We start from the raw sequence: 55,544 nt of genomic DNA on the forward strand, positions 1-55,544 counted from the left end.
GGCCGTCCCGGAACGGGCGGCGGGTCCCGCGGCCGTGGCAGGCGGGCGTGCCCGCGTCGCCGCCGCGCTGGGCTTCGACTTCCTGCCGTCCACCTGGGCGGGGTTCGCCGGTGGCCTTGCGCTGGTCGGGGGCGCGGCCGTGGCGGTGGCGGCCGCCGCGCGGTCCGGGCGGTGGACGGGACGGCACGTGGTGGCGGTGGCCGGGGGCGCCGTCCTCGCGCGCGCGGTCGTGGCGTTCTTCGTCACGCCCCTCGGGGACGTGTCGGCGGAACGGCAGCTCGCGCACAACCTCGTGTTCCTGCTGGGCGCGCTCGCTCTCATCGGCTGGGCATCGCGCCGCGCGGATCGCGCGGACCGCGCAGGCCGCGCGGAATGAAGACGAAAGGGGCGCACGGATCGGCTGATCCGTGCGCCCCTCGGGGAGGTCGCTACTTGATCTTCTCGGCGAACAGCGGGACGACCTTGTCGATCGCGTAGCCGATGGAGAGCGGGGTGTTCGTGGCGAACGCGTTGCTGATGTTCTTGTCGTCGAAGACGATCGAGCGGCCGTCCCGCACGGCGGGGACCGCCTTGTAGAGCGGGTCGCCCGAGATCTGGGCGGGTTCGAGGCCGATGGCCGTCATCACGACGAGGTCGGCGTCGAGGATGCCGAGGTTCTCGCGGGCGATCTCGATCGAGAAGTTCTTGCCCGCCGCCGCGTCGATCTTCGGGTTGTTCTCGAAGCCGAGGCTCTCGACGAACGCGACGCGGTCGGTGCCCTTGACGTAGCCGCCGTAGCCGCCGCTGGTGCGGGAGCCGAGCGAGATCGTCTTGCCCTTGAACTCGGGGTGTTCCTCGCGGGCGGCGGCGAACTTCGCGTCGATGCCGGCGATCAGCTTCGCGCCCTTGTCCGGCACGCCCAGCGCCTCGGCGATCATCTGCGTCTGCTTCGTCCAGGTCGTCTTGTAGCTGTCGCCGCCCTCGGGCACCGCGACGGTCGGCGCGATCTTGCTCAGCAGGTCGTAGCGCCCCGCGTCGCCGCTGGACTTGACGTCGAGGATCAGGTCGGGCCGCAGGGACGCGATCTTCTCGTACTCGGGCTCCAGCGTGCCGATCTTCTCCGGGCTCTCGTCGTACTTCTGCGTGACCCACGGGCCGACGCCGTCGCCGCCGAACTCCAGCCAGTCGCTCTGGCCGACGGGCTGGACGCCGAGGGCGAGCGCGGTCTCGGCGTCGCCCCAGCCGAGCGCGACGACCCGCTCGGGCCGTTCCTCGACGGTGACGTCGCCGAACTTGGTGGTGATCTTGACGGGGTAGGCGCCGGAGGCGGCGGCGTCGCCCGCCGCGTCGGTGCCGGTGCCGTCCGACGAGCCGCAGGCGGTGAGGGCCAGCAGCAGGGACGCCGTCGCGGCCAGGAGGGCGAGCGGATTCAAGCGCGCGGTCATGTCTGCCTAACTTCGTTCTGTACGTGGTGGCGCCCCATCGGGACGATCATCGGGGTCGCGGAAGCGGGGTCCGGCACGACCGTGCAGCGGATGCCGAAGACGTCGCCGACGAGGTCCGCGGTGACGACGTCGGCGGGCTTGCCGGTGGCCGAGATCCGGCCGTCCTTCATGACGATCAGGTGGTCGGCGTAGCGGCACGCGAGGTTGAGGTCGTGCAGGACGGCGACGATGGTGCGGCCGTCGTCCCGGTTCAGGTCGGTGAGCAGGTCGAGGACGTCGAGCTGGTGGCTGACGTCGAGGTAGGTGGTGGGCTCGTCCAGGAGCAGGATGTCGGTGCGCTGCGCGAGGGCCATCGCGATCCACACGCGCTGCCGCTGCCCGCCGGAGATCTCGTCGACCCGGCGGGCCGCGAGGTCGGCGACGTCGGTGGCGAGCATCGCGCGGGCGACGGCCTCGTCGTCCTCGCCCGTCCAGCGGCGGAACCAGCCCTGGTGCGGGTAGCGGCCGCGGGCGACGAGGTCGGCGACGGTGATGCCGTCGGGTGCGGCGGGGGTCTGCGGGAGGATCGACAGCAGGGCCGCGACGCGCTTGGTCGAGGTCGCGCGGATGTCGCGGTCGTCGAGCAGGACCGTCCCGGCGGACGGGGCGAGGAGCCGGGCGAGCGCGCGCAGCAGCGTCGACTTCCCGCAGGCGTTCGGCCCGACGATGACGGTGACCTCGCCGGGCGGGACGTCCACGCTGAGCCCCTGGACGACGTCGCGGTCCCCGTAGCCGATCCGGACGTCCTGCGCGCGGAGTGTGTGCTTCATTCAGCCTGCCTGTCGGTTCACGCGGGTCAGCAGCCAGAGGAGGAACGGGGCGCCGATCAGGGCCGTGACGACGCCGACCGGGAACTGGACGGCGGCGGCGTGCTGGGCGGCGAAGTCCGCGGCGAGCACGATCAGCGCGCCGGTCAGCGCGGACGGGACGAGCGCCGCGCCGCGTCCGGGCAGCAGTCGGCGCGCGATCGGCGCGGCCAGCAGGGCGACGAAGTCGACCGGCCCGGCGGCGGCCGTCGCGATCGCGACGAGGCCGACCGCGCAGCCGAACAGCGCGAGCCGCTCGCGTTCGACGCGGCTGCCGAGGCCCTTCGCGGTGTCGTCGCCGAGCTGCAGCGCGGGCAGGGCGCGGGCGGCGGCGAGCGTCGCGGGCAGCAGGACGGCGGCGCCGGCGAGCAGCGGCCACACGTGCGACCAGGTGCGGCCGTTGAGGCTGCCGGTCAGCCACTGCAGCGCCTCCTGCGCCTCGGTGACCTCGGCGCGGGTCATCGCGTAGGACACCACGCTCATCAGCCCGGCGGCGGCGCCGATCCCGATGAGGACGAGCCGGTGGCCGCTGACGCCGCGCCGCCACGCGAGCGCGTAGATGCCCCCGGCGGCGAGCAGCGCCCCCGCCATGGCGGCGGTGGAGAGGGCGTATCCGGTGAGGCCGAACCACAGGGTCGCGACGACGGCGCCCGCGCTGGACCCGGCGCTGATGCCGATGACGTCCGGGCTGGCGAGCGGGTTGCGCAGCAGTGTCTGGAACACGCCGCCCGCCATGCCGAGGGCGAGGCCGACGAGCAGCGCGGTGAGCACGCGGGGGAGGCGCAGCTCCACGATGATGAAGTGCGTTCCGCCGTCCCCGCCGCCGGTGAGGGCCGCGGCGATGTCGGGCAGGGGGATCGTCATGTCGCCGTAGGCGAGCGCGGTGCACAGCGCCGCGAGGACGAGCGCGGCGAGCGCCGTGCACACGACGGTTTCGCGCGCGCGCCCGGTCCGTCTTACCCGGGTGTTGGCCGCGATGACGTCGGCCAGGGACGGGGTCTGCGTCGTCACAGTTCGGCCGTCTCCCGTCGGCGGACCAGCCAGATGAAGGGGATCGAGCCGAGCGCGGCCGTCACGATGCCGACCTGCACTTCGCCCGGCCACACGATGACCCGCCCGACGATGTCGGAGACCAGCAGCAGGACGGGCGCGAGCAGCGCGCTGTACGGGAGCAGCCAGCGGTGGTCGGGTCCGACGATCAGCCGCGCGATGTGCGGGACGACGAGCCCCACGAAGATCAGCGGGCCCGCGACGACCGTCGCGGAGCCGCAGAGCAGGACGACCACGGCGGCGGCGCCCGCGCGGGCGAGGCCCACCGGCTGGCGCGGCGCGGGCGACGTCGTCGCCGAGCGACAGCGCGTTCAGGCGCGGGCCGAGGCAGAGCGCGAGGACGACGCCGACGACGATGAACGGGAGCGCCTGCCGCAGCACCTCGCGTCCCGTCCGGACAGGGCGCCGACCTCCCAGAACCGGAACTGCTCGTAGGTCTCGCGCTGCGTCAGCAGGATCGCGCGGGTGAACGAGCCGAGCAGCGCGGCGGTCGCGGCGCCCGCGAGCGCGAGCTTGACCGGCGTCGCGCCGCCCCGGCCGCGCGCCGCGACCGAGTAGACGAGGACGGCGGCGCCGAGCGCGCCGAGGAACCCGAACCAGATGTACTGGTCGGGGGAGGTCAGGCCGAACACGCCGATCGCGACGACGACCGCGACGGCGGCGCCCGCGTTGACGCCGAGCAGGCCGGGATCGGCGAGCGGGTTGCGGGTGACGCCCTGCATGATGGCGCCCGCGAGGCCGAGCGCCGCGCCCGCCAGGAGCCCCGCGACCGTCCGCGGGATGCGCACCTCCTGCGCGATGAGCTGCGCTTTCACCGACGGGTCGTAGTCGAGGATCGCGTTCCAGGCGGCGCGTGCCGGGACGTCGCCGGGGCCGATCAGCAGGCTCGCCCAGGCGGCGGCCAGCACGGCGGCGGCGGTGAGGACGAGCCCGGCGGCGAGCCGCGACGGCCCGCGCGAGATGTCGCGGGTGGGGGGCGGTGCGCTGCTCGGACGGGCCGGGGCGGTAGCGTCCGCGACGGACGATGCGCGCGCGGCGTCCATCGCGTCCCCTCCTCGAATCCGTCCCTACCTGGACAATTAGGTTAGCCAAACCTAACATTCCTTCCGGATGCCGTGTCCAGCCCGGATGGCACGTTCCAGAACGGACGGGACGGACAGGACGGGCGGGGCGGCCGACCGCGACGCGCCCGGTTCAAGGAGGAAACGAGTGCCCAACGCCAGCCCGGCCCCCGCCGACGCCACCGCCGACGGATATGTGGAGGTGCGGTCGCCGGACGTCCTGCGGGAGATCCTCGGCGAGCCGCACCCCATGGTGATCGACAAGGTGCACGACCGGCTCGCCCCCGACGACCTCGGCATCCTCGCCCGCGCCCGGCTCGCGCTCCTCGCGACGTCCGACGCGGACGGCGAGCTGGACGTCTCCCCGCGCGGCGGCGACGCCGGGTTCGTCCGCGTGCTGGACGACCGCACGATCGTCCTGCCCGAACGCGCGGGCAACCGGCGCGGCGACACGCTGCTCAACCTGCTCGCGCACCCGAACGTCGGGGTCCTGTTCTTCAACCCGGGCGACAAGTACACGCTGCGCGTCAACGGCCGCGCCCGGATCCTCCAGGACGCCCCGTTCTTCGCCGAGATGACCGAGAAGGGGGTCGCGCCCAAGCTCGCGATCCTCGTCGAGATCGACGAGGTCTACCTGCACTGCCCGGCGTCGATGCGCCGCGCCGGCCTGCTGGCCCCCGCCTCCTGACGGTCGCCGCCTCCTGACGGTCGCCGCCTCCTGACGGTCGCCGGGTCCTACGCCGTCCGCCGACCGAGGGCCGCGGCGACCGCCGACAGCCCCACCTCGCTCGACGCCTTCACCAGCACGAGATCGTCCGGCCGCAGCAGCCCGCGCACGCGGTCGGCGGCGGCCGTCCGGTCCGGGACCGAGTGGACGAACCCGTCCGCGCGGCGCGCGGCGGCGGCCAGCGCCTCCGGGCCCTCGCCGTCGCCCACCACGACCAGGATCGACACGCCGAGCCCGGCGGCGAGCGCCCCGACGTCCGCGTGCCGTCCCGCCGTCCCGGCCGCCTGGCCGGTCATCTCGCCGAGGACGGCGATCGTCCGGCGCCGTCCCGCGGCCATCGCGGTCATCGTGCGCAGCGCCGCCCGCATCGACACCGGATTGGCGTTGTAGGCGTCATCGATGATCGTCACGCCGTCCGGGCCCTCGGACGGCCGGAACCGGCCCGGCGAGCGGGGCACCGCCGCTTCCAGCGCCGCGGCGATCCGGTCCGGTGCGACGCCCGCCGCGGTGGCGGCGCTCGCCGCCGCCACCGCGTTCGCGACCTGGTGCTCGCCGGGCAGCGGCAGCCGCACCCGCGCGTCCCCGGACGGTGCGTGCAGCGTGCAGGACGCGTGCCCCCCGGCGTCGACCGTCACGCCGGACGCGCGGACCGCCGCGTCCCCGCCCGTCCCGTGGAACACCACCTCGGCGGGCGCGGCGGCGGCCATCGCGGCAGCGCGCCGTCGTCGGCGTTGAGCAGCGCGACGCCGCCGTCCGCCGCCGGCGGCAGCGCCCGCACCAGCTCCGACTTCGCCTTCGCGACGCCCTCCAGCCCGCCCAGCGTGAGGACGTGCGCCGGACCGACGTTGAGCACCAGCCCGAAGTGCGGCCGCGCCACCCGCGCGAGATGCGTGATGTCGCCCGGGTTCCCGGCGCCCATCTCCAGCACCAGGTACCGCGTCTCCCGGTCGGCCCGCAGCACCGTCAGCGGCAGCCCGATCTCGTTGTTGTACGAACGGGCCGTCGCGACCGTCGGGCCCTCCCGTTCGAGGATCTGCGCGAGCAGGTCCTTCGTCGTCGTCTTGCCCACCGACCCGGTCAGGCCGATGACCAGCGGATCGACCTCGCCCCGCACGTAGGCGGCCAGCTCGGTCAGCGCGCCGACCACGTCGTCGACCACGACGCAGGGGCCGTCGACGGGACGGCTGCCCAGCACCGCGACCGCCCCGCCCGCGTACGCCGTCGCGGCGAAGTCGTGCCCGTCGCTGCGCTCCCCCGCGATCGCGACGAACAGCGCCCCGGCGGCGACCTCGCGGGAGTCGGTCACGACCGGCCCGGTGACGGCCGGTCCGCCGCCGTGCGCGGTGCCGCCGCCGTGCGGGGTGCCGCCGGTGACGTGGGCGATCTCGTCGAGGGTGAGCGGGATCATCGGGCGGCCTCCCCGCCCGCGAGGTCGATCAGCCGGGTGAGGACGTCCCCGTACGGCACGCCGCTCGCCGCCCAGCCCCGCGCGTACACCGAACGCGCGGTGAACCCCGGCATCGTGTTGATCTCCCCCACGTACACGCGCCCCGTCGCCTCCTCGTAGAGGAAATCGACGCGGGCGAGCCCGTGGCCGCCGATCGCCCGGAACGCCCGCACCGACAGTTCCCGCACCCGCGCCGTGACGTCCGCGGGCAGGTCGGCGGGCGTCGTCACGGTGTCGGCCGCGCTGAGGTACTTCTGCGCGTAGTCCGAGAAACCGCCGCTCACCTTCACCTCGGACGGCACCGACGACGCGGGGTCCTCGGCGTCGCCGAGCACCCCGCACAGCAGCTCCCGCGCCTCGATCCCCCGCTCCACCACGACGACGCCGTCGAACGCGAACGCCTCCTCGACCGCGCGGACCAGCTCGTCCGGGCCCGTCACCCGCGACACCCCGATGGACGAACCCATCCGGGCCGGTTTCACGAACCTCGGCCAGCCGAGCCCGTCCCCCGCCAGCGCGGCCCGCCCGGCGTCCGTCGCCGCCCGCCACCGCCGCTCGGTGAACCACACGGACGGCGGCGACGGGATCCCCTCCGCCGCGAACGCCCGCCGCATCGCGACCTTGTCCATGCCGACCGCCGACGCGAGCACCCCGCACCCCGCGTACGGGACACCGAGCGCCTGCAGATGCCCCTGCAGCACGCCGTCCTCCCCGTACGGCCCGTGCATGACCGGCAGGACGACGTCGAGCCGTTCGACGACGTCCGCCGAGGGCGCCCGCTCGCGCACCGCGACGAGCGCGCCGCCGCGCCGGAGCCCGACCTCGATCCCGGCGTCCGCGTCGACGGTCAGCCGGTCGTCGATCGCCGGGCCGCCGGACGTCCCGTCCCCGTCCCCGTCCACGGCCGCCCCGACCGTCGCCGCCGGGAGCAGCAGCCACCGTCCGTCCCGGTCGACGCCGACGACGACCGGGCGGAACCGCTCCCGGTCGAGCCCCCGGACGACGGCGAGGCGCCGACGCCCCCGACACGTCGTGCTCGGCCGAAGGCCCCCCGAACACGACCCCCACGGCAAGCCGCCGATCACCCATGTTCTCCCCGAACCCCGTCGTCCCGCTCGTCGTCTCGAACCCCGTCCGCGCGCCCGTGCCCGGCCGCGCCGCACCCTTCCCGTCGTCGCCGTTCCGTTCGCCGCCCCTGCCCGCCCTGAGCCGCGCCGCGTCGGCGTGCGCGTAGAGGGCGGCTTCGGCGCCCGTGGTCAGCGCCCAGTAGCGGTCGCCGTACGACCAGTGCCACCACTCGGTCGGGTAGTTCACCATTCCGACGACGTGAGCACCTTCGCGAGCAGGTCCCGGTTGCGTCGGGCATCCGGGGATATGTCGGGCGACGCGGTATAGCAGGCGCCCCGGCTCCGTTCGGGATCGGCGTTGACGTCCGTCCCCATCGGCAGTTCGGCCCCCGCGGAGTCGCGCAGGGTGACGTCGACGGCGGCCCCGGCGACGTGGGGTGCGACGTCCGGGGGCGCGACGAAGCGGCTCGCCAGCTCGTGCACCCGGGCCGGACCCACTCGGGGTGGGCCCCGGCGAGTTCGGCCGCGTGCTCGTCGAAGTAGCGGCGCTGCAGGCCGGGCGGCCGGTAGCCCTCGACGACGCACAGGCGCAGGCCGTCCGGGAGCAGTCCGGCGGCCCGCCGGAGCCGGGTCGCGACACCGGCCCGGACGTGCGCGTACGCGCCGTGCGGGTCGGCGAGCCGGGCGTCGAGCGCGAGTTCGGGACGCGTCCTCAGGTCGACGAACGGTTCCCCGGTGTCCGCGACCGGGACGCGCGCGACGCGTTCGTCCGACATCAGCGTGATCTCCGTCAAGCCCCCTCAGCCTCTCTGACGCCGACTGTTCCTGCGAGAGCGTAGGGACGGCGGCGGGCGCGGGGATACCGGGCATTCCGGGGCGCGGTACCGGGCAATCGGGGCGGATCGACCGTGCAATCCGTGGTGCGGACCGGTTTGATCGCGGCACACGGCGCGGGCGGGCCCGCCGGGCCTCCACCCTTGGCCCATGTGCTCGATGATCGGACATACTGCGCAGACGGACGTCACCCATGGGGCGCACGCACATATCGACCTGGCCGCGATCTCCGCGAACGCGTCCGTGCTGGCGTCCCTCGCCGGACGCGCGCCGGTGATGGCGGTCGTGAAGTCGAACGCGTACGGGCACGGGCTGGTCCCGGTGGCTCGCGCGGCGCTCGACGGGGGCGCGGCCCGGCTCGGCGTGGCCCACCTCGACGACGCGTTCACGCTGCGCCGCGCGGGGATCGACGCGCCGATCCTCGCGTGGGCGCCCGGGCACGGGCCCGACTACGACGCCGCCGTCCTGGCGGGGGTCGAACTCGGCGTCGACTCCCCGTGGCGGCTCGCGCGGGCGGCGCGGGCGGCCGAACGGGCCGGCCGTCCGGCGCGCGTCCACCTGGAGGTCGACACGGGGCTGTCGCGCGGCGGCGCCGTCGACGGCGACTGGCCGTTCCTGGTGGAGGCGGCGCGGCGGCGCGCGGGCGGCCGGGCACATCGTCGTGACCGGCACGTTCTCCCATTTCGCGTGCTCGGACATTCCCGGGCATCCGGCCACGGACGTCCAGCTCGACGTGTTCGGCGACGCGGTGCGGTACGCGGCGGACGCCGGGGTCGACCCGGGGGTGCGGCACCTCGCCAACTCGGCGGCGCTGCTCACCCGGCCCGACAGCCACTTCGACATGGTGCGCGCCGGGCTGGCGCTGTACGGGCTCAGCCCGCTGGACGGCGGCGGCGACTTCGGGTTGCGGCCCGCGCTGGCGCTGCACTCGTCCGTCGCGGCCGTCAAGCGGATACCGGCCGGTACCGGCGTGATGTACGGCCTGACCTACCGGGTTCCGGACGACAGCACCCTCGCCGTCGTGCCCGTCGGGTACGCGGACGGCCTGCCCCGGGCGGCGGGCGGCGCCGGGGTCGAGCTGGCCGTCGCGGGCCGCCCCCACCCGGTCGCCGGGGTGATCGGCATGGACCAGACCGTGCTGGACGTCGGCCAGGACATGCCGTGTCCCGGGGACGACGTCGTCCTGTTCGGCCCCGGTGACCACGGCGAACTCACCGTCGTCGAACTGGCCCGGCGCATCGGTGTGCTGCCCGCCGAGATTCTCTCCCGGATCCCCGCTAGCGTCCCGCGTGTATACGAATCCTGACCGCGTCCCCCCATAGGAGTCCCGCATGCACGTCGTCGTCCCGCAGGCCCTCGTCGAGCGCCGGAGCCCGGTGCGGCTCATCGTCACCGGCGGCGGCAGCGGCGGCCACGCGTTCCCCGCGCTCACGGTCGTCCGGTCCGCGCGGTCCGCGCTCGCCGCGTACGGGCTGCAGCTCGACCCGCTGTGGGTCGGCAGCGAGGGCGGCATCGAGGCGAAGATCGCGGCCGACGAGGGCGTGCCGTTCGTGTCGATCCCCACCGGCAAGCTGCGGCGCGCCCGCAACCCCCTCAAGATGCTGTCGTCCGCCAACCTCCGCGACGCCGGACGGGTGCCCGCCGGGGTCGGCAAGGCGATCGGCGTCGTCGGCGACGCGCGCCCGGACGCCGTCCTGTGCACCGGCGGGTACGTGTCGGTGCCCGTCGGGCTCGCCGCCCGGGTGCGGCGCCGCCCGCTGATCGTGCACGAGCAGACGGTCCAGGTGGGGCTCGCCAACCGGATCACCATGCGGGGCGCCGCGCGCATCGCGCTCAGCGCGGACGCGGCGGTGGAGCTGCTGCCCGGGAAGCTGCGGGCGCGCGCGACCGTCACCGGCAACCCGCTGCGGCCCGGACTGGCGGACGGCGACCCGCGCGCGGCGATCGCGCGGCTCGGCTGGACCGGGTGGACGCCCGCGCTGCCGACCGTCTACGTCACCGGCGGCTCGCTCGGCTCCCGGCAGGTCAACGACCTCGTGGCCGCGATCCTCCCCGGGCTCCTGCAGCGCGCGAACGTCCTGCACCAGGCGGGCGGGCAGCTCGTCGAGGAGGCCCGCGCGAACGTCCCGGCGCTCCCGCCCGAGCTGCGCTCCCGGTACCTCGTGCGGGACTTCATCGGCGACGAGATCGCGGACGTGCTCGCCCTCGCCGACGTGGTCGTGTCGCGCAGCGGCGGCGGCACGGTCGCCGAACTGACCGCGCTCGGCAAGCCGGCGGTGCTCGTCCCGCTCGTCCCGACCGGCGGGGACGAGCAGCGCCGCAACGCGGCGCACCTCGCGTCGCAGGGCGCCGCGCGGGTGCTCACCGGCGACGACGCGACACCGGCCCGGCTCGCGGAGGAACTCGGCGGCCTGCTCGCCGACCCGGCCCGCCGCGCCGACATGTCCGCGCGCGCCCGCACCCTGGGCCGTCCGCACGCCGCGGCCGCCCTGACCAGCGAGGTCCTGGCCCTCTGCGCCCCCTCCTGACGTTGACCTGCGGCGTGTTGCCCTTATAGCGCCCGAGTTAGGGCAACACGCCGCAGATCAACGAAACCGGCGGCTAGTCGGTCAGGGCGGTCGGGAGCTGGCGGCGGCCGGTGATGCCCAGTTTGCGGTAGGCGCTGGTCAGGTACTGCTCGACGGTGCGCTGGGTGAGCACCATCTCCTCGGCGATCCGGCGGTTGGTGGCGCCGCGCGGCGGCGCGTTCGGCGGCGGCGCGCTCCTGCGCGGTGAGGGCCGCGACGCCGATGAGCCGGCTCGGGTCCGGCCGGCCGCCGGCGCGGCGCAGGCAGCGTGCCGCCCGTAGGCCGACCGGCCTCGCGTGGATCGTCTGGGCCAGCGCGAACGCCTCCTGGAGGTGCTCGTGGGCTTCGGCGTCGCGGCCGAGGCGCAGCCGGATCGACCCGAGGTCGACCAGGGCCGTCGCGCGGTGGAGGTTCGCCTCCAGCGGGTCGAGCACGGCGACCGCCTCGCGTGCGGCCTCCTCGTCCCCGTTGACCAGGCCGGACGCGGCGAGGGCGGTGCTCAGCGCGCGCGGCGCACCCCAGCGGCGGGCGAGGTCCAGCTCGGCGGCGGCGAGCGGCGCCCGCCGCCGCGTCGCCGAGGGCGGCGTGGGACCGCGCGGCCTGCGACCGCCACGGGAACACCGCCGGGTTGTCGAGGCCGACCGCGCGGGCGCCCCGTCCGGCCTCCAGGTACCGCTCCAGCGCCTTGCCGTGCCTGCCGTGCGCCGCGTGCAGGGACCCCTCGGCGAAGGCGAACGCGGTGGCCGTCCAGGTCGGGACGGACGGTGCCGCCGGGCGGTGCTCGCGGAGCAGCCGGGCCGCGTCGTCCAGTTCCCCCATCTCGGTCAGTACGCGGACGAGCCGGGCGAACCCGACCGTGCGGGCGACGAACGGGTCTTCGAGGGCGGCGCCGAGCTCCGTCCGGGCCGACTTCAGGTCGCCGCGCCCGAACAGGACGCGCCCGTGCAGGTACGTCGCGATCGCGGAGTCGTCCGCGGCGGGGCCGCCGCCGCCCGAGAGGAACGTGTCGTCGGCGAGGTCGTAGGCGTCGGCGTTGATGAGCGCGCCGACCGCGAGCAGCCGCAGCCCGAACTCCCACGCCCGCTGCCGGCCGACCGCGTCCAGCGCGGACCGCGCGCGGCGGACGCACCCGTCGCGGTCGCCCGCGCGCCGGATCCGCGTCCAGGCGTCGACCACGCCCGCGAGGGCGCTCAGCCGGGCGTCGCCAGTCGCCAACTTTCGCAGCCGCGGCAGCCGCCGGTGGTAGAACTCGTCGGAGCCCGCGGAGGACGCGTAGGCGAAGAAGACGCCGAACTCGGCCTCGGCGACCAGGTCGCCGCGCTCGGGCGGCACCCGCGCCCCGGCCTCGTCGATGATCCGCAGCGCGGCGTCGATGGGACGCGCGGCGGCGGCGTCGACGACGGCCAGATCGACCCCGATCCGCACCCGCAGCGCCGGGTCGGCGGCCAGGTCGAGCGCCTCCCGCAGCGTCGTCCCGCGGCGCCGCCGAGGCCCGCGCCGATCTCCGCCGCGCCGATGTCGGCGAGCAGCTCGGCGCGGTCGGCGACCGGCATCGGCTCGGCCAGCGCCCGGCGCAGGTACCCCAGCGCCTCCCGCGCGTCGCCGCGCTGCCGGGCGGACGCGGCGGCGGCGCGCAGCGCGTCCCGCGCGCCCACGCTCGCCGCACACGTCGTGCAGCAGGTGCGCCGCCGCCCGCTCCGCCTCGGCGCGGTGCGCGCGGAACGCGCCGGGCCGCGCGCAGCCGCTGCGAGGTGCGCAGCCCGCCCGACATCCCGGCCTGCACCACCGACCGGACGAGCGGGTGGACGTACCGCAGCGGTGCGGTGTCGGACAGGATGTGCAGCCTGATCAACCGGTCGACGGCGCGTGCCGCGCCGTCGAGTTCGAGCCCGGCCAGTTCGGCGACGAGGACCAGCTCGGCGTCCTCGTCGAGCACCGCGACGGCCTGCGCGACGGCCTGCGCGTCCGGGCCGCCGCGCAGGATCCACGGCAGGACGCGCTGGGACACCGCGCCGCGGCCCGGACGCGCTGCAGCGCCGGCAGCGACGCCCGCACCGGCGGCGTGGACCGCGCGGCCAGCGCGGGCAGGAGCGCGGCCAGCAGCGCCGCGAGCCGCCGGTCACCCGGTGGCACCCCGCGACGAACGCGTCGTCCGGCCGGGCGCCGAGCGCGTCGGCGATCCAGGCGCGCAGCTGCGCGGGCGCCAGCGCGCCGAGCGTGCGCCGCTCGAACAGCGCGATCAGCTCGTCGACCAGGAACCGCCGCTCGCCCATCTCCCCGAGGGAGCACGCCACGACGATCCCGATCGGCAGGTCGGCGCTGCGGTGCGCGAGGTAGGCGAGCCAGCGCAGCGACGGCGGGTCGCACCACTGCAGATCGTCCAGCGTGATCACGACGGGGGTGCGCGCGGCGACCGCGAGCAGGTGCGCGGTCACGTCCTCGAACACGGCGAAGCGCCGCCGCCCCGTCCGCCGTCGCCGCGGGCAGCGCGGGCGGCTCCCGGCCGTCCGGCGGGGCGGGCAGCCCGGCGAGGATCTGCCGCAGGACGCCGAAGTCGTTCGCGGTTTCGAGGAAGGCGGCGCGGGCCGGCAGCACGGTCCAGCCGCGCCGCCGCACGTCCGTCCGGACCCCGCCGAGCAGCGCGGTCTTGCCCACGCCCGCCGCGCCTTCGAGCGACAGCAGCCGGGGTCCGCGCCGGGGCACGGCGTCCAGCACGGCCGCGAGCGCGGCCAGGTCGGGCTCCCGGCCGTACAGGCGCCGGGCGGCGGCCGGGAGCCGGGCCCTGGCCCGGCGCCGGGCGGGGCGCCGGGCCCCGGACGTGAACGGGCGCCCAGCCCGCGAGGTTTGTCCGGTTCGCGTGCCTTCGTGGCACGCGCATGGTCGCGCATCGTCCCCCCGCACTGACGCTTGTCCACGCTCACCCGTTGTCCTTCCATGCATAACGAAGTCGCATCAAAGGTTCCGATGTCGCATCGTAGGGGAATGGCGACGAAACGTGGCGTTCCGCCTGTTCGGCGGCGATCGGCGGCGATCGGTCGCGTCCGGGGAGCCTCCGGGGAGACTCCGGGGAGCGTCCGGGCCCGGGTTCCGGCGGTGCGGCGCCAGGAGTCCGCCGGGGCCGCTAAGTTCGGTGGCATGTCCGTGCCGCGGCTCGCCGTCTCCGTCGACCTCGTCGTCCTCACCGTGCGGGCGCAGCGGCTCTGCGCGCTGATGTGGCGGCGCGACCGGGCGCCCTACGACGGCGCGTGGTCGCTGCCGGGCGGTTTCATCCAGCTCGACGAGGACCTGCCCGCCGCCGCGTCCCGGCTGATGGCCGAACGCGCCGGGCTCGCCGACGTCCGCATCCACCTGGAGCAGCTCGCCACCTACGGCTACCCCGACCGCGACCCCCGCCAGCGCGTCGTCAGCGTCGCCTACCTCGGCCTCGCCCCCGACCTGCCCGCCTCCAGCCGCGCGCAGGTCCTGTGGACGGCCGTGGACGAACTCCTCCACCACGACCGGGCCGCGTTCGACCACCGCCGCATCCTGTGCGACGGCATGGAGCGGGCGCGCGCGAAGCTGGAGTTACACCTCGCTCGCCGCCGCCTTCTGCCCGCCCGAGTTCACCGTCGCCGAGCTGCGCCGCGTCTACGAGATCGTCTGGGGCACCGCCCTCGACCCCCGCAACTTCCACCGGAAGGTCACCGGCGCCGACCGTTTCCTCATCCCCGCCGAGGCGACCACCACCCGCGACGGCGGCCGCCCCGCCCGGCTGTACCGGCGCGGCGACGCCGAGCAGCTCCGGCCGCCGATGCTGCGCCCGCGCACGTGAGCACGTCCGCGCACGTGAGCATGTCCGCGCACGTGAGCCCTCCGGGACGGTCATAAGCTGGGGCACATCACCCCTGCGCACCCTGGAGGACAACGGTGTCCGAGGCAACCACTCCTCGCTTCCGCTCCGTTCTCGACCGGTTCGTGGCTTACAAGCCCGGCAAGGTCGTCACGTCACCGGACGGGCGCTCGTTCAAGCTGTCGTCGAACGAGTCGCCGGAGGGTCCGCTGCCGTCCGTCCTGGACGCGATCACGGACGCGGCGCGGAACGTCAACCGGTACCCCGACAACAACGCGACCGCCCTCACCGGGGAGATCGCGGAGTTCTGCGGCGTCCCCGCCGAGCACGTCGCCGTCGGCTGCGGCTCCGTCGGCGTCTCGCAGATGCTGCTGGAGGCCGTCGCCGAACCCGGCGCGGAGATCATCTACGCGTGGCGCTCGTTCGAGGCGTACCCGCTGCTCGTCGCGCTGTCCGGGGCGACGTCCGTCCAGGTGCCGCTCAAGGACGAGACGCACGACCTCGCGGCGATGGCCGACGCGATCACCGAACGCACCCGGCTGATCTTCGTCTGCAACCCGAACAACCCGACCGGCACCGCTGTCCGGCGCGCCGAGCTGGAGGCGTTCCTCGACCGGGTGCCCGCCGACTGCCTGGTCGTCCTCGACGAGGCGTACCGCGAGTACATCCGCGACGGCGAGGTCCCCGACGGGCTCACCCTCTACGGCGACCGCCCGAACCTGGCGATCCTGCGGACGTTCTCGAAGGCGTACGGGCTCGCCGGGCTGCGGATCGGCTACCTCGTCGCGCACCCCGAGGTCGCCGCCGCGATCCGCAAGACGTTCCTGCCGTTCAGCGTCAACTCCGTCGCGCAGACCGCCGCGATCGCGTCGCTGCACGCCACCGATGAGCTGCTCGCGCGCGTCGGCGAGACGGTCAAGGAGCGCGACCGGGTGCACGGCGCGCTCGTCGCCGACGGCTGGACGGTCCCGCACACCGAGGCGAACTTCGTGTGGCTGCGGCTCGGCGACGCGACGATGGAGTTCTCCGCCGCGTGCGACGCCGAGGGCGTCAGCGTCCGCCCGTTCGACGGGGAGGGCGCGCGCGTCTCGATCGGCTCCCCGGAGGAGAACGACGCCTTCCTCGCCGTGGCCCGCGCCTTCCCGCACCGCGTCTGACGGCCGAGCGGCCCCGGACGTCCGCGCGCGTGTGCGCGTGCGCGTCCGGGGCCGTTCGGGCCGGTGCTCAGGACGCCTTCGACGGGCCCAGCTTCTCGACGATCAGCCGGTACAGCTGGCGGGGACGGCCGGGCTGCGGCGTGCGGTTCGGCGGCAGCGGCCACGCCAGGCCCTCCTCGACGAGGGTGCGCAGCAGGCGGCGGGCGGTGCGCGGGGTGACGCCGAGCATGCGGCCCGCGTTCTCGGCGTCGACGATCAGCGGCTGGTCCTGGTCGCCGAGCTTGTCGGCGAGCCGGGCCAGGATCTCCAGGCCCTTCGGCTTCGCCTGCGGCTGCGACCGCGGCGGGGTGCGCGGCGCGGGGACGAGCGCGCGGCCGTCCCGGTCGAGCGCGAAACCCTGCGTCCGCTGCGAGCTCTGCGACCGCGCGAGCGCCGCGCGCGCGTGGTTCTCGGCCTCGTGCGCGGTGCGGCCCATCCCGATGCCGACCTCGATCGCGAGGCCGAGCTCCTCCCGGACGCGCTCCACGAACGGCGGCGTCCGGAACCCCTCGGTGGACGACGTCACGGACCCGCGCGTCGCGATGACGAGGTAGCTGTGGTCGTCCAGCGGCCACACCGACGCGTTCATGCGGTGCGCCTCCTGCAGCAGGACGCGGTGCAGCGCCAGCTTCAGCTCGTCGCGCCAGTAGCGGGGCGTGACGCGGCGGGGCGTCTCGCGCAGCGTCGGGACGTCCACCAGGACGACGACGAGCTGCGACTCCTCCAGCCGGTGGTGCGCGCCGAGCAGCGCGGCCGTCTGCAGCGAGCTGCGGATCGCCGCCCCCGTCGGGCGGACCCGGATCGTCGGGACGCCCGCCATCTCCATCCGCTCGGCGGTCGCGTGCACGCACGTCATCGCCACGGTCGTCGCGCCGCGCCGCCACAGCCGCTCGTGGAACGCCGCGAGCGTCCCCGGGCCGGCCGACTCCTCGCGCAGGTGGACCTGCTCGGTGCCGAGGCCGATCTCCGCGTACGCCTCCTCGACCTCCGCGCGGCCGAGCACGTCGATGCTGACCCGTCCCGGGTCGAAGCGTTCGTCGAGGGCCGACCGCAGCAGCGCGCCCTGCAGCGCGGCGCCGTTCAGCGGGACGTACGTCGCGGGCATCGTCAGCACGCCCGCCTTGCGCGCGAAGTCGTACGGGACCGGGCTGGCGAACAGGCACACGTCCACCCCCGCCCCCAGCCGGACGACCTTGTCGGCCGCCTCCTGTTCGTCTCGGTACGCGGCGGCTACCAGCCGGCTCGGCACCGGCGTGGGGCCGTGGCCCATCAGCATGACCCGTTCGACCAGGTCATGGGGGCCCACGACGCCGATCGTGAGATCGGGTGTGACCGACCCCGTTCGTGCGGCCGTCATCTGTGATCGCTCGCTTCCGGTCCAACCTCTCGGCGGGGGTCCCGCCCCGGACATGCGTTCCCGCACCTTCCGCCCAAGTGTTGACTCATGGCTGTCGCCCCTGCCTTCTGACCCGGCACCGCAGTCCCCGTGCGATTCGTCCCCCCTGGGCTAGATCGGGTCGGGACGACGCTGTGTGACGTCCAGACGCGAAATCGAATCAAGAGTGCGGCGAAAAAGTAACCTACGCGACCCCCTAGTCAGTAATTTGTCACCATTCGGCCAGTCATGATCCTGCATCTTCGGGTGTCCGAAGTTCAAACACAAGACCCGAAAACACCTCCGGACACCCGTAGTGAAGCGGTCACATACTGAGAAGACCCCTCCGCCGGGCGATCGGTTTACGCACGGGCCGTAAAGCGGTCGTCCCGGCGCGCGGCGGCCGGAAAGACGACGGATCCGGAGCGGCCGCCGCGGCGCTCACGGCCGGTGATTTTTTGCCGCGTTACGGTCGGCCCCTTCGGGACCGTTCCAGCGCCCATTTCCCCAGGCGGTGGGTGTGTCGGACGCCCGAAACGCGCACGCGCGGAAAACGGTGAGTGATCGCTCGGTAGCGCACCGCCGATCATTTCCGGCGCTGTGCGTGACAACCGGCGTCAGGCCATACGCCGGAGTTGGTCAGGGCGAACCCGAATGGCGACCCCAAACCGCCCACTCGGGCCCGAAACGCAGAGCACCCCCGCGCCCGCCGCCGGTTTTCACGGACGGTGATCGCGAGGGTGTTCTCCGTTGCGCGGCCCCGGAACCGCGAGGCCCCGGAACCGCGAAGGTCAGGACGTTTCGCGGACGATGTCCGCGCCGAGTGCGAGAGGCGCTCGGCGGTGTGGGCGTGGCCGCGGTCGAGGTAGTAGGCGGACGTGATCGTGGTCTCGCCCTCGGCGGCGAGACCGGCCAGCACGAGCGCGCTGCCGCAGCGCAGGTCGTGCGCCTCCACCTCGGCGCCGCGCAGGCCGCGCGGGCCGTTGACCTTCGCGCGGTTGCCGTCGACGTCGATGTCGGCGCCCATCTTGCGGAGTTCGTCGGCGAGCTTGAAGCGGCCGTCGAAGATCCGCTCGTAGATGTAGGACGGGCCGTCGGCGAGGCACGACAGCGCCATGATCGGCGACTGCAGGTCGGTCGCGAAGCCCGGGTACTCGTCGGTGATGACGTTGATCGGCCGCAGCGTGCGGTCGCGCCGGACCTGCAGGACGGCGCCCTGCTGGTGGAACTCGACGCCCATCTGCTCCAGCTTGTCGGCGGCGACGCCGAGGTGCTCCAGGGTGGCGCCGACGAGGTTCAGCTCGCCGCCGGTGATCGCGGCGGCCATCACGAACACGCCGGTGTCGATGCGGTCGGGCATCACGGTGTGCTCGACGGCGGTGAGCTCGTCGACGCCCTCGACGGTGATGAAGCCGGTGCCGCCGCCGGTGATCTTGGCGCCCATCGCCTGCAGGATGGCGATGTTGTCCAGGACCTCGGGCTCCAGGGCCGCGTTCTTGATCAGCGTGGTGCCCTGCGCGAGCGCCGCCGCCATGATCAGGTTCTCGGTGCCGGTGTGCGACGGGGTGTCGCAGTACAGCGTGCCGCCGCGCAGGTCGCCGGCCTTGATGTGGATCACGCCGTCGCCGTTGTCGCCGACGTTCTCGGTGACGGTCGCGCCCATCCGCTTGAAGCCGTTGTAGTGGAAGTCGAGGTTGCGGCTGCCGAGGTTGCAGCCGCCGACGCCCTCGATGACGGCCTCGCCCAGCCGGTGCAGCAGCGCCGGCACGAACAGGAACGAGCCGCGGAACCGGGCCGCGATGTCGGCGGGCAGCACGGGGCTGCTCAGCGTCGACGCGTCGATCACCAGGGTGCGCTCGGCCTCGTGCAGCTCGGCGCGGGCGCCGATCGCGCGGGCCAGCTCGACGGCGCGGCGGACGTCCTCGATGATCGGCACGTTGCGCAGCACGGTCCGTCCCTTGGCGGCCATCAGCGAGGCGCCGATCATCGGCAGGACCGCGTTCTTGGCGCCCTGGACGAAGACGGTGCCGTGCAGCTGCCTGCCGCCGCGCACGCGGTAACGAACCTCGTGGCCCATGCTCATGCCGCGATACTCCTTCGGATTGCGGAAACCTGCCGGATCGTGTGGGACCGCCTGGGCCGTGCGCGCCGAACGGCGCCCCCCATGCGTCTGCCGCGACGCGTCCCCAGTAAACCACCGCACCGAGAGTGCGGCGCCCGGAGCGACGGCTGCGGATCGGTTCGCTCGTTGAGATGCCCATCGAACGGAAAAAGTTCGCTTGTCCAACGTGCGGGTGCAACCGCCACTATGGTGATCAATATGGACGAATCGCCAGGTTGGGCCGCGATCGACACCGCGTTGCGCCGTGTGCACGGAGACGTCGAGCCCAAGCACTGGGCGACGATCCACAAGTGGATGCTCGGCGGACCCGATCCGCTGGACGGCATCAGCGCCTATCCGCGCACGGATCCCGTGCCGCACTGGCACATGGTGTCGTACGGCATGAGCGAGCTGTACGAGAAGGAGTCCGACAACCCCGACGAGTCGGGCTGGGGTTTCGAATTCACGTTCCGGCTGGTCAGGAACCCCGAGGACGAGACGCCCCCGGTATGGGCGGCGAACATGCTGCAAAATCTCGCTCGGTATGTGTTCAAAACTGGCAACTGGTTCGAGCCGGGCCACCATATGAACGTGAACGGCCCGATCGCGACCGACCGCGACGACTCCGACATCCGGGCGATCGCCTTCGTCGTCGACCCCGAACTCGGCGAGATCGACACCCCGCACGGCTCCCTGCAGTTCCTCCAGGTCGTCGGGCTCGCGACCGAGGAATACGCGGCCGTCCGGCAGTGGAACACCGACTCCCTGATGGACGTCCTCGCGCCGCACCTGCCGCTGTTCGTCACCGACCTCGACCGCCGCTCCCTCCTCGCCGACCCCGGCGTGGCGCGCGCCGTCCGCGAGGGCGTCGAGCGCGAAGGCTCCAGCAGCGGCATGCAGCTCGTGTCGACCGCGCACTGGGAGCGCGGCCCGGACGGCACCACGATCAAGCTCGGCGCCCTGCAGGCCCCCGCGGTCGCCGACGCGCTGCGCGGACGGCTCCCGTTCGGCCGCGAACTGGCCCTGCGGACCGAGGACACGCTCCTGGCGTTCGTCCCGGCCGACGAGTTCGCGATCGAGGAGCAGGGCGACGCGAGGCTCGAAGTGCGCGTCCCGTCCGCTGCCCTGGACGGCCTCCTGTCGACCCTGCAGCCGACGGCGGCCCGCAGGCCCGTGCCGTCCCTGCCGGGCCTCACCGTCGAGATCGTCCCGACCCGCATGAAGGACCAGTACGGCGAGGAGACCGGCGAGGTCATCGGCTGATCAGCGGGCCTCCAGGACCTCCACCGGGTCGCCGACCGTGAGCGGCCCCGGGGTGCGCGGCACGCAGCTCTGCCCGAACAGCAGGCTGCCGTCGACCTTGCGGTAGGTCGCCAGCGTGCGCAGCGGCTCCCCGCCGCGCTCGCCCGTCTCCTGGTCCGTCGTCGTGACGAGGCAGCGCCCGCACGGCTTCACCGCCTCGATCACCGTCCCGCCGATCCGCAGCAGCCGCACCGCGTCCTCGCCGTACGCGCCGAGGCCCGCCACCACGAGGCTCGGCCGGAACCGGTTCATCGGCAGCGGCCCGGCCAGCCGCCCGTTCAGGTCGGCGAGCGACTCCGCGGAGATCAGCAGCAGCGGGAACGCGTCGGCGAACTTCAGCGTCCCACCGCCGAGCGGCGTCTCCCGCCGCCCCGTGAACCGGACGAGCCGGCACTCCCGCCCGAGCACCTCGCCGAACCACGCGGCGGCCTCGTCGCCCTGGTCGACGCCCAGGCAGTCGGACTTGTGGACGCGCACGTCCCGCACCTCGCCGTCGTCCACCGGCTTGTGGACGAGCGGCGCCGCGCCCGGCGCGGTCACGGTGAGGATCTCGCCGTCGAACGCCGGACGCAGCAGCGCCATACGCGGGTCGCCGCGCTGCGACAGGAACCGGCCGCCCGCGTCGACGAGCATGAACTCGCGGTCGTGCCGCAGCCCCTCCGGCCCCAGCTCGGCGGAGCTCAGCGCGGTGCCGCGCCCGCCCTTCAGGGGGTAGGTGTTCAGTTCGAGCAGCGTGCCGGGCACGGCGCCTCCGTTACGTAAGCTCGGCGAGGCGGTCGAAGACGGGGCCGAGCCGCTCGACGAACCGTTCGGGACGGCACACCTCGTCCAGCCGTCCCTCGTCGAGCGAGAGCCCGGCTTCGGCCGCGCGGGCGCGCAGCGTCTCCCGGAACGGCACGCCGGTCTCCCACGTCTCCATCGCGGCCTTCTGGACGAGCGGGTACGCCTCGTCGTCCCGCGACATCCCGGCCTCGACCAGCTCCAGCAGGACGGTCGAAGTGTAGATCAGCCCGCCGGTCGACTCCAGGTTCGCGGTCATCCGCGCCTCATCGACGACGAGTCCGGACATGAGACGGTTCGTCAGGTTCAGCATGTAGTCCAGCGCGACCGACGCGTCCGGCAGCGCGATCCGCTCCGTCGACGAGTGCGAGATGTCCCGTTCGTGCCAGAGCGGGATGCCCTCCAGCACCGGGACGATCTGCGCCCGCACGATCCGCGCCATCCCGGCGAGCCGCTCGGAGATGATCGGGTTCTTCTTGTGCGGCATCGCCGACGAGCCCTTCTGGCCCTTGCCGAACGGCTCCCACAGCTCCCGCACCTCGGTGCGCTGCCCGTGCCGCACCTCCAGCGCGATCGCCTCGCACACCGTCGCCATGATCGCGAGCGCCGACACCCACTCGCTGATGCCGTCCCGGATGACGACCTGCGTCGACACGTCCGCGCTCTGGAGCCCCAGCTCCCGCGCGACGTGCGCCTCGATCGCGGGGTCGATGTTCGAGTACGTCCCGACGGCCCCGGAGATCGCCATCACGCCCACCGCCTCGCGGGCCCGGCGGAGCCGGTCCCGGGACCGCGCCATCGCGAACGCGAAGTCCGCGACCCGATGGCCCCACACGTCCGGTTCCCCGTGGATGCCGTGCGTCCGGCCGACCCGCAGCGTCCCCTTGTGCGCCAGCGCGTGGTCGCGGAGCGTCGCGACGAGCGCGTCCGCCTTCGCGAGCAGGATGTCGGTCGCCTCCACGAGCTGCAGCGCCAGCGCCGTGTCCAGCAGGTCGGACGACGTCATGCCGAAGTGCACGTACCGCGCGGCCTCGCGCGGCTCGGTGTTGTCCGCCCACGCCGACAGGAACGCGATCACGTCGTGCTGCGTGACCGCCTCGATCTCGTGCACGGCCTCCGGCGTCGGCGGCGGCGCCTTGCGCACCGGCTCCACCACCTCCGGCGGGATCGTGCCGGCCGCGGCGTGGGCCTCGACGACGAGGACCTCCACCTTGCACCACAGCTCGTACTTGTGCGCGTCACTCCAGACGCGCCCCATCTCCGGAAGCGTGTACCGATCGATCACCCCACGATTGTCCCAGGTCTCACGATCGCCGATTGCGTCGGCCTCCGCCGCCGGGCCCGGGGGCCCGGCGGCTACGGCCGCCGCCGGAAACGCCGCTCCGTCGCGCGCGTGGTTCGTCCCCGCCCGAACAACGCCACCCAAGCGCCCGAGGGATGCCTCGCGCAGGTCCGCGCGGGCGGGCGGCGCGTTGCGCAGGCCCGTGCTGCTTGCCCCGCGCCCGAGGGGCGCCTCGCGCGAGGTCCGCGCGGGCGGGCGGCGCGTGGCGCAGGTCCGCGCGGGCGGGCGGGGCTTTCCAGCGGCGGCCGCAGGTGGAGGGCGCCCTGGCGCCCGGAGGCCGTGAGGCCGCCGTAACCACGACCCCGGACGCGAACCCACACGCGTCCGGGGTTGCTTACGCGTGGGCGACCTCGGCCGACGCGTCGGACGGGGCGGGGCGGCGGCGTTCGAGGAGGACGGTGGCGGCGAGGAGGGCGATCAGCGCCGCCATCTCGGCGGCGGCCAGCCAGAGGCCGAGGGGGGTGAGGGCGAGGGCGGCGACGGCGGCGGTGAGGCGGATGCCGGACGGGCCGATGCGCATGATGCGGCGGAACAGCGCGTCCCCCGCGAGGTAGAGGGCGATGCCGCCGGCGATGGCGAGGGCCGTGCCCGGCTTCAGGTGCTCCCACGCGTGCTCGACGGCCTTCTTCATCCCGGCGGCCGCGACCAGCACGCCGACGATCAGCGGGATGTGCGCGTAGAAGTACCCGAACATCGTCATCTGCGTGCGGCGGGCGTCGTCGGCGGCGGCGAGGGACTCCTCCGCGCGTTCGTCGTCGCCGGTGAAGTACGTCCACCAGATCGCCGCCGCGAGCGCGAGGCCGAGGAGCGCGGCGACGACCAGGCCCGCGTCGAGGTGGGCGTGCGCGGCGCCGGTCCCCACGGAGATGATCGACTCGCCGAGGGTGATCATGACGAGCAGGCCGTGCCGTTCGACGATGTGCTCCGGCCGGATGCTGAACAGGCCGCCCGCCGGGACGATGTACGGCTGGACGATCGGCACGACGAGCGCGAGCGTCCACAGCACGTACACCGCGGGGCCGCCGTCGAGGAGACCGGCGATGATGATCAGTACGGCGGCCAGCAGGTTCGCGGGCAGGACGCGCAGGATGTTCGGGTTGCCGCGCGCGTAGAGGGTGACGTGCGCGAGGACGAGCAGGAGGTAGCCGAGGCCCCAGACGAGCCCGCCGCCGCCGGTGAACGCGGTCGGGGTGCCGAGCGCGACCATGAAGAACCCGCCCATTCCGGCGAGGATCAGCAGCCGGTGCGCGGTGGCCCGCGGGGCGGTCATGTTGGTGAGCCAGGCGTACCCGCCGTACATCCACCACAGGACGCCGAACATCAGCACGATCTGGAACAGCCCGAGCGGGGTGAACTCGCCGATCAGGACGTCGGTCAGGCGGATCAGCGTGAAGACGAACACCAGGTCGAAGAAGAGCTCCAGCGTCGTGACGCCGTAGACCTCCTCCTCGTCCGCGGGGGTGGGGGAGGAGGTCATCGAGCCGCCTTCGGGGGTTATGTCCGTGTAATCATGTAATCATGACACGGCTTCTGCGGCTTTGAGGGCGATATCGGTCCGGTGGTGCGAGCCGCGCAGGCCGATTTCGGACACCGCACGGTACGCGGCCGCGCGGGCCTGCGCGAGGTCCGCCCCCGTCCCGACGACGCTCAGCACGCGACCGCCGCTCGCGACGAGCCGTCCGTCCGACATGTCCAGCTTCGTGCCGGCCTGCAGGACGTACGCGCCGTCCACCGCGTCCGCCTCCGCCAGGCCCGTGATCTCGTCGCCCTTCGTCGGCGACGCCGGGTACCCCTCCGCCGCGACCACGACCGTGACCGCCGCGCCCGGATGCCACTCCGGCCGCAGGTCCGGGTCGAGGCCGCCGATCGCGCACGCCTGCAGCAGCGTCGCGATCGGGGTGGCGAGCCGGTCCAGGACGACCTGCGTCTCGGGGTCGCCGAACCGCGCGTTGAACTCGACGACCCGCACGCCCCGCGACGTCAGCGCGAGCCCCGCGTACAGGACGCCGACGTACGGGGTCTCGCGGCGGCGCAGTTCGTCCAGCGTGGGCTGCACCACCGTGGACATGACCTCGTCCACCAGTCCGTCGGGCGCCCAGGGGAGCGGTGTGTAGGCGCCCATGCCGCCCGTGTTCGGGCCCGCGTCGCCGTCGAGGGCGCGCTTGAAGTCCTGCGCGGGCGGCAGCGGAACGGCGTGCCGGCCGTCGCACAGCGCGAACAGCGACACCTCCGGACCGTCCAGGAACTCCTCGATCACGACCCGCTCGCACGCCTCCGCGTGGGCGAGCGCCGCGGCCCGGTCCTCGGTCACCACGACGCCCTTGCCCGCCGCGAGCCCGTCGTCCTTCACCACGTACGGCGGGCCGAACGCGTCGAGAGCCGCCTCCGCCTCCGCGCGCGAGCCGCAGACGCGCGCGTCCGCCGTCGGCACCCCGGCCGCCGACATGATCTCCTTCGCGAACGCCTTCGACCCCTCGATGCGGGCGGCCTCGCGGTCCGGGCCGAAGCACGGGACGCCCGCCGCGCGCAGCGCGTCCCCGACGCCCGCCACCAGCGGTGCCTCCGGGCCGACCACCACCAGCTCCACGCGCAGCCGTGCGGCGAGCTCGGTCACCGCGGCCGGGTCCGCCGGGTCGAGCTGGTGATTGTCCGCGATCTCCGCCGTGCCGGGGTTGCCCGGGGCACAATGGAGGGCGGTGACGGCAGGGTCGCGGTGCAGGGCGCGGGCGAGCGCATGCTCGCGGCCACCCGATCCAAGGACGAGTACTCGCACGTCACGCGAGCTTACAGATCCCGCGCCCGCGGGGTGGTCCGCCCGATGAGTCCGCCGTCACACCCGATGTGCGTGAACTTCGCCGAACCTCACGACGTCTTAACGATCGGCTGATACGCTGCGATCGGCCTTGACAGCCCGTGGTCGTGGTATGTCCGAAAGGAGGTGGTCGGGATGATTCCTGGTGATACTTGCAGTTCGCCGGAGAACCCTCACAGTCCGAGGACAGTCCATCCGTCCGCCTCCATCTGCGTCCGGCCACTCCCGCGCGCTCCCACTAGGGTCGAGCGCGCGCTGCGCGCGTGGCCGGCGGGTTAGGAGCATCCCATGGCCATGACGCGAGTCCGCCCCACCCGTGCACTGTTCAAGACGCGCCGACCGCAGGACGCGCGGCGGCAGGGCCCGGCCGCGCGCCGCTCCGCCGTCATCGACTGGGCCGCCTACATCGACGGCCACCGCGTCTGCACCGACACCGTCGGGGACGCCGTCCGCCTCATCCGCGACGGCCGCCTCACCCCCGAAGGGGAGAGCGCCGGGTTCGTCTGGGTCGGCCTGCACGAACCGTCGTCCACCGAACTGGCCGACCTCGCCGAGGTGTTCGGCCTGCACCCCCTCGCCGTCGAGGACGCCATCGACGCCCACCAGCGGCCGAAGCTGGAGCGCTACGACGACGTCCACTTCGTCGTGATGAAGACCGTCGGCTACGTCCCGGGCGAGGACGGTTCGGAGGTCGTCGAGACCGGCGAGATCATGATCTTCTGCGGGCCTGACTTCGTCGTCACCGTCCGGCACGGCACGCACGGCGAACTCGCACCCGTCCGGACCGGCCTGGAGGACGACCCGTCCCGGCTCGCGCTGGGCCCCGCCGCCGTCCTGCACGCCATCGCCGACCGCGTCGTCGACGGCTACATGACCGTCGCCGACGCCGTCCAGGAGGACATCGACGAAGTCGAGGAGGCCGTCTTCTCCCCCGAGCGGACGGACGAGTCGCGCCGCATCTACCGGCTGAAGCGCGAGGTCATCCAGCTCAAGCGCGCCGTCGGCCCGCTCGCCGGACCGCTGCGCAACCTGTCCGGCCGCCGCTTCGTCCCCGCCGAGATCAAGGAGTACCTGCGCGACGTCGAGGACCATCTCACCCGCGTCCGCGAGCAGGTCGAGTCCTACGACGAACTCCTCAACCCGATCCTCCAGGCGCACATGACGCAGGTGACGGTCGCCGACAACAAGGACATGCGCAAGATCTCCGCCTGGGGCGCGATCTTCATGGTGCCCACCGCCATCGCGGGCGTCTACGGCATGAACTTCGACTTCATGCCCGAGACCCGCTGGCGCTTCGGCTACCCGATGATCCTCGGCGTCATCGCCCTCTCGTGCGTGGCCCTGTACCGGGGCTTCCGCCGCAACGGCTGGCTCTAACCCAGGAACTCCCGCACGACCTCGGCGAACGCCTCCGGGGCGTCGTCGTGGACCCAGTGCCCGCACCCGCCGAACTCGCGGAGCACGGTCCCGGGACGCCGCGCGGCCATCTCGCGCGCCATCGCCGTCGGCAGGACGAAGCTCTCCGTGCCGTGCACGAGCAGCGCCGGGCAGTCCGACCCCGTCCAGTCGTCCCACCAGTCCCCGACCAGCGCTTCCTGCGAAGCGACCATGTCGTCGTGGTCGAACAGCAGGCCCCACCCGTCCGGCCGTTCGACGGCGCTCTCCAGGAAGTACCCGGCGTCCGGTATGCCCTGCGCCTCGATGCCGCGCCGCAGCCCGTCCAGCGTCGCGGCCCGGCGGGGCCAGCCGCGGACGTCCAGCACGGGGTTCGGCACCTCGGGCGGCCGGTTGTACGCGCCGCCCTCCTCGACGATCAACGCCCGGACCAGCTCGGGGTGCCGGGCCGCCAGCCGGAACGCGACGACCCCGCCCATCGAATGCCCGAGGACGGCCGCGGGCCCGGCCCCGAGTCCTCGCAGGAACGCGGCGGCATCGGCCACGTACTCGTCCGGACCGTAGCTTTCGGCCCGTTCGCTGTGCCCGTGGCCCCGCTGTTCGAGCGCGATCACCCGATGCCGGGGCGCGAGCGCCGCGGCCAGCGGCGCGAAGCACCGGCCCCGCCCGAAGTGCCCGTGCAGCGCGAGCACCGGCACGTCCCCGCCGCCGTCCAGCCAGGCGAGCCGCAGGCCCCGGACGGTCGCGGACCTCTCGATCATCATGTTCTCCGTTCGTGCGGCGACGACCAGGTCAGCAGTGCGACGGCGAGCGCCGCGCCCGCGGCGACGACGCGGCGCGATCGAAGGCGGCGCCGCCGAGCACGGCCACGCCGAGCGCGCCGCCGAGCTTGAACGCGGTCTCGTTCACGGCCGCCGCGGACCCGGACCGGCCGGCCGGGGCCGCCCGCAGCATCGCGGTGCTCGCCGCGTTGACCGTCGCGGCGTTGCCCGCCGAGCTGGGCGGCGGCACCGGCAGCAGCGCGAGCGCCGTCTCGGTGGGCGTGAAGCCGCGCTGCTCCTGGAGGTAACGCGTGAGCAGGAACAGCACGCCCATCAACGCGAAGAACCCGGTCGCCGCCGCGATCGCGGCGGGCCAGAACGCGCGGTCGGTCACCATGCCCGGGGCGAGCAGCGGGTGCGCGGCCCGCCGCAGCCGGACGGCGAGCGCGGTCAGCATGCACCGCCGCGACGGCCGCCCCCGCGAGGGTCGCCGCCGCGCTCCGGTGCGGCGCCTCGATCAGCGTGTGGACGACGGCGACGAACGTCCAGCACGGCGCCCGCGACGTCCAGTCCCGCCGCGCGTCCGGGCACGGCGGGCACGACGGACACGATCGCCCCACCGGCCGCGAGCAGCACCGCGTGCGTTCGCCAGGAAGAGCGCGCGCCAGCCGAAGTGCTCGGTGAGCAGCCCGCCCGCCACCGGCCCGGCCACCATCCCGGCGCTCGCCGCCGCGCCCCACGCCGCGAGCCGCCCGCGCAGCTCGGCGGGCGGGAAGACGCTCCGCACGATGGCCAGCGCGGACGGCGTGATCAGCGCGTTCCCGACGCCCTGGACGGCACGCGCGGCGATCAGCTCGCCGGGCGTCCGGCGGCCGCCGCGAGCAGCGAGGCCACCGCGAACACGGCGATCCCGGCGAGCAGCACGCGCCGCGCGCCCGCCCGTTCGGCGAGCGCCCCGGCGGCGACGAGCGTCGAGGCCAGCGCGAGGACTGCCGCCTCGGTGATCCACTGCAACTGCCCGCCGGTGGCGCCCAGATCGACGGCGATGGACGGCAGCGCGACCGTCACCGCCATGACGCTCACGCTCATGACCAGCAGCGCGGCGCACAGCGCGGCCAGGACGGGCAGGCGGCGCGGACGCCCCGCGCGGGGCGGGCCCATGGACGGCCTCCGATCTCGGGAAGCCGTTAACATAACGACCGTTATGCTCGATTGGCAAAACGATCGTCATGCGAATAGGCTCGGCCACCGTGGCCCGACCCCGTGACCCGCAGCGCCGCGCGCGGCTCCTCGACGCGATCGTCGACTACCTCGCCGAGCACGGCATCGCGCAACTCTCGATGCGCCCGCTCGCCAAGGCGCTCGGGCACAGCACGTACGTCCTGACCCACCACTTCGCCACCAAGGACGAACTGATCAGCGCGGTCCTCGAACACCTGGACCGGCGCCAGAAGGACAGGCTCGAAGCGCTCCCGGCCCCGCCGGACGGCACCCGCCTCGGCGCCGTCGTCCGCGCCTCCTGGGACTGGCACCTCGCCGAGGACCTGCCCATGGTCAAGCTGCTGCACGAGATCGAGGGCCTGTCGGCCGCCGGTCGCCTCACCGGCCCGTACGTCCCGAAGATGCTCGCGGGCCGGGCCGAGTACGTCGCGGAAGTCCTGCGCGACCACGGCGTCCCCGCTGACCTCGCCCTGCGCCGCGCGACCCTGCTCAACGCCGCCTACGCCGGGCTCCAGATCGACTACCTCACCACCGGCGACAGGGCCCGCGCCGAAGCCGCCCTCGACGACTTGGCCGCCCTCGCCGACTCCTGGACGCCCGCGCGTTAGCCCCTACGCGCGGCGGACGGCCGGGCCGGGGTACTCCGGCACGAACTCCGAGGCGTCGTAGACGAGACGGGCCGCCAACCCGAACGCCGGTGCACGGGCGGCGCGTTCGTCATCGCGGACGACTTCAGTTCGACGTCGAGGCTGCGGTCACACCGTGCGGCTCGCGCGCGGTCCGTCGAGGTTCCACGACACGATCCTGGTGGGCGTGATCCGGATTATCCCCCGGGACGCGCCGGGACGGTGCGGTTCCTGGTCGGTCGCCGCCACCGCGGTGCCCCGGATCTCGATGCCCCGGGGCGCCCACGGGTCGATCGTCGCCAGGTCGTCCACGACGAACGAGACCGTGCTGCCCCGCTGGATGTTCCGGAACTTCTTCGACGTCTCCAGCGCGCCCCCGCGGATGGAGACGATGCCGGTGTCGGCGTCGACCTGGAAGTTGGTCGGGTTGTTCTGCACCTGCCCGTCGGGCGAGACGGTCGCGAGCCGTCCGATGTGCTGCGTGGCCAGGTAGTCGAGTTCCGCCGGAGTGAAGATCACGAGTCGAATTCTTCCATTCCGATCGGTCACCGGGGCGCGGCGTTCTCCAGGTCGTCGATGTCCCCGGACATGATCGTCCGGACGTGGTCGGTGATGTGCCGGAGCGGCCAGTCCCACCAGGCCACGGCGAGGAGACGGTCGATGTCGGCGTCGTCGTACCGGCGGCGGACGAGCCGGGCCGGGTTTCCGCCGACGATGCCGTAGTCGGGGACGTCGTCGACGACGACGGAACCGGACGCGATGATCGCCCCGTGGCCGATGCGGACGCCGGGCATCACCATGGACCGGTAGCCGAACCAGACGTCGTTGCCCACCACGGTGTCGCCCCGTCCGGGCAGGTCGGAGATGAGGTCGAAGTGCTCGGCCCAGGAACCGCCCATGATCGGGAAGGGGAACGTCGACGCGCCGTCCATGCGGTGGTTGGCGCCGTTCATGATGAACCGCACCCCCTCGCCGAGCGCGCAGAACTTCCCGATGACCAGCTTCTCCGGCCCGTAGTGGTACAGGACGTTGCGGGTCTCGAACGCGGTCGGATCGTCTGGATCGTCGTAGTAGGAGAACTCCCCCACCTCGATCAGCGGCGAGGTGATTAGCGGTTTCAGCAGCACCACGCGCGGCTGCTCGGGCATCGGGTGCACCACGGTCGGGTCGGCGGGAACGGGCATGGTCGTTTCCTTTCGGTTCAGGCGCCGGTGGCGGGCGCCGGTCGCAGGGCGAGGTGGGCGCCGCGCCAGCGGCGGCGGAGGCGGCGGTCGTGGCTGACGACGACGAGGGCGCCCGCGTAGCCGACCAGCGCGGTCTCCAGGTCCTCGACCAGCGCGGGGGACAGGTGGTTGGTGGGCTCGTCGAGCAGCAGGACGTCCGCGGGCTCGCCGAGCAGGCGCGCCAGGGCGAGCCGCTGCCGCTGCCCGGTGGACAGCCGGCCGACCGGCACCGTGAACAGGTCGGCGTCGAACAGGCCGAGGGAGCGGAGCCGTTCGGCGTGCTCGGCGGGCGCGCCGGGACGGCCGCGCGCGAAAGCCGCCAGCAGCGTCTCGTCCGGTTCCCCGGGGCGCGGGTCCTGCGGGAGGTGGCCGATCCGTCCGCGCCGGGTGACGGCCCCGCCGTCGGGGGTGAGCTCTCCCGCGAGGACGCGCAGCAGGGTGCTCTTCCCCGCCCCGTTCGCTCCGGTGACCAGCAGGTGCTCGCCTGCCTGCACGGTGACGTCCGTCCGGTCTAGGCGTCCGGTGACGGTGATGCCGGCGGCGTCGAGCACGACGCCCCGCAACGGGCGGGCCTGGAGCGCGGGGGTGAAGCGCAGCGGTTCGGGCGGGGGCGGGACCGGGTCGGCGAGGAGGCGGCGCAGCCGTTCCTCGGCGTTGCGCACCCGGCTCGCCAGCGACTGCTGCACCCGGCCGCCCGCCCGGTCGTAGGCCATCTTGTTGCCGTCCTTCATCGGACGGCCGGGCGCGACCCGGCGGGCGGTCGTCGCGGCGGTCTCGCGTAGCCCGTCGACGTCGGCCCGCCACTGCTCGTGGGCCTGCGCCCAGCGGCGGCGCGCCGCGGCCTTCTCGGCGAGGTAACCGGCGTAGCCGTCGCCGTACCGGACGACGCGGCGCCGATCGGCGTCGACTTCGAGCAGGCTCGTCGCGACGCGTTCGAGGAAGGCCCGGTCGTGGGAGACCGCCACGGTGGTGCCGCGCCGGGCGCGCAGGTGCTCTTCGAGCCAGGTCAGCGCGGCGTCGTCGAGGTGGTTGGTCGGCTCGTCCAGCAGCAGCACCTCCGGCGCGGCGGCCAGCAGGGCGGCGAGCCGCAGCCTGACCCGCTCGCCGCCGGACAGGCCGCCGACGGTACGGTCGCGGTCCACGAGCCCGAGGCCGAGCCCGTGCAGGGCGCGTTCCACGCGGGCGTCGGCGTCGTAGCCGCCGCGCAGCTCGAAGACCGTCGTCAGGTCGCCGTACTCGGCCATCGCCGATGGGTCGCCGTCCGCCATCGCCGCCTCCAGGCGGCGCATCCGCGCCTCGATCGCGCGGAGGTCGCCGAGGGCCCGGTCGATGACCTGCCGGACGGTCGCGTCCGGCGGCAGCCGCTCGTCCTGGGCGAGGTATCCGACGCCGCCGTCGGCCTGGACGACGAGGTCGCCCCGGTCGGGCCGCTCGCGTCCGGCGAGCAGGCGCAGCAGGGTGCTCTTGCCGGAACCGTTCTCACCGACGATTCCGGTGCGCTCGCCCGCGGCGAGCGAGCACGTCACCGCGTCAAGGACGAGCCGTCCGTCGAAGGACTTGGTGACGTCGAGGGCGGTGATCTGGGTGGGCATGCGTGCGCTCCGAAGCATTCGAGGACGGGACGGTCCGGCTGGACCGCGTGACCGGGTGAACGCTTCGGAAGAGCATCGGCGACTCCACTAGTGCGACGGATGTAACATTAAGAGCGTGCCACAACACCGGTCCACGATCAAGCGGGTGATCGCCGGATGACCGCTCCGGCAGCGGACGGCGCCCGCCGCCGTCCCGGCGGGCGGACCGCCCGCATCCGCGCGCAGGTGCTCGACGCCGTCCGCACCGAGCTGGGCGAGCACGGATTCGACGGGCTCACCATGGAGGCCGTCGCCGCCCGCGCCGGGGTGCACCGCGCGACGGTGTACCGGCGCTGGGGCGATGTCGGCGGCCTGCTCGCGGACGTCCTGGACGCGGCGAGCGACGACGACTGGCGGCCACCGGACACCGGCTCCCTCGAAGGCGACCTGGCGGCACTGAACCAGGAGATCCAGGACGGCATGGCCGCGCGGCCGCCGATCATGGCGGCCCTGATCGCCGCGTCGTTCCGCTCCGAGCAGGCCGCCGACGCCCAGCAGCGGCTCTGGGACGACCGGTACGCGCGCTGCGAGGTCGTCGTCGAGCGGGCCGTCCGGCGCGGCGAGCTCCCGCCGGGCACCCACGCGCGGAGCCTGCTCGTCGCCGCGACCGCGCCCATGTACCACCGCCTCGTGCTTCTCCGCACGCCCCCCGACCCGGGCCTCCCCGGTCACGCGGCCAGAGTCGCCGCCCTCGCCGCGGCCGCGGGCGCCTTCACCGATTGAGGCAACCGGGAAGGCGGGGTCGGGATAGAGGAGGGTGTCAGCACTCCCTAGACGTGGAGGACACCCATGAAGGGACCCGGCCGATGGCCATGGTGAGCCCTGCACGGAACGGACGGGACGACGCGCGGATCGTCGCGGAGTCCCTCGACGATCCGGAGGCGTTCGGCGAGCTGTTCCGCCGGTACGGGCCCCGGATCCACGCGTACGTGCGGCGACGGCTCGGGCCCGCCCTCGCGGACGATCTCCTGTCGGAGACGTTCGCGATCGCGTTCCGGCAGCGCGAACGGTTCGACGGGCGCGGTGAGTTCGGCGCGTGGCTGTGGGGCATCGCGAGCAACCAGATCGCCCGGCATCACCGGCAGGAGACGCGGATGTACCGGGCGTACGCCCGGACCGGCACGGACCCCGCCGAGGACGGTGTCGCCGAGCGGGCGGCCGAGCGGGCGACGGCGGCGGCGCTCGGACCCCGCATGGCGAAGGCGCTGGCGTCGCTGAACGCGAAGGAGCGCGGCCCCCTGCTGCTGCTGGCCTGGGGCGAGATGTCGTACCCGGAGATCGCGGCGGCGCTGGATCTGCCGCTCGGAACCGTCAAGGCCCGCATTCACCGGGCCCGCAAGAAGCTCCGCAAGGCCCTCCCTGAGGAGAAGAACGATGGATGAGATCGACGTCCTGCGCGGGATGCGCACCGCGCTCGCCGAGGAGGAGCACCCGGAGGTCCTGGCCGGGCGCGTCGACTGGCGGAACGCTCCTTCGGCGCCCGTGGCGCGGCGGTCCCTGTCCCGGCCGCGGCTGGCGATTCCGCTGGTCGGCGTGGTCGCCGCCGGTGCGGCGGCCGCGGTGGCGCTGGTGCCGGGCGACGGCGCGGGCGGCGAGGTGCGCGCGGAGCCGGGGAACATGCTGCTCGTGGCCGCCGAGAACGCCGAGAAGACCCCGACCGGCGAGTACTGGCACACCGAAACGGTTCTCGGGGAGATCTACGCGGTCGGCGAGAGCGCGAAGAACCACTACCGGGTGGACTCGCGGCAGCGGATCGTCCGCTGGAGTTCCGTGGACGGCACGGGCCGGCAGACGAACGTGGACGAGGCCGACCGTCCGCTGACGTCCGAGGACATGCGGAAGTGGCGGGCGGCCGGGGCACCGAAGATGGTCGAGGTGCCGAACTACGAGACGGGCGGCCCCGACCCCCTGCTGCTGTCGATGACCTACGACGGCGCCGGGCCCGCGATGCCTCTCGACGACGAGTACTTCGGCCTGTCGGCGAAGGAGATCGAGGCGCTGCCCACCGAGGCCGGGGCGTTGCGGGACGTCCTGCTCGGGCTTGAGGGCGACTGGCACGCTTACACGTCGGACGACACCGGGAAGGAGCCGATCCGGGCGCTGGAGGGCGCCGAGCGGACGCGGGCGCTGAGCGAGGTGGCCGGGGAGCTGCTGTCGACGGCTCCGGCGCCGCCGAAGGTGCGGGCGGCGGCGTTCCGGTTGCTCGCCGAGCTGCCGGGCGTCAAGGCCGGGGGCGAGGCGACGGACCGGATGGGACGCCGGGGGACCGTTGTCTCGCTGCCGCTGGAGACGACGATGCCGTTGGGCCTGTACACCGCGCCGAAGCAGCTCGGCACCTACACGCGGCAGTGGATCATCGACCCTGAGAAGGGCGCCCTGCTGGCGATCCGCGACCTGGTCGCGACGCCGCCGAAGGGCAGCCGTCCGCTCCCGCCGGGCGACCTCGGGCAGCAGCGCAGTCTAGACGCCGAGGACATGCCGGACCGTTTCCACAAGCCGGGCGAACTGGCCGGATACCGGCTGTTCGCCGTGGCCGAATGGACGGACGAGCGGCCGAAGTGATCGCGTGATCGTGCCCCGGCGCCGTCCACGCGGGCGCGCCGGGGCACGAACGGCCGGGCCGATCACTGTCACCCGCCTACGAAGAGAATGTGCATCTCGCCATGCTTGAATCCACTTCTCCGATGTGAGGAGTGCATGGTGGGTGTGCGGAGCCTGGTCGTGGCGTGCGTGCTGGTGGCGTCGGGTCTGTTCCCGGTCCGCGCGTTGGCCGCGCCGGACGGCGGGTGCCCGGCGCGGTGGGTCGCGAGCTGGACGGCGAGCCCGACGGACGGCGTCGTCCCGTTCGACGCGTCGCTCGGCGCGGTGCCCACGACGCTCGACGACCAGACCGTCCGGATGGTGATCACGCCGCACCTGGGGGGCTCGTCGGTGCGGCTGCGGCTGAGCAACCGGTTCGGACGGGGCCCGCTGACGTTCGGGCGGGTGACGATCGCGCCGCAGGCGCGGGGCGCGGCCACGGGGGCGCAGGTCCCGGTGACGTTCGGCGGCTCGGCGTCGGTCACGGTCCCGGCGGGCGAGGACGTCGTCAGCGACGCCGCTCCGCTGACGTTCGGCGCGTTCGTCCCGCTGGCGGTCAGCATCTACGTGCCGGGCAGGTTCGACGGGGCGACCAAGCACTGGAACGCGAACGCGACGTCGTACTACGCGGACCCGCGCACCGGTGACCGCACCGGCCGGACGGGCCCGGACGGCTTCCCGAACGAGACGCTGAGCTGGCTGTTCGTCACCGGCCTTGACGTCCGGTCGGACGCGCGGGCGGTCGTGGCGTTCGGCGATTCGATCACCGACGGCTTCGTCGGCGGCACCCCGTTCGCCATCCCCGCGGACCGTTCGGTGGCCGACGAGAACGGGCGGTACCCGGACGGGCTCCAGCGGCGGCTGGACGCCGCCGGACTGGGGATCTCCGTCGTCAACGCGGGCATCGGCAGCAACCAGTTGCTGGGGAGCCTCGGCCTCATGGACGGCCCGAGCGGCCTCGACCGGTTCCGGACGGACGCGCTCGAAGTCCCCGGCGCGTCCGGCGTCCTCGTGCTGGAGGGCATCAACGACCTCGGCCTCGGCATCGGCGTCACCCCCGCCGACCTGCGGGAAGGCTACGTCGAGTTGATCGGGCGGGCGCACGCGGCGGGGAAGCGGATCTGGCTCGGCACCCTCACGCCCGCCGCGAACGCCCTCGTCGACGGCACGCTCACCGCGCCGAACAGCGAGCGGTACCGGCAGGAGATCAACGCGTGGATCCGGACGCAGAACCTCGCGGACGGCGTCGTCGACTTCGACGCGGCCCTCCGGGACCCGTCCGATCCGTCCCGGCTCCTCCCCGCGTACGCCAGTCCCGACAACCTGCACCCGAGCCCGGCGGGCTACGAGCGGATGGCCGCCGCCGTCCCCCTCGACCTCCTCGACGCCGCGCCGACGGCCCCGTCCCGATGTTGATCTGCGGCGTGTTGCCCTTATGGGCGCCCGAGTTAGGGCAACACGCCGCAGGTCAACGAACCCCGGGGAAGCTAGGCCGGTGCGGCGGCCAGGACGTCGGCGGCGATGTCCGGGTAGTCGGTGACGATCGCGTCCACGCCGAACTTCGCGAATCGCGCCATGTCCTCCGGGTCGTTCACCGTCCAGACGGCGACGGGCAGCCCGGCGGCGTGGGCGTCGTCCACGAGACCGGGCGTCGTGAGCGCGTGTTCGGGGGACAGCGCGGTCGCACCGGCGGCGAGGGCGGACGCGACGGGATCGTGCGGCGAGCGTCCCGCGAGCCAGCGGCTCCCGGGGACGAGCGTCTTGCGCTCGACGAGCGCGACCCGTCCGAACTCCGCCGGGGTCCGGGCGAGGACGCGCCAGTCGAAGGCCAGCAGGCGGCCGCGGGCGGCGAGACCGGAACCGCGCAGGACGTCCACGACGGCCGCGACGAATCGCGAGACGTCGGCATCGGACCACGACGGGTCGGTCTTGAGCTCCACGGCCAGGTCGACCCCGGACGGGGCGACCAGCCCGCATACCTCCGCGAGCGTCGGGATCCGCGTCCCCGGCACCGCCCGCTGCGTCCCGGCGAACGCGTCGGCGGCCCGCCGGGAGCCCGCGTCGAGGGTCTTGAGCTGCGCGAGGGTGAGATCCCGGACGGCCTTCCCCACGTAGGGGAAGGCCGGGTCGTCCGGGTGGGCGGGGCCGGTGTCGGCGAGCGTCACCGGCGAGACGACCTGGTCGTGGCCGAGGACGACGACGCCGTCGGCCGACAGGCCCACGTCGAGTTCGACGGCGTCGACGCCCAGGTCGAGGGCGCGGGCGAAGCCGGGGAGGGTGTTCTCCGGCAGCAGGCCCCGGGCGCCGCGGTGGCCGTGCAGCTCGACGGTACGGATCACGGAGAGCAACCGTACCCGCCCGGGGTGACCGCGGGTGACGTCCGTCAGACGAGCGGGCGAAGCTGGAGCGTCTGGTCGCGGCCGGGGCCGACGCCGATCGCGGAGATCTGCGCGCCCGACATCTCCTCCAGGGCCCGGACGTACGCCTGCGCGTTCTTCGGCAGGTCCTCGAACGTCTCGGCGCCGGTGATGTCCTCGCGCCAGCCGTCGAGGTATTCGAGGATCGGCTTGGCGTGGTGGAAGTCGGTCTGCGTCGTGGGCAGTTCGTCGACGCGCTCGCCGTCCACGTCGTAGGCGACGCACACCGGCACGCGGTCGAGCCCGGACAGCACGTCCAGCTTCGTGAGGAAGTAGTCGGTGACGCCGTTGACGCGGGTGGCGTAGCGGGCGATGACGGCGTCGAACCAGCCGCAGCGGCGGTCGCGTCCGGTGGTGACGCCGTACTCGCCGCCGGTCTTGCGGAGGAACTCGCCCTGCTCGTCCAGCAGCTCGGTCGGGAACGGGCCGGAGCCGACGCGGGTGGTGTAGGCCTTCAGGATGCCGATCACCCGGTTGATCTTCGTGGGGCCGACGCCGGAGCCCGCGCAGGCGCCGCCCGCCGTCGGGGACGACGACGTCACGAACGGGTACGTGCCGTGGTCGATGTCGAGGAGGGTGCCCTGCGCGCCTTCGAGGAGGACGACCTTGTCGTCGTCCAGGGCCTTGTTCAGCACGAGCGTGGTGTCGGTGACGAACGGGCGGAGCCGCTCCCCGTACTCGACGTACTCCTGGACGATCGGGCCGGTGTCGATGCGGCGCCGGTTGTACACCTTCGTGAGGACCTGGTTCTTCTCGCGGAGCGCGAGGTCGAGCTTCTGCGTGAGGATGTTCGGGTCGAACAGGTCCTGCACGCGGATGCCCATCCGGTTGATCTTGTCGGCGTAGGCGGGGCCGATGCCGCGTCCGGTGGTGCCGATCCGGGCCTTGCCGAGGTAGCGCTCGGTGACCTTGTCGAGGGCCCGGTGGTGGGGCATGATCAGGTGCGCGTTTCCGCTGATCAGCAGCCGTTCGCAGCTCACGCCGCGGGCCCGCAGGCCGTCGATCTCCTCGATCAGGACGGCCGGGTCGATCACCACGCCGTTGCCGATCACGGGCACGACGTCGGGGGACAGCACCCCCGAGGGCAGCAGGTGCAGGGCGTAGCTCTTGTCGCCGATGACGACGGTGTGCCCCGCGTTGTTACCGCCCTGGTAGCGGACGACGTAGTCGACGTCTCCGCCCAGCAGGTCGGTGGCCTTGCCCTTCCCCTCGTCCCCCCACTGAGCCCCGACCAGAACGATCGCCGGCATGCCTCACCCTTCCCACGACGAAAGGCCCCTCGATCGCAAGTGCGAAAGGGGCCTCTTGCGGTCAGATCGTACCCGCATGTCGCCGTCGAGAAAACCCCGGCCCCGGTCGCGACCCTGGTCAGCGGCCCCGGCCCGCGGCCCGGCGCGGCCAGTGCCGGTCGGCGAACAGCCGCGCGACCAACTCGCCGCGGCTGGACGCCCCCGTCTTCCCGAAGATCGTTTTGACGTGGTCGCGGACGGTGTGCGGCGAGATGACGAGTTCGTCCGCGATGCCCGTCGTGGACAGGCCCCGCGCGATCAGCTCGGTGATCTCCAGTTCGCGCACCGACAGCCCGTACGCGTCCGCGATCAGCGGCGCGAGGTCCGCCCCGGCGGCGGGCTGGACGATCACGGCGGTGGGGCCGGGCGCGCCGCCGGGGCCCTCGGTGCAGGTCGCGTGGCAGACGAGCCACCGCCCGTCCCGGGTGCGGACCCGCACGCGCGGGGCGCCGCGGTCGCGCCCCGCCGCGACCGCCCGCGCCTGCGCGGCCGTCCCGACCAGCCAGATCGGCAGCGGCGGCCCCAGCGGTGACCGCGCGGACGGCCCGGCGGCGACGCGCGCGAGGTGGTGCCGGGCCTCGTCGTTGATCGAGACGGGAACCCCGGACGGGTCGAACAGCACGAGGCCCGGCCCCGGCTCGTCCGGCCCGGCGGGGCCGGCGCGGGCACGGCGCGCGTCCGCAGCGTCCGGCGAGCGGCGCCGACAGCCCGGCGACCAGCGCCACCTCCCCCGCCCCGAACGGTTCGCGGCCCTTCTCCCGGAACAGGCTGACGACGCCCCACGGACGCCCGCCGACCCGCAGGACGGCGCGGAGTTCGTCCCCGACGCCCTGCCGGGCGAGCAGCTTGCGGAACTGGACGCTGCGGGCGGGCAGGCCGCCGGTGCTGGCCCGCAGCCCGGCGGCGGGCACGGCGGCGCGGGCCAGTTCGCGGAACGGGACGACGCTCTCCTCCAGCAGCGCCGTCTCCCAGTAGGCGAAGCAGTCCTCGCCGCGGCCGAGGTTCTCGACGTGCATCGGCGCGGTGACCAGCCCGGTGCCCGGGTCGGTGACGGACCAGGCGGCGGCCTGGAAGTCGACGAGCCGGCGCAGCCGCGCGGAGACACCGCCGAACAGGGCGGACGCGTCGGTGGCGCGTTCGGCGCCGTCCAGCAGCGCCCGCACGGCGCGTCGATCGGCCATGCGGCCCAGTCTGCCCGCCCGCGCGGCGACCCGTACCCCCTCGAACGGGGGGTCGCGGGACGGGCGGGTCCCCGAGGCGGGGGGATGGGGCGGGCGCGGCGCGGCGGCGAGGCTCGGGCCATGGAGATCGCGATCATCGGGGCGGGAGCGGCGGCCGTCGGCCTGCTGGATTCCCTGGACCCCGCCGCCGTGGAGTCCGTCACCGTCTACGACCCGGCGCCGCTGCCGTGGCGCGGCCGCCCGTACGGGCCCGACCTGGAATCCGTCCGCGTCAACGTGCCGCCGGAGATCATGTCGATCCGGGCGGGCGACGTCGAGCACTATGCCAAGTGGCTCGGCGATACCGGCGAGTACGACGACGAGCGGCTCGGGCGTCCGGTTCCGCCGCGCGCCGTCTACGGGCGGTACCTGGAGGAGACGGCCGCCGCCGCGCTCGGCCGGTTCGCCCGGACGGACGTGGTGCGGGCGGCCGTGACCGGCCTGGGCCTCGGCGCCCCGGGAGAGCGGGTCACGGTCGAGACGGCCGGGGGCCGCCGCGCGGCCGACGCGGCCGTCCTGTGCGTGGGCGGCGGGACGGGCCCGGACCTCTACGGGCTCGCGGGCGCGCCCGGCTTCGTCGCCGACCCGTACCCGCTGGAGCGGACGCTCGACGGCGTCCCCCGCGACCGGGACGTCGCGGTCATCGGCGCCGGGCTCACCGCCGTGGACATCGTCGTGTCGTTGGCGGCGCGCGCGCACACCGGGAGGATCAGTCTCGTGTCCCGCAGCGGGACGTTGCCGCACGTCTGGCAGCGGCCGATGCGGACGGACGTCCGGTACCTCACGCCCGACCACCTGCGGGCCCTAGACGGCCCGGTGACCCTCGACCGGCTGGAGGCGCTCGCCCGGACCGAGCTGGCCGAGGCGGGCGACAGCTGGGACGACGTCGCGGCGTTGATCGCCGCGTCGATGCGGGGCGATCCGGCGCGGGTCCTGCGCGAGCAGTTCGACGACATGGACTCGCCGCTGCCCGGCCGCCGGATCGTCCGGACGGCCACGCACATCGCGGGCCCGGTCGCGTGGCGGCGGCTCCCCGAGGCCGACCGGCGGCGCTTGCGCGCCCACGCGCGCACGATCCTGGCGCAGGCGTCCCCGATGGTGCCCCGCAACGCCGCCGTCCTGCTGGACCTGCTCGACGCCGGAACCCTCGAAATCCTCTCGGGGGCCGCCGGGATCGAGGAATCCTCCGGACGGTTCCGCGTGCGGCACGCGGCGGGCGTCCGCGCCGCCGACGTGGTGATCAACGCGGTGAACCCGCCCGCCCACGCGGTTCCGCGGGCGGCGGGGCCGCTCGTCTCGTCCCTGCTGGGGCAGGGGGCGGCCCGGCACCCGGACGGCGGGCTCACCGTCGATCCGGGCACCGGGCGGCTCGTCGTCGGGGGCCGTCCCGACCCGCGCGTCCTCGTGGCGGGGGACCTGGCGGGGGACGGCCCGTTCGTGACGTCGTCGATCCCGGGCCTCGCCGGGCTGGCGGCGCGGGCCGCGAGGGTGCTGGTCAGCCGCCGTTGAGGGCGTCGGCCGCTTCGGCGCTGCTGTCGCGCAGGAACGACTTGCAGCGGTCGGCCTCGGCGTCCTCGCCGATCGCGGCGGCGGCGCGGCCGAGCGCGTGCAGGGCGCGCAGGAACCCGCGGTTCGGCTCGTGCGCCCACGGGATCGGCCCCTGGCCCTTCCAGCCGGCGCGGCGCAGCTGGTCGAGGCCCCGGTGGTAGCCGGTGCGGGCGAACGCGTAGGAGTCGATCACGCTGCCCTTGGCGAAGGCGCGGTCGGCCAGTTCGGCCCAGGCGCCCGGGTGGTCCGGGTGGCGCGCGGCGACCTCGAACGGGTCGACGCCGTTCTCCAAGGCCGTGCGGGCCTCGGTGTTGTCCGGGAGTTCGGTCGGAGGCGGGCCGCCGAGCAGGTTCTGGGTCATGCCGGTCATCGTAAATGGCCGCGACCAGTGCGATTCAACCCGGGCGTCCGGGGAGCGGGAGCGCGTAACGGGCCAGGCCGTCGCGGTAGGCGGGGACGGCGTCCGGCCACATGCTGTGCAGGGCCGACACGGCTTCCCGGTTGCCCGGCAGGACGTCCGCGCCGAACTCGCGGACGCCGCGCCGTCCGGCCAGTTGCGCCAGGAACCGGATCAGGACGGTCGCGACGCCGCGCCGCTGCCAGGGGTCGCACACCAGGACGGCGATGTCGGCGCACGCGGGACGGTCCGCGTCCCGGCAGTATTCGGCGATGCCGATCATGTCGCCGTCCAGGAGGGCGACGAGCGCGTCCCGGTCCCAGTGGTCGAGACGGTTCATGATCGTCACGTAGTGGTCGGGGATGCGGGGGGTGCCGGAGAAGAACCGGGTGTAGAGGCTGGCGGTGGACAGGCGGGCGGCCATGCCGCGGAGCCGCGCGCCGTCGGCGGTGCCGTACGGCCGCACGCGGACGCCGTCCAGGGAACCGATGTGCGCCGCGTCGCGCACAGCGAGTTGCGTCATGAAACCCATTGGACCGCATCAGGGTTTCATGACGCAACTCTGTTTGGTCAGGCGTGCCGGGCGGGACGGGCGCCGAACTCCTCGGCGAGGAAGTCCTCCCAGGTCCGGTGGCCGAAGTCGATGCCGTCGACGGCCAGGTTCGCGCCGTCCTTGTACGCGCGGCCGACCTTGCCGGGCATCGCGACCGGCAGCAGCGGCCGCCGCTTGCCGCTCGCCCGCAGGTAGTCGCGCTCCAGGTCGGCCATGTCGTACACCGTCGGGCCCGCGAGGTCGCGCACCATGCCGGCGGGCGCGCCGAGCGTCAGCTCGACGAGACGTTCGGCGACGTCCCGCGCGTCCACCGGCTGCCACCGCATGGCGCGCGGCGCGGGCATCACCGGCAGCTTCGCCATGCCCTGCAAGGCCGCGAGCACGAAACCGTGGAACTGCGCCGCGCGCAGCGTCGTCCACGGGACGCCCGACTCCTCGACGATCCGCTCGGCGGCGAACTTCTGCCGGAAGTACCCGAGCGGCACCGAGCCCGCCCCGATGACCGAGATGTACACCAGGTGCCGCACCCCGGCGGCCTTCGCGGCCCGCACCAGGTGCCGCGCCGCCTCGTCGTCGCCCTTGCGGCCGCCCGCCAGGTGCACGACGGTCTCGACCCCCTCGACCGCGCGGTCCACGCCCTCGTCCTCGACCAGGTCGCCGGTGACGAACTCGACGCCGCCGCGCGGCTCGCGCGCACTGCGGGTGAGCACCCGCACGGGCCGTCCGGCGTCGCGCAGCAGCGGCACGACGAGGCTGCCCAGGGTGCCGGTGCCTCCGGTGACCAGGATGGGTGACGTCATGGCTCCTCCTACCGTGTGGAATCACCCGAACGACGGGGTGCCCGGCGAGGACGTGACATCGCGGCGGAAATTCTTTAGCGGGGTTCCTTCTCTCTGGTGCGGTGGCTGAGCCCTTCGGCCACGCCGATCAGGAGCACCGAGGCGATGACCGCGATGACGAAGCCGAGCACGTTGAGTTCCCAGATGCTGCCGGTGCCCAGCAGGTTGGCGATGGTGCCCCCGATGACGGAGCCCACCAGGCCCAGCAGGAGGGTCGCGAAGATCCCCAGGCGCTGCTTGCCGGGCTTGATCAGGCGGGCCAGCGCGCCGATGATCAGTCCTGCGACGATGAAGCCGATCATGGACGGTCGTCCCCTTCCCGTCGCTGCGTGTGGAGCGACTGTCGCCTGCTGACCTGCCCGGACAAAGTGCGACAAAACCGGCGGTGGCGGGGGTCACGCCGCGACGGGGGCGTCCCAGTCGATCGTGTAGCGCTGCTCCGGACCGAGCGTCCGTTCGGGGGAGAGGAACGTCCGGGTCATGACCGGCATCATGAGCTTCATCATCGTCCTGCCCACCGGACCGACCGTCTTGCTGCCGTTCGTCCGGTTCCCGCGATCGATGATCTTCTCCGCGCGCGCCCGGCGCAGGCGCTCGTAGGCGGCGAACGCGCCCGGCGGCGGGCCGGGCAGGTCGCGCAGGCAGCGCGCCAGCTGCACCGCGCTCTCCACCGCCTGCGACGCGCCCTGCCCGGAACTCGACGACGGCGCGTGCGCGGCGTCCCCGACCAGCACCATCCGGCCGCGATGCCACGTCGGCACCTTCGGCATGCTCTCCAGCGACCCCAGCACCACCAGCGCCCCGGCGTCGGTGCGGGCCAGGACGTCCCGGGCCGGTTCGTCCCGCGCGTACGCCTCGCGCAGCCGCGCCAGCCACTCGGACGCCGGGACCGCGCGGGCCTCCGCCGCCGGCACCGGCCGGTCGTGCGGCAGGTTCGCGAACCAGGCCGTGCGGCCGTCCGGCTGCACCCAGTACCCGAAGAACCCGCGCCGGCCGAACACGAAGTACGACGAGTCGGGCCGCGCGGGCACCGCGATGTCGGCGGCCCCGCCGAAGTTCAGCAGCCGCGCGGCGAGCGGCTCCGGCGCGTCCGGGTCGATCAGGCCGCGGACCGTCGAACGGATGCCGTCGGCGCCCACCAGCACGTCCGCCTCGGCCGCGGTGCCGTCGGCGAACCGGGCGACGATCCGGTCCGGGTGCTCCTCCGCCCCGACGAGGCGCTTGCCGTACCGGACGTCGACGCCCTGCGCGGCCGCCGTCTCGTGCAGCACCCGGCACAGCTCGTCCCGCCACAGGCCGCGGCTCGGCGGCAGGCCCGCGGGCCCCGCCAGCTCCCCGATCCGCCCGCCGCGCCCGTCCAGCATCTCGCTGCGGACCAGCGGCTGCCCGATGCCGGACACCGCCTCGTCCGCGCCGACGATGCGCAGCGCGTCCAGCCCGTTCGGCGCGAGCGTCAGGGTGACCCCGACGCCGTCGGCCGTGCCCGGATACGCCTCGTACACCGTCGCCTCGATACCGGCCTTGCGCAGTGCCATCGCGGTGACCGGACCGGCGATGCCCCCGCCGATCACCAGCGCCGTCCTCGTCGTTCCCGTGCTCATGTGCGACTCCCGAACATTTCCTGCCATCTGCGGACGTAGTCGGGCTGCTTCAGCCCCTCGATCAGCTCGGCGACGAAGCGGCTCTCGGTTTCCAGCTGCGCGACCCGGTAGTGCTCCTCGACCAGGAACACCCACTCGACGCCCTGGTCCGTGGCGCCCCGGACCCGGCCGCGGACGTCCGCCAGCCGTTCGGCCAGCGCGGCCGAGCGGGCGTCCAGCAGCTCCACCGCCCGGTGCGGCGGCAGCACGCTCAGCAGCGACAGCGCGACCCCGAAGTGCGGATACTCGTCGCGCGGCCGGGCGACCAGCTCGCCCAGCCAGTCGTGCAGCTCGGCCCGTCCGGGGTCGGTCAGCGCGTACACCGTCCGTTCCGGACGCTGGGTGTCGCGGACCGTCTCCAGCTCGGCGATGAAACCGGCCTTCGTCAGTTGCTTCACCACCATGTACAGCGAGCCCCGGTTGTAGTTGACGCTGCGGTCCTGCTCGCTCTCCTCAAGCCGCCGGGCCAGCTCGTAGGGGTGCATCGGCTCCAGCATCAGCCAGGCGAGCACGGCCAGGGCGAGCGGATTGCCCACCTTGCGTCGTTGCGCCACGGGCGCGCCTCCTCGTCGTTCAGTTGATCCTGATTATCAAAGCTTGATTAGTCAGCATCAACTATATGGCCGTATGCGGCCGCCCGCGGAGGCGAACGGGACGGTCAGTGGCCGCGCGGCGCGTACATGATCACGGCCATCCCGGCGAGGCACACGAGCGCGCCGGCGACGTCGAACCGGTCGGGACGGTAGCCGTCCGCGACGACCCCCCACACGATCGACCCCGCGACGAAGATCCCGCCGTACGCGGCCAGCACACGCCCGAAATGGGCGTCCGGCTGGAGCGTCGCGACGAAGCCGTAGGCCCCGAGCGCGATGACGCCCGCACCGATCCAGGCCCAGCCCCGGTGCTCCCGGACGCCCTGCCAGACCAGCCACGCGCCGCCGATCTCCAGCAGGGCCGCCAGGACGAACAGCGCGATCGAGCGGGCGATCAGCACGGCGAAGCCTCCTCCTCGACGAACGGGTCCGGCCGGGTCTCCGGCCGCCCCGGCGAACGAACCCGCAGGTGGTCCCCGCGTGGCCGGACGGCTCAGCCTACGAACAGTTCGTCGACGATCGGGGCCGCGTGGGCCGGGGCCCGTACGTCCAGGTGCACGTCCGGGCCGTCGAAGTGCAGGCGGAAGCCGAGGAACGGGCAGCACTCCTGTTCGGCGGCGGCGAGCCGGGCGACCTCGGCGGCCCGGGACGCCGGGAGCGTCAGCCGCACGCCGCCGGGGACCCGCTCCGGACGGGCGTCCCCGACCGCGCGCCGCCACTCCTCGACGCGTCCGGCCATGCCGTCGCCGGTCAGCGCGCACGCGACCGGGGCGGGTTCGTCGAGGGCGGTGCAGTCGTCCCCGCAGGGTTCGGCGCGCCGCGGCATCGCGTCGAGGCGGCCGAGCGCCGTCCGCAGCAGGACGGCGAAGTCGTGCAGGCCCGCGGCGCGGCGTTCGGCGTCCGCGAGGCGGGCGGCGACGCGGGGGCGCAGGTCCGAGCGGACCTGCGCGCACGACCCGTCCGCCCACACGGCGAGCAGTTCGCGGATCTCGGCCAGCGGCAGGCCCAGGTGCTTCGCCGTGCCGATGAACTCCAGCCGTCGCACCGCTTCGTCCCCGTACGTCCGGTATCCGGCCGGGGTGCGTTCGGCGGGCAGCAGGCCCGCGTCCTCGTAGTACCGCAGCGTCGTCGCCGGGACGCCCGTGCGTTCGGCGAGCCGCGAGATCCGCATCGTGCCCATGCCGCCGACGCTAAGCGTTCGACCCGGCTCGAAGGTCAAGGGCTTTCGTCATGAAGACGCTGTTCGGGTCGGGACGGTAGTCCCCGAATGGCTCGCAGTAGCCGAAGCCGAACTTTTCGTAGAGCTTTCTCGCCGGTTCGAAGAAGTCGGCCGAACCGGTTTCGAGGCTCACCCGGGTGAAACCCGTCCGTCCGGCCTCGCCGATGATGTGCGACAGCAGGAGTGACGCGACTCCGCTGCGTTTCCGGTTGGACGCCGTCCGCATCGACTTAAGTTCCGCGTGTTCGGCGGTCAGCCGGGAGAGGGCGCCGCACCCCACGATGACCTGGGCGTCCAGCATCGACCAGAAAGTGACGCCCGGTTTACGGAGCGCGTCGAGATCGAAGGCGTGCTTGCTCTCCGGCGGCGTGATCGACCGCATTTCGCGGACGTGCCCGTCCAGGAACTCGGCGATCTCCGGCCCCGCGAGATCGTCCACGACGATGTGCATGCGGTTCCCCCAAGTGGCGCGTGCGGCTTCACGTTACCGGGGTCGTGCGAAAGGCGGATGTTTCTGGTTGGATCGCCGATCATGGGCCAGGTCGTGCGGGGAAGTGCGTGATGGAGCGGCGCGCCGGGGACGAGCCGGGCCGGGCGCCCGGGCGGCACCGTTCGCCGGACCCGCCGCCGGCGGCGGGTCGCGGACGGCTGCTGACCGCCGCCGTCGTCGCGTTCGTCGTGATCGGCGGCTCCCTCGTCGGCTGGGCGCTGGTCAACGAGCCGCCGCCGCCCGAACCCCGCGCCGCCGGGTGCGCGCCCGACTGCGCCGAGCCCGAACCGTCCGGATCGTCCAGTCCGTCGGAGCGACCGGGCGAGCCGGCCGCCTCCGACTCCGCGCCGTCCCCCTCGCCCTCCGAATCGCCAACCGAGAGCCCCGCCCCGGACACGTCCGAGACCCCGGACCGCGACGACGACGACCGCGGCCGCGGAGACCGCGACGGGTGGCGGGGCCGCGGCGACGACGACCGGCGCGGTTCGGGCCTGCGGACCGACTACAGCACCCGGGGCGACTGGGAGACGAACTTCATCGGCGCCGTCACCGTCACCAACCACGGCGGACGGCCCGTCGACGCGGGCGACCTGCGGTTCGGCTACGGCCGCGGCGTGCACATCACGTCCGCCTGGGGCGTCCCGAGCGAGTGGTCCGGCGGGACCGTCGTCGCGCGGCTGGGCGTTCTCCCGCCCGGCGGCAGCGCCACCGTGACGTTCCAGGCGTCCGGCGAGTCGTCCTCCCCCGACCACTGCAGCCTGGACGGACGGCGCTGCGGCTGACGCACGACGCCGGGGTTTCCGTCGGACGGGCGTCAGGCGGGGCCCGCGATCTCGGCGAGGGCGCGTAGCCCTTCGAGCACTTCGGCCGAGGTGGGGGCGTTCTCCGGGTCGCTGAGCGACTGGATCATCACTCCCGACATCAGCGCCGTCTGCGCCATGCCGAGCGTGCGGGCGGCGTGGTCGGGGACCGCGTCCTCGGGGGTGCTCCGCAGGATCCCGGCCATGCCGCGCCAGCCGCCCTGGACGCCCTCGGCCAGGCGGGCGCGCACGGCGGGGTTCCGCTGCGCCTGGAGGAACAGTTCCACGCTGGCCACCCAGAGGTCGGGGTGCGCGGCGAACTCTTCGATGAGGCCGTCCCACATGCGCGCGAAGCCCGCGGCGGGGTCGTCGCCCGGTTCGGGGGCGAGGGCGCGGCCGATGCTGTCGCCCCACTCGTCCAGCAGCTCGAACAGCGCCTGGTCGAGGAGCGCCTCCCTGGAGCCGTAGTGGTAGCCGATCGCGGCCGTGCTCACGCCCGCCGCGGTGGCGATGTCGCGAACGCTGGTGCGGTCGTAGCCCTTCTCGCGCAGGCAGCGCTTCGCGCCCGCCAGCAGATCCTCCCGGTTTCCCATGCGCGGGAGCGTACCAGCTCCTTGCACGATCGTTTTGCGCAAACGTTTTGCGCGATCGTGTTGCGCGATCGTGCAAACTCCGGTTACTGTTCCGGCCATCGCCTCGATCGACAGGAGAACGGACATGAAGAAGACCTCGGCGGCGGCTCTGGGCCTCGCGATGCTGGCCCCGTTCGCACCGGCCGCGACCGCCCACGCGGAGACCGACCCCTCGATCGTCGTCACCGACAAGGGGGCCGTGCGCGGGACCGTCGGCCGGCAGGTGCGGTCCTTCCAGGGGATCCCGTACGCGACGGCCGAGCGCTTCGCCGCGCCGCGCCCCGTCCCCGCCTGGACGGGCGTGCGGGACGCCGTCGAGCCCGGCAAGGTCTGCGCCCAGCCGGCCGGGCTGCCGATCGGGCGGGCGAGCACCGACGAGGACTGCCTCAACGTCAACGTCACCGCCCCGGTCGGCGCGACCGGGAAGCTGCCGGTCATCGTGTGGATCCACGGCGGCAGCATGATGTACGGGATGGGCCACCTGTACGGCCCGGACAGGCTCGCCGCGAGCGGCGCCGTGGTCGTGTCGATGAACTACCGGCTGGGCGTCACGAGCTTCCTGACGCACCCGTCCCTGCCGGAGTCGGGGAGCCTCGCGCTGGACGACCAGCGCGCCGCGCTGCGCTGGGTCCGCGACAACATCGGGGCGTTCGGCGGCGACGCGCGCAACGTGACGATCATGGGCCAGTCCGGCGGCGCCTTCGCCGTGTGCGGGCACCTCGCGTCGCCGACGTCCGCCGGGCTGTTCGACAAGGCGATCGTCCAGAGCGCGCCCTGCGCGACCCCGGGCAACGCCTCCCGCACCCGGGCGGAAGCCCTGGAGGACAGCGAGAAGGTGATCAAGGAGCTGACCAAGGAACTCCCGGACGGCGCGGACGTGGGCGAGTACCTGCGCGAACTGCCCATGGAGACGCTGCTGGCGGCGTACGGGACGGAACGGGAACCGCGTCCGATCAGCGGCACGCGGGACCTGCCGCTCCCGGTGGACGAGGCGTTCCGCGAGGGCCGGTTCAACCGGGTGCCCGTGCTCATGGGCGTCAACCGCGACGAGGAGAACGGCATGATCCTCGGGCGGGAGCTGGCCACCGGAAAGCCGATGGCGGACGACGAGTACGAGAAGGAGATCCGGGTCGCGTTCGAGGAGCGCGCGGACGCCGTCCTGCGGCGCTACCCGCTCGGCGACTCGGCCGGGCGCTCGCTGGCGAAGGCGAAGACCGACGCGATCTGGTCGGTGCCGACCCTCGACACGGCGCGCGCGCTGTCGCGCCGCACGTCCGTCCGCATGTACGAGTTCGCCGCGCGGGAGACCCCCTGGTACGTGGGGATGGGCGAGCCGAGCTTCCCGGCCGCCGCCCAGCACATGTCCGAGCTGGCGTACCTGTTCGACCTGCCCCTGTTCGAGAAGCTCACCCCCGGGCAGTCCGCGCTCGCCGACCGGATGATCGGCGCCTGGACGCGCTTCGCCGCGACCGGTGACCCGAACGGCGGCGGCGAGGCGTCCTGGCCGCGGCTGCGCGACGACCGCGGCCGGCACGGCCGGTACGTCCAGTCGCTGGCCCCCGGCGAGTGGAAGCGCGCCGACTTCGAGAACGACCACGAGTACCGCTTCTGGAGCCGCGGCGAGCGCTGAGCACGAGGAAAAACTTGCCGATCCGGTATCTTTGCCGGATCGGCAAGTTTCGTTTATGGTGGCCCGCATGGAAGACGAGGACGGCGGGCGCGCGATGGGCCTGCGCGAGCGCAAGAAGCTGGAGACGCGGGACGCGCTGAGCGCGGCGGCGATCGGGCTGATCGTCGAGCGCGGGTGGAGCGCGGTGACGATCGAGGACATCGCGGCGGCCGCGAACGTGTCCGTCCGGACGTTCCGCAACTACTTCTCCGGGAAGGCCGAGGCCGTCGCCGCCCGGCACGTCGACCGGATGCGCCGGGTCGCGGACGGGCTGCGCGCCCGTCCGGCGGACGAGCCCCTGTGGGACGCCATCGGCGCGGCCGTCCAGGAACAGTTCGGCTCCCCGCCGGACCGGCGTCCGCCGGACCCGGACGGCGCGGACGGCGCGGACGCGGAGGGGCTGCGGCGGCGGGCGGACGGGGTCCGGCTGCTGCTCGGCGAACCGGCGCTGGCGGGCGAGATGGCCAAGGCGCACGCCGCCGCCGAGGCGGAACTGGCCGCCGCGATCGCCGAGCGGACCGGGACCGACACCGCCCGCGACCTGTACCCCGGGCTGACGGCGGCGGTGCTCGGCGCCGCCGTCGGCGCGGCCATCGTGCACGCGCTGCGCGGCGACCGGGGCGCCCCGGTGGGCCCGGTCCTGCGCGAGGCCCTCGACCGGCTCACCGCCGGCCTCCCCACCCCGTGACGGAAGGAACGGACATGGACATCGACACGGATATCGACATCGACGCCGACGTCGTGATCGTCGGGGCGGGCCCGAACGGCCTGATGCTGGCCTGCGAGCTCGGCCTGGCCGGGCTCCGGCCGGTCGTGCTGGAGCGGGAGCCCGGCCCGGCGGCCGAGGCCAAGGCGAACGGCCTGGTCGGGCAGGTCGTGCGGATGGTCGACCGGCGCGGCCTGTACGAGCGGCTGGCAGGCAAGCCGCGCCCGGAGCCGTCGCCGTTCTACATGTTCGCCGCGATGCCGCTCAACCTCGGCATCCTCGACGAAAGCCCCGTCTACACGCTGCCGGTGCCGCAGCCGCGCCTCGTCCGGGTCCTCGCGGAGCGCGCGGCCGAACTGGGCGCGGACGTCCGGTACGGGCACGAGCTCACGGGCCTGAAGCAGGACGACGGCGCCGTGTTCGCCGACGTGACCGGGCCCGCCGGGACGTACCGGCTCGCGGCCCGCCACCTCGTCGGCGCGGACGGCGGCCACAGCGCCACCCGCAAGCTGTGCGGCATCGGCTTCCCGGGCGTCAGCTACGACCGGATCACCCGCAGGTGGGGCGAGGTGACGGTGCCGGACGAGTGGCTGGACCCGGCGACCGGCGGCCTGAACGTGCCGGGGCACGGGCTCGTCCTGCCGTTCCTCGGGGAGCGCACGGAGCACGGCGGGTTCTCGTTCGCGCCGCTGCCGGGACGGCCGCCCACGATCGCCACGATGGAGTGGGACGTGCCGGGGCCGGACGCGCCGATGACCCTGGACGAGCTGCGCGACAGCGTCCGCCGGGTGCTCGGCACCGACGTGCCGTTCGGCCCGCCGGACGGCGGCGGCCCGCACGCGCTGCGGCGGCTGACCGGCGGCAGCAACCGGCGCGCGGAGCGGTTCCGGGACGGGCTGGTGTTCCTCCTCGGGGACGCCGCGCACGTCGATCCGGCCGGTGGCCAGGGCCTCAACCTCGGCATGCAGGACGCGCTCGACCTCGGCTGGAAGCTCGCGGCGGACGTCCGCGGCGAGGCGCCGCCAGGGCTGCTCGACTCCTACGAGGCGGAGCGGCGGCCCGCGGCGCGGCGCGTCGACATGTTCGCGCGGGCGACGGGCGCGCTGCTCGCGCCGGGCGACGACGTCACCGGGCTGCGCGAGCTGTTCGCCGAGCTGCTGGCCGAGCCGGGGGCCGTGCGGCGCGTCGCCGACCTGATCGCGGGCACCGACGTCCGGTACGACATGGGCGTGCGCGACCCGCATCCGCTCGTCGGCCGCTGCGCACCCGACATGGATCTGCGCACGTCGCGGGGCCCGGTCCGGCTGGCGGAGCTGACCAGGACGGGACGTCCGCTGCTGATCGACCTCACCGAGGACGGCTCGGCCGCCGAGGCGGCCGAGGCGGCGGCGGGCGGCCGGGTGGACGCCGTTCGCGCCACCGGTTCGTCCGACGTTACGGCCGACGTCACGGCCGTCCTGGTCCGTCCGGATTCGTACGTCGCGTGGGCGTCGTCGTCACCTCGCCCGTCCCGGGCGGAACTGGACGAACTGGGCGCGGCGGTCCGCCGCTGGTTCGGCCCGTCCGCCTGAATACGGCCAGGTTTTCGGTCTCTGTCAAGGGGGCCGAATCGGAGGTCAAGGCGCCTGAGCGGTTTCGATACTGGGTGGTATTTATGTACTGCTTCCCGCCCTTGATCGTCATATGAGATTTTGCGCCTGCAGTGCGGCGAGTTGTGGGTAAGGTGCAGTCTCCTGCAACTCTCATTCGTGGGGGAATGGGCCTTGCGCATCGATGACTGCCTTGCGCGGATGATGGCGATTCCCGGGGCGCAGCGGGTGACGCTGGTGGACTGCGCGAGCGGGCTGGCCGTGGCCTCGGCCGGCCGGGACGACCATGTCGAGCGCGTCGACCAGCACGTGGACGCCGCCGGGGCGACCGAGGTGGTCCGTTCGGTGCTCGGCTCGGCGGCGCTGTCGGCGACGCCGGACGGCGACGACGTCGAGGAGATCATCGTGTGCGGAGCCGACGGATACCACCTGCTGGCGCTCACCGGCCCGGACCTCGACGGCCACCTGTTCGTCCATTTGGTCGTCGACCGCGAAAAGGGAAATCTGGCGCTCGCCCGGCTCCGGATGCAGGGACTCGTTCAGGAAATGGCGATCCGGTGACCGCGCCGCACGGAACGGGCGAGGTGCTGCGCGCCTGCACGGGCTGGAACGGGACGGCCGCAGCGGCGTCCTGCGGGTCGGCGACTTCGGCGCGTTCGAGGTCGCCGCCGGGGCGGTCGTGCACGCCGAGAGCCGGTACACGGCGGGGCGGTGGGCGGAACCCATCGCGCTGTTCGACGCCGCGTGCTTCCTGCTCGGGACGGACGGCGAGCCGCGGTTCACCGAAGGGCCGGTATCGCGGGGCCCGGCCCGCCCGGTGACCGCGGCGACGCTCGCCCACGAACTGCACCGGCGGCGGGCCCTGCTGGACGCCGAATGGCCCTCGGCGGACGTGGACGCGGCACCGGTCGTCCCGGTCCGGCGGGTGCGGCGGCAGCGGGTCTTCCTGACCGGGCTGCAGGCGGAGATCCTGCTCAACGCGGACGGGCGGCACACGCCCGCCGAACTCGCACGCGACCTCGGCCGGACGGTGTTCGGCTGCCTGCTGTCGGTGCGGGGCCTCGCGGCGGCGTCACTGGTGCGGGCCGTCCGGCCCGGCGCACCGGCGGACCGCGACACCGGTGACGCCGCGCGCGAGGCCCCGCCCGACTTCCTTCTCGACGGCGGACCGGCCCGGGACGGCTGGGCGCCCGCCGACCACCAACTGCTGGAGCGGCTGCGCGCCGCGCTGGTCGAGCTGTGACGGGAGCCGGAGTGCTGGAGGCGGAGGTGCAGGCCGAACTGCTCGGGCTGCGGAAGGTTCCGGGGCTGACCGGGAGCCTCGTCGCGTCCGTGGACGGGCTGCTGATCGCGCACGACCTGCCGCCGTCGATCGAGCCGTCGTCGATGGCGGCGGTGACGGCGTCGCAGCTCGGGCTCGCGAACCGGGTCGTGGAGACGGCGCACGGCGGCGGGTTCCACGAGGTCGTCGTCCGCGGCGCCGGCTACGTGGTGACGTACGCGGCCGGGCCGGCCGCCTCGCTGACGGTGCTCGCGGAAGGGGACGTGAATGTCGGCCGGCTCCATCTGGAGGCGCGTCCGGTGGCGCGCGCCGTCGCGGCCCTCCTCGCGGCCAGCAGGAGATGAACCGGACCCCCGTGAACCGGACCCCCGGGAACCGGAACCCGTGCAACCAGAGCTAAGACGCCCCGAACGCAGAGAACCCGAATGGAAGGGGAGACACATGCCCAATCTGGATCTGGCCCTGAAGGACATGATGGCGATCGACGGCGCCGTGGGCGTCGCGGTCGTCGACTACGGCAGCGGGATGGCGCTCGGCCACCTCGGCAGCTCGCAGAACTTCGACCTGACGGTCGCGGCGGCGGGCAACACCGAGGTGGTGCGGGCGAAGCTGCGGACGATGGAGCAGCTCGGCATCCAGGAGGACATCGAGGACATCCTCATCAGCATCTCCTCGCAGTACCACATCATCCGGCCGGTGTCGGGCCGCAAGGGCAAGGGCCTGTTCATGTACGCGGTGCTCGACCGGGGGCGGGCCAACCTGGCGCTCGCGCGGCACCGGCTCAAGGACATCGAGCAGAACCTCGAAATCTGAAGAAGGGCAAAACGTCCCCGCGGCGGGCGCCGGGCGGCGGGGACCGGGCAGTGATTACCGTTCCCGAAGTGCCTGGCTAAAAGTGGACGTGTCTTAATTCGGTATGCCATTTCCGGCTAGTCTGACGTGAATGAACGCGCAAGGTTCCTGGACGCCGCCGCCCGTCAGAACGGTCCGGAGCGGCGACGCGGTCGTCATCGTCCCGGGGATCATGGGCAGCCGGCTCGTCCACGCCGAGTCCGGACGGGTGCTCTGGGGCGTCGGCAAAGCCGCGCGGTTACGCGGCGCGCTGGCGGCACCGCAAGGGCCTCGCCGAACTCGCCGTCACACCGGAGGAACGGGACGGGCACGTGGGACGGATCGTCCCCGCGGGGCTCCTCGACACCGTCGAGTGGGCGCCCCTCCTCAAGGGGATCGAGCCGTACGGAAAGCTCGTCCGGCGGATGGAAAAGGCGCTCGCGCATCCGGACGCGCTGCTGAAGTTCGCCTACGACTGGCGCCTTTCGGTCGAGTTCAACGCCGATCGGCTGGCGACCGGGTTGCGCGCCCACCTGGACGCCTGGCGCGCCCACGGCGCCCGTCCGGCCGACGGCCCGCGACCCCGCGCGGTGATCGTCGCGCATTCGATGGGCGGCCTCGTCGCGGCGGCGAT

56 protein-coding genes and 6 pseudogenes (1 of these 62 running past the window's edge) are annotated in these 55,544 nt (G+C 73.9%); 26 read left to right on the plus strand and 36 right to left on the minus strand.

Annotated elements, in window-relative coordinates; translation table 11 throughout:
- A pseudogene (locus BJF79_RS53135) lies at positions 1–376 on the plus strand (hypothetical protein); the annotation flags it as partial.
- 52 nt (positions 377–428) lie between these two features.
- Here BJF79_RS53135 and BJF79_RS12820 read toward each other — a convergent pair.
- The 4 genes and pseudogenes from BJF79_RS12820 to BJF79_RS53150 all read right to left on the minus strand — a co-directional run bounded on the left by BJF79_RS12820 (position 429) and on the right by BJF79_RS53150 (position 4,362).
- Positions 429–1,424 carry an iron-siderophore ABC transporter substrate-binding protein gene (locus BJF79_RS12820; RefSeq protein ID WP_075897338.1) on the minus strand — a complete coding sequence of 332 codons (996 nt, stop codon included), beginning with the start codon at positions 1,422–1,424 and terminating at the stop codon, positions 429–431.
- Positions 1,421–2,233, minus strand: a complete 813-nt coding sequence (locus BJF79_RS53140) for an ABC transporter ATP-binding protein (RefSeq protein WP_075897340.1) — start codon at positions 2,231–2,233, stop codon at positions 1,421–1,423. Before BJF79_RS53140 ends, BJF79_RS12820 begins: the two co-directional genes overlap by 4 nt.
- Positions 2,234–3,280, minus strand: coding sequence for a FecCD family ABC transporter permease (locus BJF79_RS53145; protein WP_075897342.1), 1,047 nt, complete (start codon positions 3,278–3,280; stop codon positions 2,234–2,236).
- Positions 3,277–4,362, minus strand: a pseudogene (locus tag BJF79_RS53150) (iron chelate uptake ABC transporter family permease subunit). The gene BJF79_RS53145 and the pseudogene BJF79_RS53150 overlap by 4 nt, the downstream one beginning before the upstream one ends.
- Positions 4,363–4,528: 166 nt before the next feature.
- Here BJF79_RS53150 and BJF79_RS12840 point away from each other — a divergent pair.
- Entirely contained in the window at positions 4,529–5,068 is a 540-nt protein-coding gene (locus tag BJF79_RS12840) for an MSMEG_1061 family FMN-dependent PPOX-type flavoprotein (protein ID WP_075897344.1), read from the plus strand.
- 47 nt (positions 5,069–5,115) lie between these two features.
- Here the strand turns inward: BJF79_RS12840 and murF are convergent.
- Both murF and BJF79_RS12850 read right to left on the minus strand, forming a co-directional pair.
- A pseudogene (gene murF, locus BJF79_RS66785) lies at positions 5,116–6,515 on the minus strand (UDP-N-acetylmuramoyl-tripeptide--D-alanyl-D-alanine ligase).
- Entirely contained in the window at positions 6,512–7,639 is a 1,128-nt protein-coding gene (locus tag BJF79_RS12850) for a D-alanine--D-alanine ligase family protein (RefSeq protein WP_262401938.1), read from the minus strand. The pseudogene murF and the gene BJF79_RS12850 overlap by 4 nt, the downstream one beginning before the upstream one ends.
- A gap of 2 nt (positions 7,640–7,641) precedes the next feature.
- Here BJF79_RS12850 and BJF79_RS57215 point away from each other — a divergent pair, with 2 nt between their 5' ends.
- Positions 7,642–7,788, plus strand: a complete 147-nt coding sequence (locus BJF79_RS57215; RefSeq protein ID WP_187356994.1) for a hypothetical protein — start codon at positions 7,642–7,644, stop codon at positions 7,786–7,788.
- Between the two features lie 76 nt (positions 7,789–7,864).
- On the opposite strand, the gene BJF79_RS59655 is transcribed toward BJF79_RS57215, so the two are convergent.
- Entirely contained in the window at positions 7,865–8,104 is a 240-nt protein-coding gene (locus BJF79_RS59655) for a M15 family metallopeptidase (protein WP_262401939.1), read from the minus strand.
- Between the two features lie 44 nt (positions 8,105–8,148).
- On the opposite strand from BJF79_RS59655, the gene BJF79_RS59660 reads away from it, so the two are divergent.
- The 4 genes and pseudogenes from BJF79_RS59660 to BJF79_RS12870 all read left to right on the plus strand — a co-directional run bounded on the left by BJF79_RS59660 (position 8,149) and on the right by BJF79_RS12870 (position 10,983).
- Entirely contained in the window at positions 8,149–8,460 is a 312-nt protein-coding gene (locus BJF79_RS59660) for a hypothetical protein (protein WP_262401940.1), read from the plus strand.
- Positions 8,461–8,614: 154 nt separating this feature from the next.
- Positions 8,615–9,025, plus strand: a pseudogene (locus BJF79_RS65500) (alanine racemase); the annotation flags it as partial.
- Between the two features lie 91 nt (positions 9,026–9,116).
- Positions 9,117–9,761, plus strand: coding sequence for an alanine racemase (locus BJF79_RS65505; RefSeq protein WP_316043337.1), 645 nt, complete (start codon positions 9,117–9,119; stop codon positions 9,759–9,761).
- A 25-nt stretch (positions 9,762–9,786) separates the two neighbouring features.
- Positions 9,787–10,983: a UDP-N-acetylglucosamine--N-acetylmuramyl-(pentapeptide) pyrophosphoryl-undecaprenol N-acetylglucosamine transferase gene (locus tag BJF79_RS12870; RefSeq protein WP_075897350.1), complete on the plus strand. Its 1,197-nt coding sequence runs from the start codon at positions 9,787–9,789 to the stop codon at positions 10,981–10,983.
- 73 nt (positions 10,984–11,056) lie between these two features.
- On the opposite strand, the gene BJF79_RS66790 is transcribed toward BJF79_RS12870, so the two are convergent.
- The 3 genes from BJF79_RS66790 to BJF79_RS66800 form a co-directional block, all read right to left on the minus strand.
- Positions 11,057–11,158, minus strand: a complete 102-nt coding sequence (locus BJF79_RS66790; RefSeq protein WP_083733383.1) for a hypothetical protein — start codon at positions 11,156–11,158, stop codon at positions 11,057–11,059.
- A complete protein-coding gene (locus BJF79_RS66795; RefSeq protein WP_143219877.1) occupies positions 11,122–12,690 on the minus strand; it encodes a hypothetical protein in 1,569 nt (522 codons plus the stop codon). Before BJF79_RS66795 ends, BJF79_RS66790 begins: the two co-directional genes overlap by 37 nt.
- Before the next feature lie 180 nt (positions 12,691–12,870).
- A complete protein-coding gene (locus BJF79_RS66800) occupies positions 12,871–13,962 on the minus strand; it encodes an ATP-binding protein (RefSeq protein ID WP_143219878.1) in 1,092 nt (363 codons plus the stop codon).
- A 195-nt stretch (positions 13,963–14,157) separates the two neighbouring features.
- Between BJF79_RS66800 and BJF79_RS12890 the strand changes: the two are divergent.
- Both BJF79_RS12890 and hisC read left to right on the plus strand, forming a co-directional pair.
- Positions 14,158–14,833, plus strand: a pseudogene (locus tag BJF79_RS12890) (NUDIX hydrolase).
- Between the two features lie 95 nt (positions 14,834–14,928).
- Positions 14,929–16,008, plus strand: coding sequence for a histidinol-phosphate transaminase (hisC, locus tag BJF79_RS12895; RefSeq protein WP_075897356.1), 1,080 nt, complete (start codon positions 14,929–14,931; stop codon positions 16,006–16,008).
- Positions 16,009–16,075: 67 nt separating this feature from the next.
- On the opposite strand, the gene BJF79_RS12900 is transcribed toward hisC, so the two are convergent.
- On the minus strand, positions 16,076–17,404 hold the full coding sequence (locus tag BJF79_RS12900) for a GTP cyclohydrolase IIa (RefSeq protein WP_075897358.1): 1,329 nt from the start codon (positions 17,402–17,404) through the stop codon (positions 16,076–16,078).
- Between the two features lie 809 nt (positions 17,405–18,213).
- Positions 18,214–19,499 (minus strand): annotated as a pseudogene (murA, locus tag BJF79_RS12905) (UDP-N-acetylglucosamine 1-carboxyvinyltransferase).
- Between the two features lie 243 nt (positions 19,500–19,742).
- On the opposite strand from murA, the gene BJF79_RS12910 reads away from it, so the two are divergent.
- Positions 19,743–20,786 (plus strand): suppressor of fused domain protein, encoded by a 1,044-nt coding sequence (locus BJF79_RS12910; RefSeq protein ID WP_083733385.1) that lies wholly within the window; start codon positions 19,743–19,745, stop codon positions 20,784–20,786.
- Here BJF79_RS12910 and BJF79_RS12915 read toward each other — a convergent pair whose 3' ends face one another.
- From BJF79_RS12915 to purD, 4 genes are all read right to left on the minus strand, one after another.
- Positions 20,787–21,569, minus strand: a complete 783-nt coding sequence (locus BJF79_RS12915) for an MOSC domain-containing protein (protein WP_083733386.1) — start codon at positions 21,567–21,569, stop codon at positions 20,787–20,789.
- Positions 21,570–21,579: 10 nt separating this feature from the next.
- Positions 21,580–22,890, minus strand: a complete 1,311-nt coding sequence (purB, locus tag BJF79_RS12920) for an adenylosuccinate lyase (RefSeq protein WP_075897362.1) — start codon at positions 22,888–22,890, stop codon at positions 21,580–21,582.
- A 391-nt stretch (positions 22,891–23,281) separates the two neighbouring features.
- Complete coding sequence (locus BJF79_RS12925) at positions 23,282–24,424, minus strand: low temperature requirement protein A (RefSeq protein WP_075897364.1); 1,143 nt, start codon at positions 24,422–24,424, stop codon at positions 23,282–23,284.
- A 39-nt stretch (positions 24,425–24,463) separates the two neighbouring features.
- Entirely contained in the window at positions 24,464–25,720 is a 1,257-nt protein-coding gene (gene purD / locus BJF79_RS12930) for a phosphoribosylamine--glycine ligase (RefSeq protein ID WP_075897366.1), read from the minus strand.
- Between the two features lie 327 nt (positions 25,721–26,047).
- On the opposite strand from purD, the gene corA reads away from it, so the two are divergent.
- Entirely contained in the window at positions 26,048–27,136 is a 1,089-nt protein-coding gene (gene corA, locus BJF79_RS12935) for a magnesium/cobalt transporter CorA (protein WP_075897368.1), read from the plus strand.
- Here the strand turns inward: corA and BJF79_RS12940 are convergent.
- The 4 genes from BJF79_RS12940 to BJF79_RS53160 are packed head-to-tail and all read right to left on the minus strand — an operon-like array spanning position 27,133 to position 29,076.
- On the minus strand, positions 27,133–27,918 hold the full coding sequence (locus BJF79_RS12940) for an alpha/beta fold hydrolase (RefSeq protein WP_075897370.1): 786 nt from the start codon (positions 27,916–27,918) through the stop codon (positions 27,133–27,135). The two genes, corA and BJF79_RS12940, sit on opposite strands and share 4 nt — an antisense overlap.
- 28 nt (positions 27,919–27,946) lie before the next feature.
- The gene (locus BJF79_RS12945) at positions 27,947–28,372 is read right to left on the minus strand and encodes a hypothetical protein (RefSeq protein ID WP_075897372.1); all 426 of its coding nucleotides are present in this window, start codon (positions 28,370–28,372) and stop codon (positions 27,947–27,949) included.
- 60 nt (positions 28,373–28,432) lie between these two features.
- Positions 28,433–28,768, minus strand: coding sequence for an MFS transporter (locus BJF79_RS57220; protein ID WP_262401949.1), 336 nt, complete (start codon positions 28,766–28,768; stop codon positions 28,433–28,435).
- A complete protein-coding gene (locus BJF79_RS53160) occupies positions 28,765–29,076 on the minus strand; it encodes an MFS transporter (protein ID WP_075897376.1) in 312 nt (103 codons plus the stop codon). Before BJF79_RS53160 ends, BJF79_RS57220 begins: the two co-directional genes overlap by 4 nt.
- A gap of 89 nt (positions 29,077–29,165) precedes the next feature.
- On the opposite strand from BJF79_RS53160, the gene BJF79_RS12960 reads away from it, so the two are divergent.
- A complete protein-coding gene (locus BJF79_RS12960; RefSeq protein WP_075897378.1) occupies positions 29,166–29,744 on the plus strand; it encodes a TetR/AcrR family transcriptional regulator in 579 nt (192 codons plus the stop codon).
- A 147-nt stretch (positions 29,745–29,891) separates the two neighbouring features.
- Here BJF79_RS12960 and BJF79_RS12965 read toward each other — a convergent pair whose 3' ends face one another.
- From BJF79_RS12965 to abc-f, 3 genes are read right to left on the minus strand one after another with little or no spacing between them, the layout of a single operon-like run.
- On the minus strand, positions 29,892–30,281 hold the full coding sequence (locus BJF79_RS12965; protein ID WP_262401942.1) for a PPOX class F420-dependent oxidoreductase: 390 nt from the start codon (positions 30,279–30,281) through the stop codon (positions 29,892–29,894).
- 26 nt (positions 30,282–30,307) lie between these two features.
- On the minus strand, positions 30,308–30,946 hold the full coding sequence (locus BJF79_RS12970) for a CatB-related O-acetyltransferase (protein ID WP_075897380.1): 639 nt from the start codon (positions 30,944–30,946) through the stop codon (positions 30,308–30,310).
- Between the two features lie 17 nt (positions 30,947–30,963).
- Positions 30,964–32,577, minus strand: a complete 1,614-nt coding sequence (gene abc-f / locus BJF79_RS12975) for a ribosomal protection-like ABC-F family protein (RefSeq protein WP_075897382.1) — start codon at positions 32,575–32,577, stop codon at positions 30,964–30,966.
- 156 nt (positions 32,578–32,733) lie between these two features.
- Here abc-f and BJF79_RS12980 point away from each other — a divergent pair, with 156 nt between their 5' ends.
- From BJF79_RS12980 to BJF79_RS12995, 4 genes are all read left to right on the plus strand, one after another.
- Positions 32,734–33,339, plus strand: a complete 606-nt coding sequence (locus BJF79_RS12980) for a TetR/AcrR family transcriptional regulator (protein ID WP_075897384.1) — start codon at positions 32,734–32,736, stop codon at positions 33,337–33,339.
- Between the two features lie 83 nt (positions 33,340–33,422).
- On the plus strand, positions 33,423–33,998 hold the full coding sequence (locus tag BJF79_RS12985) for an RNA polymerase sigma factor (RefSeq protein WP_075897386.1): 576 nt from the start codon (positions 33,423–33,425) through the stop codon (positions 33,996–33,998).
- Positions 33,991–35,178 carry a CU044_5270 family protein gene (locus BJF79_RS12990; RefSeq protein WP_075897388.1) on the plus strand — a complete coding sequence of 396 codons (1,188 nt, stop codon included), beginning with the start codon at positions 33,991–33,993 and terminating at the stop codon, positions 35,176–35,178. Before BJF79_RS12985 ends, BJF79_RS12990 begins: the two co-directional genes overlap by 8 nt.
- 135 nt (positions 35,179–35,313) lie before the next feature.
- A complete protein-coding gene (locus BJF79_RS12995; RefSeq protein WP_083733388.1) occupies positions 35,314–36,612 on the plus strand; it encodes a GDSL-type esterase/lipase family protein in 1,299 nt (432 codons plus the stop codon).
- A gap of 71 nt (positions 36,613–36,683) precedes the next feature.
- On the opposite strand, the gene BJF79_RS13000 is transcribed toward BJF79_RS12995, so the two are convergent.
- From BJF79_RS13000 to BJF79_RS59670, 3 genes are all read right to left on the minus strand, one after another.
- A complete protein-coding gene (locus tag BJF79_RS13000; protein ID WP_075897443.1) occupies positions 36,684–37,535 on the minus strand; it encodes a glycerophosphodiester phosphodiesterase family protein in 852 nt (283 codons plus the stop codon).
- 44 nt (positions 37,536–37,579) lie between these two features.
- A complete protein-coding gene (locus BJF79_RS13005; RefSeq protein WP_075897390.1) occupies positions 37,580–38,863 on the minus strand; it encodes an adenylosuccinate synthase in 1,284 nt (427 codons plus the stop codon).
- A 118-nt stretch (positions 38,864–38,981) separates the two neighbouring features.
- Entirely contained in the window at positions 38,982–39,524 is a 543-nt protein-coding gene (locus tag BJF79_RS59670) for a helix-turn-helix domain-containing protein (RefSeq protein WP_262401943.1), read from the minus strand.
- Here BJF79_RS59670 and BJF79_RS13015 point away from each other — a divergent pair.
- Positions 39,487–41,631 carry an FAD/NAD(P)-binding protein gene (locus BJF79_RS13015; protein ID WP_262401944.1) on the plus strand — a complete coding sequence of 715 codons (2,145 nt, stop codon included), beginning with the start codon at positions 39,487–39,489 and terminating at the stop codon, positions 41,629–41,631. The genes BJF79_RS59670 and BJF79_RS13015 overlap by 38 nt on opposite strands.
- On the opposite strand, the gene BJF79_RS13020 is transcribed toward BJF79_RS13015, so the two are convergent.
- The 9 genes from BJF79_RS13020 to BJF79_RS13060 form a co-directional block, all read right to left on the minus strand.
- Positions 41,618–42,040, minus strand: coding sequence for a DUF3151 domain-containing protein (locus BJF79_RS13020; RefSeq protein ID WP_075897394.1), 423 nt, complete (start codon positions 42,038–42,040; stop codon positions 41,618–41,620). The genes BJF79_RS13015 and BJF79_RS13020 overlap by 14 nt on opposite strands.
- Positions 42,041–42,065: 25 nt before the next feature.
- On the minus strand, positions 42,066–42,590 hold the full coding sequence (locus BJF79_RS13025) for a GNAT family N-acetyltransferase (protein ID WP_262401945.1): 525 nt from the start codon (positions 42,588–42,590) through the stop codon (positions 42,066–42,068).
- Positions 42,591–42,637: 47 nt separating this feature from the next.
- Positions 42,638–43,420 (minus strand): SDR family oxidoreductase, encoded by a 783-nt coding sequence (locus BJF79_RS13030; protein WP_075897398.1) that lies wholly within the window; start codon positions 43,418–43,420, stop codon positions 42,638–42,640.
- Between the two features lie 74 nt (positions 43,421–43,494).
- Complete coding sequence (locus BJF79_RS13035; protein ID WP_075897400.1) at positions 43,495–43,761, minus strand: GlsB/YeaQ/YmgE family stress response membrane protein; 267 nt, start codon at positions 43,759–43,761, stop codon at positions 43,495–43,497.
- 93 nt (positions 43,762–43,854) lie between these two features.
- A complete protein-coding gene (locus tag BJF79_RS13040; protein WP_075897402.1) occupies positions 43,855–45,060 on the minus strand; it encodes an FAD-dependent monooxygenase in 1,206 nt (401 codons plus the stop codon).
- Entirely contained in the window at positions 45,057–45,653 is a 597-nt protein-coding gene (locus tag BJF79_RS13045; RefSeq protein ID WP_075897404.1) for a PadR family transcriptional regulator, read from the minus strand. Before BJF79_RS13045 ends, BJF79_RS13040 begins: the two co-directional genes overlap by 4 nt.
- Positions 45,654–45,757: 104 nt before the next feature.
- On the minus strand, positions 45,758–46,093 hold the full coding sequence (locus BJF79_RS13050) for a YnfA family protein (protein ID WP_075897406.1): 336 nt from the start codon (positions 46,091–46,093) through the stop codon (positions 45,758–45,760).
- A 92-nt stretch (positions 46,094–46,185) separates the two neighbouring features.
- Positions 46,186–46,872: a MerR family transcriptional regulator gene (locus BJF79_RS13055; protein ID WP_075897409.1), complete on the minus strand. Its 687-nt coding sequence runs from the start codon at positions 46,870–46,872 to the stop codon at positions 46,186–46,188.
- A 10-nt stretch (positions 46,873–46,882) separates the two neighbouring features.
- On the minus strand, positions 46,883–47,362 hold the full coding sequence (locus tag BJF79_RS13060) for a GNAT family N-acetyltransferase (RefSeq protein ID WP_075897411.1): 480 nt from the start codon (positions 47,360–47,362) through the stop codon (positions 46,883–46,885).
- A 110-nt stretch (positions 47,363–47,472) separates the two neighbouring features.
- Here BJF79_RS13060 and BJF79_RS13065 point away from each other — a divergent pair, with 110 nt between their 5' ends.
- A complete protein-coding gene (locus tag BJF79_RS13065; RefSeq protein WP_075897413.1) occupies positions 47,473–48,183 on the plus strand; it encodes a cellulose binding domain-containing protein in 711 nt (236 codons plus the stop codon).
- Between the two features lie 32 nt (positions 48,184–48,215).
- Here BJF79_RS13065 and BJF79_RS13070 read toward each other — a convergent pair whose 3' ends face one another.
- Positions 48,216–48,794, minus strand: a complete 579-nt coding sequence (locus tag BJF79_RS13070; protein ID WP_075897415.1) for a TetR/AcrR family transcriptional regulator — start codon at positions 48,792–48,794, stop codon at positions 48,216–48,218.
- Positions 48,795–48,918: 124 nt separating this feature from the next.
- Here BJF79_RS13070 and BJF79_RS13075 point away from each other — a divergent pair, with 124 nt between their 5' ends.
- The 8 genes from BJF79_RS13075 to BJF79_RS13110 form a co-directional block, all read left to right on the plus strand.
- Complete coding sequence (locus BJF79_RS13075; RefSeq protein ID WP_158079160.1) at positions 48,919–50,463, plus strand: carboxylesterase/lipase family protein; 1,545 nt, start codon at positions 48,919–48,921, stop codon at positions 50,461–50,463.
- A 67-nt stretch (positions 50,464–50,530) separates the two neighbouring features.
- Positions 50,531–51,190 carry a TetR/AcrR family transcriptional regulator gene (locus tag BJF79_RS13080; protein ID WP_075897417.1) on the plus strand — a complete coding sequence of 220 codons (660 nt, stop codon included), beginning with the start codon at positions 50,531–50,533 and terminating at the stop codon, positions 51,188–51,190.
- 14 nt (positions 51,191–51,204) lie between these two features.
- Complete coding sequence (locus BJF79_RS13085) at positions 51,205–52,779, plus strand: FAD-dependent monooxygenase (RefSeq protein ID WP_075897419.1); 1,575 nt, start codon at positions 51,205–51,207, stop codon at positions 52,777–52,779.
- Between the two features lie 177 nt (positions 52,780–52,956).
- Entirely contained in the window at positions 52,957–53,358 is a 402-nt protein-coding gene (locus tag BJF79_RS13090) for a hypothetical protein (RefSeq protein WP_262401946.1), read from the plus strand.
- Positions 53,359–53,476: 118 nt separating this feature from the next.
- Entirely contained in the window at positions 53,477–54,040 is a 564-nt protein-coding gene (locus tag BJF79_RS13095) for a hypothetical protein (protein ID WP_075897423.1), read from the plus strand.
- The gene (locus BJF79_RS13100) at positions 54,037–54,423 is read left to right on the plus strand and encodes a roadblock/LC7 domain-containing protein (protein ID WP_262401947.1); all 387 of its coding nucleotides are present in this window, start codon (positions 54,037–54,039) and stop codon (positions 54,421–54,423) included. The genes BJF79_RS13095 and BJF79_RS13100 overlap by 4 nt, the downstream gene beginning before the upstream one ends.
- 97 nt (positions 54,424–54,520) lie before the next feature.
- Positions 54,521–54,892, plus strand: coding sequence for a hypothetical protein (locus BJF79_RS13105; RefSeq protein WP_075897427.1), 372 nt, complete (start codon positions 54,521–54,523; stop codon positions 54,890–54,892).
- Between the two features lie 350 nt (positions 54,893–55,242).
- On the plus strand, positions 55,243–55,544 hold the 5' end (the start) of the coding sequence (locus BJF79_RS13110; protein WP_083733390.1) for a lipase/acyltransferase domain-containing protein. 922 nt of this gene lie beyond the right edge of the window; only the first 302 of its 1,224 coding nucleotides appear in the window; its start codon is at positions 55,243–55,245; its stop codon lies off the right edge, out of view.

Origin of the sequence: Actinomadura sp. CNU-125, from assembly GCF_001942465.1 — a bacterium.
In the GTDB taxonomy this organism is placed as follows: Bacteria; Actinomycetota; Actinomycetes; order Streptosporangiales; family Streptosporangiaceae; genus Spirillospora.

Coding starts and splice junctions, on each gene's coding strand:
- BJF79_RS13035 (WP_075897400.1), bottom strand. CDS start 43,761: ATGATCGGCTTCATCGTCGCAGGACTGATCATCGGCGCGCTGGCCCGC.
- BJF79_RS12980 (WP_075897384.1), top strand. CDS start 32,734: ATGACCGCTCCGGCAGCGGACGGCGCCCGCCGCCGTCCCGGCGGGCGG.
- BJF79_RS12820 (WP_075897338.1), bottom strand. CDS start 1,424: ATGACCGCGCGCTTGAATCCGCTCGCCCTCCTGGCCGCGACGGCGTCC.
- BJF79_RS13060 (WP_075897411.1), bottom strand. CDS start 47,362: ATGCACATCGTCGTGGACGATCTCGCGGGGCCGGAGATCGCCGAGTTC.
- BJF79_RS12900 (WP_075897358.1), bottom strand. CDS start 17,404: ATGACGGCCGCACGAACGGGGTCGGTCACACCCGATCTCACGATCGGC.
- BJF79_RS13055 (WP_075897409.1), bottom strand. CDS start 46,872: ATGGGCACGATGCGGATCTCGCGGCTCGCCGAACGCACGGGCGTCCCG.
- abc-f (WP_075897382.1), bottom strand. CDS start 32,577: ATGCCCACCCAGATCACCGCCCTCGACGTCACCAAGTCCTTCGACGGA.
- BJF79_RS12940 (WP_075897370.1), bottom strand. CDS start 27,918: ATGATGATCGAGAGGTCCGCGACCGTCCGGGGCCTGCGGCTCGCCTGG.
- BJF79_RS57215 (WP_187356994.1), top strand. CDS start 7,642: ATGTTCTCCCCGAACCCCGTCGTCCCGCTCGTCGTCTCGAACCCCGTC.
- BJF79_RS12910 (WP_083733385.1), top strand. CDS start 19,743: ATGGACGAATCGCCAGGTTGGGCCGCGATCGACACCGCGTTGCGCCGT.
- BJF79_RS13040 (WP_075897402.1), bottom strand. CDS start 45,060: ATGAGCACGGGAACGACGAGGACGGCGCTGGTGATCGGCGGGGGCATC.
- BJF79_RS53160 (WP_075897376.1), bottom strand. CDS start 29,076: ATGGGCCCGCCCCGCGCGGGGCGTCCGCGCCGCCTGCCCGTCCTGGCC.
- BJF79_RS53140 (WP_075897340.1), bottom strand. CDS start 2,233: ATGAAGCACACACTCCGCGCGCAGGACGTCCGGATCGGCTACGGGGAC.
- BJF79_RS66800 (WP_143219878.1), bottom strand. CDS start 13,962: ATGCATGGAAGGACAACGGGTGAGCGTGGACAAGCGTCAGTGCGGGGG.
- BJF79_RS66790 (WP_083733383.1), bottom strand. CDS start 11,158: ATGGTGCTCACCCAGCGCACCGTCGAGCAGTACCTGACCAGCGCCTAC.
- BJF79_RS13085 (WP_075897419.1), top strand. CDS start 51,205: ATGGACATCGACACGGATATCGACATCGACGCCGACGTCGTGATCGTC.
- BJF79_RS13070 (WP_075897415.1), bottom strand. CDS start 48,794: ATGGGAAACCGGGAGGATCTGCTGGCGGGCGCGAAGCGCTGCCTGCGC.
- BJF79_RS12995 (WP_083733388.1), top strand. CDS start 35,314: ATGGTGGGTGTGCGGAGCCTGGTCGTGGCGTGCGTGCTGGTGGCGTCG.
- BJF79_RS13025 (WP_262401945.1), bottom strand. CDS start 42,590: ATGACGCAACTCGCTGTGCGCGACGCGGCGCACATCGGTTCCCTGGAC.
- BJF79_RS13020 (WP_075897394.1), bottom strand. CDS start 42,040: ATGACCGGCATGACCCAGAACCTGCTCGGCGGCCCGCCTCCGACCGAA.
- BJF79_RS13075 (WP_158079160.1), top strand. CDS start 48,919: ATGAAGAAGACCTCGGCGGCGGCTCTGGGCCTCGCGATGCTGGCCCCG.
- BJF79_RS13065 (WP_075897413.1), top strand. CDS start 47,473: ATGGAGCGGCGCGCCGGGGACGAGCCGGGCCGGGCGCCCGGGCGGCAC.
- BJF79_RS12870 (WP_075897350.1), top strand. CDS start 9,787: ATGCACGTCGTCGTCCCGCAGGCCCTCGTCGAGCGCCGGAGCCCGGTG.
- BJF79_RS12990 (WP_075897388.1), top strand. CDS start 33,991: ATGGATGAGATCGACGTCCTGCGCGGGATGCGCACCGCGCTCGCCGAG.
- BJF79_RS12985 (WP_075897386.1), top strand. CDS start 33,423: ATGGCCATGGTGAGCCCTGCACGGAACGGACGGGACGACGCGCGGATC.
- BJF79_RS13080 (WP_075897417.1), top strand. CDS start 50,531: ATGGAAGACGAGGACGGCGGGCGCGCGATGGGCCTGCGCGAGCGCAAG.
- BJF79_RS13030 (WP_075897398.1), bottom strand. CDS start 43,420: ATGACGTCACCCATCCTGGTCACCGGAGGCACCGGCACCCTGGGCAGC.
- corA (WP_075897368.1), top strand. CDS start 26,048: ATGGCCATGACGCGAGTCCGCCCCACCCGTGCACTGTTCAAGACGCGC.
- BJF79_RS13105 (WP_075897427.1), top strand. CDS start 54,521: ATGCCCAATCTGGATCTGGCCCTGAAGGACATGATGGCGATCGACGGC.
- BJF79_RS12945 (WP_075897372.1), bottom strand. CDS start 28,372: ATGCTGACCGCGCTCGCCGTCCGGCTGCGGCGGGCCGCGCACCCGCTG.
- BJF79_RS12925 (WP_075897364.1), bottom strand. CDS start 24,424: ATGACCTCCTCCCCCACCCCCGCGGACGAGGAGGAGGTCTACGGCGTC.
- BJF79_RS12970 (WP_075897380.1), bottom strand. CDS start 30,946: ATGCCCGTTCCCGCCGACCCGACCGTGGTGCACCCGATGCCCGAGCAG.
- BJF79_RS13005 (WP_075897390.1), bottom strand. CDS start 38,863: ATGCCGGCGATCGTTCTGGTCGGGGCTCAGTGGGGGGACGAGGGGAAG.